54 protein-coding genes and 1 pseudogene (2 of these 55 cut by a window edge) are annotated in these 55,910 nt (G+C 71.8%); 35 read left to right on the forward strand and 20 right to left on the reverse strand.

All coding sequences use genetic code 11. The annotated features are described in order from the left end of the window. Both ACZ60T_RS27375 and ACZ60T_RS27380 read right to left on the reverse strand, forming a co-directional pair. On the reverse strand, positions 1-23 hold the 5' end (the start) of the coding sequence (locus tag ACZ60T_RS27375; protein ID WP_469668256.1) for an HAD-IC family P-type ATPase. 2,371 nt of this gene lie to the left of the window's left edge; 23 of the gene's 2,394 nt are visible here — the first part of the coding sequence; it begins with the start codon at positions 21-23; its stop codon lies off the left edge, out of view. 99 nt (positions 24-122) lie between these two features. Further along, positions 123-374 (reverse strand): DUF2530 domain-containing protein, encoded by a 252-nt coding sequence (locus ACZ60T_RS27380; protein ID WP_365624642.1) that lies wholly within the window; start codon positions 372-374, stop codon positions 123-125. A 251-nt stretch (positions 375-625) separates the two neighbouring features. Here ACZ60T_RS27380 and ACZ60T_RS27385 point away from each other — a divergent pair, with 251 nt between their 5' ends. Further along, complete coding sequence (locus tag ACZ60T_RS27385; protein ID WP_469668257.1) at positions 626-2,080, forward strand: NCS2 family permease; 1,455 nt, start codon at positions 626-628, stop codon at positions 2,078-2,080. On the opposite strand, the gene ACZ60T_RS27390 is transcribed toward ACZ60T_RS27385, so the two are convergent. Then, positions 2,050-2,307: a ribbon-helix-helix protein, CopG family gene (locus tag ACZ60T_RS27390; protein ID WP_365624636.1), complete on the reverse strand. Its 258-nt coding sequence runs from the start codon at positions 2,305-2,307 to the stop codon at positions 2,050-2,052. The two genes, ACZ60T_RS27385 and ACZ60T_RS27390, sit on opposite strands and share 31 nt — an antisense overlap. Positions 2,308-2,529: 222 nt before the next feature. Between ACZ60T_RS27390 and ACZ60T_RS27395 the strand changes: the two genes are divergently transcribed. After that, positions 2,530-2,967: a MarR family winged helix-turn-helix transcriptional regulator gene (locus ACZ60T_RS27395; protein WP_365624633.1), complete on the forward strand. Its 438-nt coding sequence runs from the start codon at positions 2,530-2,532 to the stop codon at positions 2,965-2,967. Between the two features lie 136 nt (positions 2,968-3,103). Then, entirely contained in the window at positions 3,104-4,453 is a 1,350-nt protein-coding gene (locus ACZ60T_RS27400) for an MFS transporter (RefSeq protein WP_469668258.1), read from the forward strand. Between the two features lie 86 nt (positions 4,454-4,539). Here the strand turns inward: ACZ60T_RS27400 and ACZ60T_RS27405 are convergent, their stop codons facing one another. Beyond that, positions 4,540-5,055: a GNAT family N-acetyltransferase gene (locus tag ACZ60T_RS27405; protein ID WP_469668259.1), complete on the reverse strand. Its 516-nt coding sequence runs from the start codon at positions 5,053-5,055 to the stop codon at positions 4,540-4,542. An 18-nt stretch (positions 5,056-5,073) separates the two neighbouring features. Here ACZ60T_RS27405 and thpR point away from each other — a divergent pair, with 18 nt between their 5' ends. Beyond that, positions 5,074-5,664 (forward strand): RNA 2',3'-cyclic phosphodiesterase, encoded by a 591-nt coding sequence (thpR, locus tag ACZ60T_RS27410; protein WP_469668261.1) that lies wholly within the window; start codon positions 5,074-5,076, stop codon positions 5,662-5,664. A gap of 509 nt (positions 5,665-6,173) precedes the next feature. Here the strand turns inward: thpR and ACZ60T_RS27415 are convergent. Beyond that, positions 6,174-7,163: an aldo/keto reductase gene (locus ACZ60T_RS27415; protein WP_469668262.1), complete on the reverse strand. Its 990-nt coding sequence runs from the start codon at positions 7,161-7,163 to the stop codon at positions 6,174-6,176. A 159-nt stretch (positions 7,164-7,322) separates the two neighbouring features. On the opposite strand from ACZ60T_RS27415, the gene ACZ60T_RS27420 reads away from it, so the two are divergent. Next, positions 7,323-8,870, forward strand: a complete 1,548-nt coding sequence (locus ACZ60T_RS27420; protein WP_469668264.1) for an alpha/beta hydrolase — start codon at positions 7,323-7,325, stop codon at positions 8,868-8,870. Positions 8,871-8,902: 32 nt separating this feature from the next. On the opposite strand, the gene ACZ60T_RS27425 is transcribed toward ACZ60T_RS27420, so the two are convergent. Then, positions 8,903-9,232 carry a hypothetical protein gene (locus ACZ60T_RS27425; protein ID WP_469668265.1) on the reverse strand — a complete coding sequence of 110 codons (330 nt, stop codon included), beginning with the start codon at positions 9,230-9,232 and terminating at the stop codon, positions 8,903-8,905. An 87-nt stretch (positions 9,233-9,319) separates the two neighbouring features. After that, a complete protein-coding gene (locus ACZ60T_RS27430; RefSeq protein WP_469668266.1) occupies positions 9,320-10,006 on the reverse strand; it encodes an SGNH/GDSL hydrolase family protein in 687 nt (228 codons plus the stop codon). A 204-nt stretch (positions 10,007-10,210) separates the two neighbouring features. On the opposite strand from ACZ60T_RS27430, the gene ACZ60T_RS27435 reads away from it, so the two are divergent. The 6 genes from ACZ60T_RS27435 (at position 10,211) to ACZ60T_RS27460 (ending at position 14,364) form a co-directional block, all read left to right on the forward strand. Continuing rightward, positions 10,211-10,663, forward strand: coding sequence for a glycine-rich domain-containing protein (locus tag ACZ60T_RS27435; protein WP_469668268.1), 453 nt, complete (start codon positions 10,211-10,213; stop codon positions 10,661-10,663). Next, complete coding sequence (locus ACZ60T_RS27440) at positions 10,660-11,289, forward strand: hypothetical protein (protein WP_469668269.1); 630 nt, start codon at positions 10,660-10,662, stop codon at positions 11,287-11,289. The genes ACZ60T_RS27435 and ACZ60T_RS27440 overlap by 4 nt, the downstream gene beginning before the upstream one ends. Before the next feature lie 95 nt (positions 11,290-11,384). Next, positions 11,385-12,134, forward strand: coding sequence for a protein kinase domain-containing protein (locus ACZ60T_RS27445; protein WP_469668270.1), 750 nt, complete (start codon positions 11,385-11,387; stop codon positions 12,132-12,134). A gap of 11 nt (positions 12,135-12,145) precedes the next feature. After that, positions 12,146-12,622 carry a GNAT family N-acetyltransferase gene (locus tag ACZ60T_RS27450; RefSeq protein ID WP_469668272.1) on the forward strand — a complete coding sequence of 159 codons (477 nt, stop codon included), beginning with the start codon at positions 12,146-12,148 and terminating at the stop codon, positions 12,620-12,622. Positions 12,623-12,729: 107 nt separating this feature from the next. After that, on the forward strand, positions 12,730-13,497 hold the full coding sequence (locus tag ACZ60T_RS27455) for a DUF6879 family protein (protein ID WP_469668273.1): 768 nt from the start codon (positions 12,730-12,732) through the stop codon (positions 13,495-13,497). An 18-nt stretch (positions 13,498-13,515) separates the two neighbouring features. Next, positions 13,516-14,364: a helix-turn-helix domain-containing protein gene (locus ACZ60T_RS27460; protein WP_469668275.1), complete on the forward strand. Its 849-nt coding sequence runs from the start codon at positions 13,516-13,518 to the stop codon at positions 14,362-14,364. 33 nt (positions 14,365-14,397) lie between these two features. On the opposite strand, the gene ACZ60T_RS27465 is transcribed toward ACZ60T_RS27460, so the two are convergent. Beyond that, positions 14,398-15,210: a class I SAM-dependent methyltransferase gene (locus ACZ60T_RS27465; RefSeq protein ID WP_469668358.1), complete on the reverse strand. Its 813-nt coding sequence runs from the start codon at positions 15,208-15,210 to the stop codon at positions 14,398-14,400. A gap of 285 nt (positions 15,211-15,495) precedes the next feature. Beyond that, positions 15,496-15,810: pseudogene (locus tag ACZ60T_RS27470) on the reverse strand (ATP-binding protein); the annotation flags it as partial. 192 nt (positions 15,811-16,002) lie between these two features. Here ACZ60T_RS27470 and ACZ60T_RS27475 point away from each other — a divergent pair. The 3 genes from ACZ60T_RS27475 (at position 16,003) to ACZ60T_RS27485 (ending at position 17,676) form a co-directional block, all read left to right on the forward strand. After that, positions 16,003-16,872 (forward strand): helix-turn-helix domain-containing protein, encoded by an 870-nt coding sequence (locus ACZ60T_RS27475; protein ID WP_469668277.1) that lies wholly within the window; start codon positions 16,003-16,005, stop codon positions 16,870-16,872. Continuing rightward, complete coding sequence (locus ACZ60T_RS27480; protein WP_469668278.1) at positions 16,869-17,048, forward strand: DUF397 domain-containing protein; 180 nt, start codon at positions 16,869-16,871, stop codon at positions 17,046-17,048. The genes ACZ60T_RS27475 and ACZ60T_RS27480 overlap by 4 nt, the downstream gene beginning before the upstream one ends. A 133-nt stretch (positions 17,049-17,181) precedes the next feature. Further along, complete coding sequence (locus ACZ60T_RS27485; protein WP_469668279.1) at positions 17,182-17,676, forward strand: anthrone oxygenase family protein; 495 nt, start codon at positions 17,182-17,184, stop codon at positions 17,674-17,676. A gap of 183 nt (positions 17,677-17,859) precedes the next feature. Here the strand turns inward: ACZ60T_RS27485 and ACZ60T_RS27490 are convergent, their stop codons facing one another. Continuing rightward, on the reverse strand, positions 17,860-18,465 hold the full coding sequence (locus ACZ60T_RS27490) for a DedA family protein (RefSeq protein WP_469668280.1): 606 nt from the start codon (positions 18,463-18,465) through the stop codon (positions 17,860-17,862). Next, entirely contained in the window at positions 18,462-19,205 is a 744-nt protein-coding gene (locus ACZ60T_RS27495) for a class I SAM-dependent methyltransferase (RefSeq protein WP_469668281.1), read from the reverse strand. The genes ACZ60T_RS27490 and ACZ60T_RS27495 overlap by 4 nt, the downstream gene beginning before the upstream one ends. A gap of 133 nt (positions 19,206-19,338) precedes the next feature. On the opposite strand from ACZ60T_RS27495, the gene ACZ60T_RS27500 reads away from it, so the two are divergent. Both ACZ60T_RS27500 and ACZ60T_RS27505 read left to right on the forward strand, forming a co-directional pair. Beyond that, the gene (locus tag ACZ60T_RS27500) at positions 19,339-20,484 is read left to right on the forward strand and encodes a sensor histidine kinase (protein ID WP_469668282.1); all 1,146 of its coding nucleotides are present in this window, start codon (positions 19,339-19,341) and stop codon (positions 20,482-20,484) included. Beyond that, positions 20,481-21,128, forward strand: coding sequence for a response regulator transcription factor (locus ACZ60T_RS27505; RefSeq protein WP_365624595.1), 648 nt, complete (start codon positions 20,481-20,483; stop codon positions 21,126-21,128). Before ACZ60T_RS27500 ends, ACZ60T_RS27505 begins: the two co-directional genes overlap by 4 nt. A 147-nt stretch (positions 21,129-21,275) precedes the next feature. Here the strand turns inward: ACZ60T_RS27505 and serC are convergent, their stop codons facing one another. Then, entirely contained in the window at positions 21,276-22,394 is a 1,119-nt protein-coding gene (serC, locus tag ACZ60T_RS27510) for a phosphoserine transaminase (RefSeq protein WP_469668283.1), read from the reverse strand. Positions 22,395-22,534: 140 nt separating this feature from the next. On the opposite strand from serC, the gene ACZ60T_RS27515 reads away from it, so the two are divergent. After that, entirely contained in the window at positions 22,535-25,417 is a 2,883-nt protein-coding gene (locus tag ACZ60T_RS27515; protein WP_469668285.1) for an FAD-binding and (Fe-S)-binding domain-containing protein, read from the forward strand. Positions 25,418-25,866: 449 nt separating this feature from the next. Here ACZ60T_RS27515 and ACZ60T_RS27520 read toward each other — a convergent pair whose 3' ends face one another. Continuing rightward, the gene (locus ACZ60T_RS27520; protein ID WP_469668286.1) at positions 25,867-26,814 is read right to left on the reverse strand and encodes an EamA family transporter; all 948 of its coding nucleotides are present in this window, start codon (positions 26,812-26,814) and stop codon (positions 25,867-25,869) included. 252 nt (positions 26,815-27,066) lie between these two features. Between ACZ60T_RS27520 and ACZ60T_RS27525 the strand changes: the two genes are divergently transcribed. From ACZ60T_RS27525 to ACZ60T_RS27560, 8 genes are all read left to right on the forward strand, one after another. After that, positions 27,067-27,864, forward strand: coding sequence for a TIGR03084 family metal-binding protein (locus ACZ60T_RS27525; protein WP_469668287.1), 798 nt, complete (start codon positions 27,067-27,069; stop codon positions 27,862-27,864). Beyond that, positions 27,861-29,588, forward strand: coding sequence for an acyclic terpene utilization AtuA family protein (locus ACZ60T_RS27530; protein ID WP_469668288.1), 1,728 nt, complete (start codon positions 27,861-27,863; stop codon positions 29,586-29,588). Before ACZ60T_RS27525 ends, ACZ60T_RS27530 begins: the two co-directional genes overlap by 4 nt. Further along, positions 29,585-31,183 (forward strand): acyl-CoA carboxylase subunit beta, encoded by a 1,599-nt coding sequence (locus ACZ60T_RS27535; protein ID WP_469668289.1) that lies wholly within the window; start codon positions 29,585-29,587, stop codon positions 31,181-31,183. The genes ACZ60T_RS27530 and ACZ60T_RS27535 overlap by 4 nt, the downstream gene beginning before the upstream one ends. Positions 31,184-31,188: 5 nt before the next feature. Then, the gene (locus ACZ60T_RS27540; protein ID WP_469668291.1) at positions 31,189-33,030 is read left to right on the forward strand and encodes an acetyl/propionyl/methylcrotonyl-CoA carboxylase subunit alpha; all 1,842 of its coding nucleotides are present in this window, start codon (positions 31,189-31,191) and stop codon (positions 33,028-33,030) included. Between the two features lie 85 nt (positions 33,031-33,115). Further along, positions 33,116-34,276: an acyl-CoA dehydrogenase family protein gene (locus tag ACZ60T_RS27545; protein ID WP_469668292.1), complete on the forward strand. Its 1,161-nt coding sequence runs from the start codon at positions 33,116-33,118 to the stop codon at positions 34,274-34,276. A 54-nt stretch (positions 34,277-34,330) separates the two neighbouring features. After that, positions 34,331-35,896: a 4-coumarate--CoA ligase family protein gene (locus ACZ60T_RS27550; RefSeq protein ID WP_365624571.1), complete on the forward strand. Its 1,566-nt coding sequence runs from the start codon at positions 34,331-34,333 to the stop codon at positions 35,894-35,896. Beyond that, positions 35,893-36,633: an enoyl-CoA hydratase family protein gene (locus tag ACZ60T_RS27555; RefSeq protein ID WP_469668293.1), complete on the forward strand. Its 741-nt coding sequence runs from the start codon at positions 35,893-35,895 to the stop codon at positions 36,631-36,633. The genes ACZ60T_RS27550 and ACZ60T_RS27555 overlap by 4 nt, the downstream gene beginning before the upstream one ends. 14 nt (positions 36,634-36,647) lie before the next feature. Then, on the forward strand, positions 36,648-37,232 hold the full coding sequence (locus tag ACZ60T_RS27560; RefSeq protein ID WP_469668359.1) for a TetR/AcrR family transcriptional regulator: 585 nt from the start codon (positions 36,648-36,650) through the stop codon (positions 37,230-37,232). Here ACZ60T_RS27560 and ACZ60T_RS27565 read toward each other — a convergent pair. Continuing rightward, positions 37,229-38,332 carry a citrate synthase 2 gene (locus tag ACZ60T_RS27565; protein ID WP_365624565.1) on the reverse strand — a complete coding sequence of 368 codons (1,104 nt, stop codon included), beginning with the start codon at positions 38,330-38,332 and terminating at the stop codon, positions 37,229-37,231. The two genes, ACZ60T_RS27560 and ACZ60T_RS27565, sit on opposite strands and share 4 nt — an antisense overlap. A 311-nt stretch (positions 38,333-38,643) precedes the next feature. Between ACZ60T_RS27565 and pdxH the strand changes: the two genes are divergently transcribed. Both pdxH and ACZ60T_RS27575 read left to right on the forward strand, forming a co-directional pair. Beyond that, complete coding sequence (pdxH, locus tag ACZ60T_RS27570; protein ID WP_365625147.1) at positions 38,644-39,285, forward strand: pyridoxamine 5'-phosphate oxidase; 642 nt, start codon at positions 38,644-38,646, stop codon at positions 39,283-39,285. Positions 39,286-39,686: 401 nt separating this feature from the next. Next, entirely contained in the window at positions 39,687-41,075 is a 1,389-nt protein-coding gene (locus ACZ60T_RS27575) for a PAS domain-containing protein (protein WP_469668360.1), read from the forward strand. Positions 41,076-41,093: 18 nt separating this feature from the next. Here the strand turns inward: ACZ60T_RS27575 and ACZ60T_RS27580 are convergent, their stop codons facing one another. Beyond that, positions 41,094-41,867, reverse strand: coding sequence for an SIS domain-containing protein (locus tag ACZ60T_RS27580; RefSeq protein WP_469668295.1), 774 nt, complete (start codon positions 41,865-41,867; stop codon positions 41,094-41,096). Positions 41,868-42,189: 322 nt separating this feature from the next. On the opposite strand from ACZ60T_RS27580, the gene ACZ60T_RS27585 reads away from it, so the two are divergent. Both ACZ60T_RS27585 and ACZ60T_RS27590 read left to right on the forward strand, forming a co-directional pair. Continuing rightward, on the forward strand, positions 42,190-42,882 hold the full coding sequence (locus ACZ60T_RS27585) for a metal-dependent transcriptional regulator (protein WP_365624559.1): 693 nt from the start codon (positions 42,190-42,192) through the stop codon (positions 42,880-42,882). A gap of 585 nt (positions 42,883-43,467) precedes the next feature. After that, positions 43,468-44,328, forward strand: coding sequence for an alpha/beta fold hydrolase (locus tag ACZ60T_RS27590; RefSeq protein ID WP_469668297.1), 861 nt, complete (start codon positions 43,468-43,470; stop codon positions 44,326-44,328). 41 nt (positions 44,329-44,369) lie between these two features. Here the strand turns inward: ACZ60T_RS27590 and ACZ60T_RS27595 are convergent, their stop codons facing one another. The 3 genes from ACZ60T_RS27595 to ACZ60T_RS27605 all read right to left on the reverse strand — a co-directional run bounded on the left by ACZ60T_RS27595 (position 44,370) and on the right by ACZ60T_RS27605 (position 47,563). After that, positions 44,370-45,971 carry a transporter gene (locus ACZ60T_RS27595; RefSeq protein WP_365624554.1) on the reverse strand — a complete coding sequence of 534 codons (1,602 nt, stop codon included), beginning with the start codon at positions 45,969-45,971 and terminating at the stop codon, positions 44,370-44,372. Continuing rightward, entirely contained in the window at positions 45,968-46,756 is a 789-nt protein-coding gene (locus tag ACZ60T_RS27600; RefSeq protein WP_365624551.1) for an ABC transporter ATP-binding protein, read from the reverse strand. The genes ACZ60T_RS27595 and ACZ60T_RS27600 overlap by 4 nt, the downstream gene beginning before the upstream one ends. A 153-nt stretch (positions 46,757-46,909) precedes the next feature. Beyond that, positions 46,910-47,563 carry a bifunctional DNA primase/polymerase gene (locus tag ACZ60T_RS27605; protein WP_469668298.1) on the reverse strand — a complete coding sequence of 218 codons (654 nt, stop codon included), beginning with the start codon at positions 47,561-47,563 and terminating at the stop codon, positions 46,910-46,912. A 433-nt stretch (positions 47,564-47,996) separates the two neighbouring features. On the opposite strand from ACZ60T_RS27605, the gene ACZ60T_RS27610 reads away from it, so the two are divergent. The 4 genes from ACZ60T_RS27610 to purU all read left to right on the forward strand — a co-directional run bounded on the left by ACZ60T_RS27610 (position 47,997) and on the right by purU (position 52,524). After that, the gene (locus ACZ60T_RS27610; RefSeq protein ID WP_469668300.1) at positions 47,997-49,382 is read left to right on the forward strand and encodes a transcriptional regulator; all 1,386 of its coding nucleotides are present in this window, start codon (positions 47,997-47,999) and stop codon (positions 49,380-49,382) included. Positions 49,383-49,606: 224 nt separating this feature from the next. After that, a complete protein-coding gene (locus tag ACZ60T_RS27615; protein WP_469668301.1) occupies positions 49,607-51,007 on the forward strand; it encodes a hypothetical protein in 1,401 nt (466 codons plus the stop codon). A 67-nt stretch (positions 51,008-51,074) separates the two neighbouring features. Continuing rightward, complete coding sequence (locus ACZ60T_RS27620; protein WP_365624539.1) at positions 51,075-51,575, forward strand: SCO4402 family protein; 501 nt, start codon at positions 51,075-51,077, stop codon at positions 51,573-51,575. Positions 51,576-51,645: 70 nt separating this feature from the next. Continuing rightward, entirely contained in the window at positions 51,646-52,524 is an 879-nt protein-coding gene (gene purU, locus ACZ60T_RS27625) for a formyltetrahydrofolate deformylase (RefSeq protein ID WP_365624536.1), read from the forward strand. Between the two features lie 24 nt (positions 52,525-52,548). On the opposite strand, the gene ACZ60T_RS27630 is transcribed toward purU, so the two are convergent. Both ACZ60T_RS27630 and ACZ60T_RS27635 read right to left on the reverse strand, forming a co-directional pair. Then, on the reverse strand, positions 52,549-53,700 hold the full coding sequence (locus tag ACZ60T_RS27630; protein WP_469668361.1) for a zf-HC2 domain-containing protein: 1,152 nt from the start codon (positions 53,698-53,700) through the stop codon (positions 52,549-52,551). A 146-nt stretch (positions 53,701-53,846) separates the two neighbouring features. After that, a complete protein-coding gene (locus ACZ60T_RS27635; RefSeq protein ID WP_469668303.1) occupies positions 53,847-54,428 on the reverse strand; it encodes a sigma-70 family RNA polymerase sigma factor in 582 nt (193 codons plus the stop codon). A 240-nt stretch (positions 54,429-54,668) separates the two neighbouring features. On the opposite strand from ACZ60T_RS27635, the gene ACZ60T_RS27640 reads away from it, so the two are divergent. Together ACZ60T_RS27640 and ACZ60T_RS27645 are read left to right on the forward strand one after the other, a co-directional pair. Next, the gene (locus tag ACZ60T_RS27640; RefSeq protein WP_469668304.1) at positions 54,669-55,166 is read left to right on the forward strand and encodes an STAS domain-containing protein; all 498 of its coding nucleotides are present in this window, start codon (positions 54,669-54,671) and stop codon (positions 55,164-55,166) included. A 422-nt stretch (positions 55,167-55,588) separates the two neighbouring features. Continuing rightward, positions 55,589-55,910: the 5' portion of an ATP-binding protein gene (locus tag ACZ60T_RS27645; protein WP_469668305.1), read on the forward strand. Its footprint extends 176 nt past the window's final position; only the first 322 of its 498 coding nucleotides appear in the window; its start codon is at positions 55,589-55,591; its stop codon lies off the right edge, out of view.

Consider the following 55,910-nt stretch of genomic DNA (forward strand, 5'->3'; position numbering starts at 1 on the left):
GCGCCCGCGTCGATGTGCGTCATGCATTCGACGGTACGTGGCGATATGAGCGTTCACCCGTCGAGGGTCCCGAAGTTCGGGCCCGACACGAGTGCTCCCGCGCGGTGGGGGTACCCGCTCGGCTACCGCTCGGAGGCGGCGCGCTTGAGCGCGGCGTCGCGGGCGCGGACGTACCAGATGCCGAGGCAGCCGAGGCCGGCGCCCGTGAGGCAGGTCCACAGCCACCAGGTGTGCCCATGGGAGTCGAACCAGCCATAGAACGGGAGCTGCACCAGGAAGAGGACGAACCAGAGGATCGTGCCGCCGGTGATGGTGGCGACCACGGGGCCCTCGAGGGGCTCCGGCGCCGGGTGCCTGGGGGTCCACTTCGCCATGCGCTCAGCTTACGAGGAGGGCGTACGGGTGTGGGGCCGACCCCGGGTTCGGCCGCTGATCCCAACGGTCTACGCGCGGAGATGGCGATCACGGCCTTATATGTTCATACTGAAACGGTTTGAGTCTGGCCAGGTATGTTCGTAGGAAACACCAAAAGAGGCAAGGGGGAGTCCTCCGGTGGTGTACGGACTGGCGAGATTCGAGCACGTTGTCAGGTCCCCTGAAGATCCCCGCAGTATTGAGGTCACGCATGCCCACCCCGGCCCCCGCCAAGGTCACGCCCCAGGACCAGCCGCCGGGCACCCCGTCCCCCTCGGGTGCCCTCGACCGCTTCTTCAGGATCTCCGAGCGGGGCAGCTCCCTGCCGCGTGAGATCCGGGGTGGTTTCGCCACCTTCTTCGCGATGGCCTACATCGTCGTGCTGAACCCGATCATCCTCGGCAGCGCGAAGGACATGTACGGGCACCAGCTCGACCACGGTCAGCTCGTCACCGCGACCGCCCTGACCGCCGCCTTCACCACGCTGCTCATGGGTGTGATCGGCAACGTCCCGGTCGCGCTCGCGGCCGGTCTCGGTGTCAACACGGTCGTCGCCCTGCAACTCGCGCCGCGCATGTCCTGGCCGGACGCGATGGGCATGGTCGTCCTCGCCGGCTTCGTGGTGATGCTGCTGGTGGCCACGGGTCTGCGGGAGCGCGTGATGAACGCCGTGCCGCTCGGTCTGCGCAAGGCCATCTCGATCGGTATCGGCCTGTTCATCATGCTGATCGGTCTCGTGGACTCCGGCTTCGTCAGCCGTATCCCGGACGTCGCGCACACCACGGTCCCGCTCCAGCTCGGCGGCGACGGCCACCTCAACGGCTGGCCGATCCTGGTCTTCGTCCTCGGTGTGCTGCTGACCCTCGCGCTCATGGTCCGCAAGGTGCCGGGCGCGATCCTGATCTCCATCGTCGGCATGACCGTCCTCGCGGTGGTCATCAACGCGATCGCCAAGGTGCCGTCCTGGGGCCTGACCGTCCCGAAGTGGCCGGGCAACCCGGTCGCCACCCCGGACTTCGGTCTGCTCGGCAAGGTCAGCCTGTTCGGCGGCTTCGAGAAGGTCGGCGCGCTCACCGGCATCCTCTTCGTCTTCACGGTCCTGCTGTCGTGCTTCTTCGACGCGATGGGCACGATCATGGCCGTCAGCGACGAGGCCAAGCTGACCGACGCCGACGGCGAGATGCCGGGCATGAACAAGGTCCTGCTCGTGGACGGCCTCGCGGTCTCGCTCGGCGGCGCCAGCTCCTCCTCGGCCACCACCTGCTTCGTGGAGTCCACGGCGGGCGTCGGCGAGGGTGCGCGCACCGGCTTCGCGAACATCGTCACGGGCGGCCTCTTCACGGTGGCGCTCTTCCTCACCCCGATCGCCACGATGGTCCCGTCGCAGGCGGCCACCCCGGCGCTGCTGGCGGTCGGCTTCCTGATCCTGTCGAGCTCCATCAAGGAGATCGACTGGGCGGACTACACGATCGCGATCCCGGCGTTCGTGACGATGCTGATGATGCCGTTCACCTACTCGATCACGAACGGCATCGGCATGGGCTTCATCACCTTCGTGGTGCTGCGCCTCGCCGCGGGCCGCGCGCGGGAGATCCCGGCCGCGATGTACGTGGTGTCGGCGGTCTTCGCCTTCTACTACCTGATGCCGGCGCTCGGTCTGACCTGATCCGCCGGTGGGCGCCCGCCCGAGCTGTCCCCCGGGTCGGGCGCCCCGTAGAACCTCTCCGTCTCCTCGACGGCGGCCTGGAACCGCTCGTCGAAGTCATGGCGAACGAGCGTCCGGACGACATAGTCCTGGACGCTCATTCCTGTTTTGGCGGCATGGAACCGGAGCCGGTCGAGCAGTTCCCGGTCCACCCGCACGCTGAGCACTTCGGTCTCCTCGGTCTCCATGGGTACGAGGGTTGCCCGATCCGGGCGGGCGGTGCGGCGCGTTCCGGTCCGGGATCACTCGTACGGGTGATCTGGTGCCGCGCGGAGATTCGCCGTGGACGTGCGTGGGCGTGCGTGGGCGCGTGTGGGCGCGCGTCTGTGCGCGGGCGCACACGCGTAAGTGGCGGGAGTCACCCGTTGAGCGGTGGTCTTTAGCAAAAGTAATGAGTTACGCTAAAGAGCATGGCTGACCTTACCCATGGCGATGACGCCGCCGCTGTGAATGCCCTGCATTCCGCGGTGATGCGCCTGTCGCGCCGCATCAAGCACCAGCGGGTCGACGAGTCGCTGAGCCCGACCGAGATGTCGGTGCTCGCCACCCTCGCCCGCTGCGGCTCCGCCACGCCGGGCGAGCTCGCCCGCAGGGAGCATGTCCAGCCGCCGTCGATGACCCGCATCGTGGCGTTGCTGGAGAGCAAGGAGCTGGTCAGTCTGGAGTCCCACCCCGAGGACCGGCGCCAGAAGGTGGTCACCCAGACCGAGCGGGCCGAGGTGATGCTCGAGGAGAGCCGCCGCAAGCGGAACGCCTGGCTGGCCGGACTGGTCGAGCGTCTGGACGAGGACGAGTGGGAGACGCTTCGCGCCGCCGCCCCCGTCCTCGAGAAGCTCGCGCATCTGTGACCGCACGCACGGCCGCGGCAGCGGCGCATCAGCGCCGCACGCCGCGGCCGTGCTCCACCCCCGCCCTGGCGGACGCGGTCCCCGCCCGCGTACGTACCGCACCGACCGTTCGAGCTGAAAGAGGAGGCGAACCGTTTTGAGTACGGGAATCGGACCACATTCCGTGCCCGCACCTGCCGCCCACAACTCCCCGTCCGCCCCCGAGCCCCCCAAGTCCTCGATGTTCAGCTCGCTGCGCATCCGGAACTACCGGCTCTTCTTCATAGGCCAGGCCGTCTCCAACACCGGCACCTGGATGCAGCGCATCGCCCAGGACTGGCTGGTGCTGAGCCTGACCGGCTCCTCCACCGCCGTCGGTGTCACCACGGCGCTCCAGTTCCTGCCGATGCTGCTCTTCGGGCTGTACGGCGGCGTGCTCGTCGACCGGCTGCCCAAGCGTCCGGCCCTGCTGGTCACCCAGTCCGCGATGGGCGCCACGGGTCTGTTCCTCGCCGTCCTGACCCTCACCGGCCATGTCCAGGTCTGGCATGTCTACGTCGCCGCCTTCGCCGTCGGACTCGCCACGGTGGTCGACAACCCCGCCCGCCAGTCCTTCGTCTCCGAGATGGTCGGCCCCGGCCAGTTGCAGAACGCGGTCAGCCTGAACTCGGCGAACTTCCAGTCCGCCCGCCTGGTCGGCCCCGCCGTCGCGGGCCTGCTGATCACCGGCGTCGGCACGGGCTGGGCCTTCCTGCTGAACGGCCTGTCCTTCCTCGCGCCCATCGTCGGCCTGCTGCTGATGCGCGCCCGTGAGCTGCATGTCGTGGAGCGCGCCCCGCGCGGCAAGGGCCAGCTCCGTGAGGGCCTGCGCTATGTCGCCGGGCGTCCGGAGCTGATCTGGCCGATCGTCCTCGTGGGCTTCATCGGCACGTTCGGCTTCAACTTCCCGGTGTGGCTCTCGGCCTACGCGGACGACGTCTTCCACTCCGGCGCCGGTGCCTACAGCCTCTTCAACACCCTGATGGCGATCGGCTCGGTGGCCGGTGCGCTGCTCGCCGCCCGCCGTGGCACGGCCCGGCTGCGCGTCCTGATCGTGGCCGCGATCGCCTTCGGTGTGCTGGAGGTCGTGGCGGCCGTGGCCCCCGGGCTGTGGCTGTTCTCGCTGCTGATGATCCCGATCGGTGTCTTCGGCCTGACGGTGAACGTCACCGCGAACACCGCGGTCCAGATGGGTACGGATCCGGCGATGCGCGGCCGGGTCATGGCCCTGTTCATGATGGTCTTCGTGGGCGGTACGCCGCTCGGGGCGCCCGTGGTCGGCTGGGTCACGGACGTGTACGGCGCCCGGGTCGGCTTCGCCCTCGGCGGTCTGATCTCGGCCGTCGCGGCCGTGACCATCGGCCTGATCCTGGCCCGCTCGGGCGGTCTGCGCCTGGCGGTGGGCTGGCATCAGGGGCATCCGCGGGTGCGGTTCGTGCCGCGGGAGCGGGTGGCCGTACCGGCGTGACCGGACGTCTCGCTCGAGACTGATACCGACCGAGGGGCGCCGTGGGTGGTCGCCCCTCGGTGTGGTGTCTCGGTCGGTCCGCGGTGTCACACGCGCCGCGCCAGCACCTGCCCCGGCCACTGGTCGTCCCCGAAGGTGAAGGCCTCGGTCCGGGTGAAGCCGTGGCGCTCGTAGTAGGCGACGAGCTTGCCGTCGTCGCCCGCGTAGCAGTCCACCCGCAACAGTGAGACGCCCGCGCGCCGGGTCTCCTCGGCGGCATGGGCGAGCAGCGCGGCGCCGACGCCACGGCCCGTGAAGCGGTGGTCGGCGGCGAACAGATGGATATAGCGCTCGGGTTCGTCCACGGCGGCGATGTAGTCGCCGGGCGCCGGGGAGAGGGTGAGCGTGCCCGCGGGGACGCCGTCGACCTCCGCGATCCAGGGCGTGCCCGCCGCCACATAGCGGTGCACCGCCTCCACGGCCCGTGGCCGCGCCGACCAGGGCTCGGTGCCCCACTGCCGGGTGCGCCCCTGCGAGACGAGCCATTCGACGGCGCCGTCGAGCAGACCGAGGACGACCGGAACGTCGTCGCAGGACCCTTTGCGTATCCGCGTGATCGCCATGCCGTCCATCATGGGGTCATGAGACTCTTCGCCGCGGTGGTTCCCCCGAGTTCCGTGATCGGTGAACTGGAGCCGGTCGTGCGCGGGCTCGAGGAGATGCCCGAGGCCGAGCGGCTGCGCTGGACGGGGCGGCCGGGCTGGCACTTCACGCTCGCCTTCTACGGTGAGGTGGCCGAGGAGGTCGTCCCCGACCTGTCGGAGCGGCTGGCGCGGGCGGCCCGGCGTACGGAGCCGTTCCGGCTGGCGCTCGGCGGGGGCGGGCACTTCGGGGGCCGGACGCTGTGGGTGGGCGCGAGCGGGGACACGGGCGTGATGGGGCTGCTGGCCGACCGCGCGGAGGCCGCCGCGCGCAAGGCGGGCGTGGAGACGGGGGAGTACCGCCCCTACCGCCCGCATCTGACCCTGGCTCGCAGCCGACGGCACTCCGAGGACCTGCGGCCGTACGTCGCCGCGTTGGACAGCTTCGCCGGACGCGAGTGGACGGTCGGGGAGCTGTGCCTGATCCGCAGCCATCTGCCGGGGGCGGGGGTCCCGGGGGAGCAGCCCCGCTACGAGACGGTGGAGCGGTGGGCGCTCGGGGCCGGGGGATCGCTCGGGGCGGGCGGATGAGGCGGAGCGGCAGGAGGCTCGCGGCGGCGGTAGGCGGCTCGCGGCGGGACGGTCGGGGAGCTACGTCTGTCCGGCTGCCGGTCGGGGGCGGGTCCCAGGAGAGCAGCCCCGCTATGAGACGGGGAGCGGTGGGCGCTCGGGGCCGGGGGGCTCGGGGCCGGTGGATGAGGCTGAGCGGCGGGCGGCGGGCGGCGGGCGGTAGAGGGCGGGCGGCGGGCCGGTAGGCGGCTCGCGGCAGGCGGCTCGCGGCGGCGGATGAGGTGGAGCGGCGGGGGGCTCCGGGCGGGCGAGTGGGAAGAGCCGGTTAGTCTCGATGTGTGGACCCGAAGACCCGTAACCGGATCATGGCCGGTGTGCTTGTGCTGATGTTCGTGGTGGTGGCGATGTCGGCGGCCGTCGGCAGGTAGCGAACCCGCCGGTCGGCGGACGACCGCTCGGCACCCCAGGATCCTTTCGCACCCCGGCAGATGACCGAGCGGCCCGCCGCTCCTGGGCAGCCCCGGACCGGGTTACCAGGCGAAGGCCTCAGGCGAGGGCCCCGGCCCCGGGAAGATCTCCTCGAGACCGGCCAGGACCTCCTCCGACAGCTCCAGCCGGACCGCGCGCAGCGCCGACTCCAGTTGCTCCGCGGTACGCGGGCCGACGATCGGCCCGGTGACGCCGGGGCGGGTCAGCAGCCAGGCGAGAGCGGTCTCGCCGGGTTCCAGGCCGTGCTTGGCGAGCAGGTCCTCGTAGGCCTGGATCTGTGCGCGCACGGCGGGGTCCTTGAGGACGTCGGCGGCCCGCCCGCCGGTCCGGCGCCCGCCCGTGGCCTCCTTCCTGATGACGCCGCCGAGCAGCCCGCCGTGCAGCGGCGACCACGGGATCACCCCGAGCCCGTAGTCCCGCGCGGCCGGGATGACCTCCATCTCGGCGCGGCGCTCGAAGAGGTTGTAGAGGCACTGCTCGCTGACGAGCCCGTAGGAGCCGCGCCGGGCGGCGGTCTCGTTGGCCTGGGCGATCTTGTAGCCGGGGAAGTTGCTGGAGCCCGCGTAGAGGATCTTCCCCTGCTGGACCAGGACGTCGATGGCCTGCCAGATCTCCTCGAAGGGGGTGCTGCGGTCGATGTGGTGGAACTGGTACAGGTCGATGTGGTCGGTGCGCAGCCGCCGGAGGCTGGCGTCGACCGCGCGGCGGATGTTGACCGCGGAGAGCTTGTCGTGGTTGGGCCAGGCCTCGCCGTCCGGGCCCATGTTGGCGTACCCCTTCGTGGCGAGTACGACCTTCTCGCGGCGCTCGCCGCCCTGGGCGAACCAGTTGCCGATGATGCTCTCGGTACGGCCCTTGTTCTCGCCCCAGCCGTACACGTTGGCGGTGTCGAAGAAGTTGATGCCCGCGTCCAGCGCCGCGTCCATGATCGCGTGACTGCCGGCCTCGTCGGTCTGCGGGCCGAAGTTCATGGTCCCGAGAACGAGTCGGCTGACCTTGAGTCCTGTGCGTCCGAGCTGCGTGTACTCCATGGTCGTCATGGTGGTCCAGCAAACGACGTGGAGTGCGCTCCAGGCAAGGGCCGTCGGCAGTCGGACCACTACGGGGACCGGTGTCGCCTGGGTACGGGACTCACCCGCACGGGCCCATGTCCCGAGCGTCCCTCCCTCCTGTGGCCACAGGCTGGGTACATGCCGAACCCTTCCCGGATCCGCGCCACAGCCCTGACCGTCGCCGCCCTGCTGCCCGTACTTCTCACCGGCTGCGCCCGCGACCCGGGCCTCGCGCACGGGGGTCCGCTGGGGCAGAGGCTGGACTGGAAGGACTGTCCGGTGCCGTCGGTGGCGCAGGGCGACGGCGGCGCCCCGTCACCGCTGCCGGACGGCACCCGGTGGCAGTGCGCGACCATGAAGGCGCCCCTGGACTGGGACGACCCCAGAAGCGGCACGATCGACATCGCGCTGATCCGGGCGAAGGCCAGCGGTGACCCGAGCCGCCGCATCGGCTCCCTCGTCTTCAACTACGGTGGCCCCGGCGAGTCCGGCGTCACCGCGCTGCCCTCCTTCGGACAGGACTACGCGGCCCTGCGTACCCGGTACGACCTGGTGAGCTTCGACCCGCGCGGGGTCGGCCGCAGCGCGGGCGTGACGTGCCTGAACGATCAGCAACTGGACGCGTTCTTCCAACTGGACGCGATGCCGAGGACAGCCGACGCTCAGCGCGCGTTCCTGGACAGCACCAAGAGGTTCAACAAGGCCTGCCGACTGCACTCCGGCAGGGTGCTGCCGTATCTGCGGACGACCGACACGGCGCGCGACATGGACCTGATGCGCCACCTCCTGGGCGACCGGAAGCTGCACTACTTCGGCGTCTCGTACGGCACCGAACTCGGCGGCGTCTACGCGCACTTGTTCCCTCGGCGCGTCGGACGGGCCGTGTTCGACGCGGTGGTCGACCCGATGCTGACACCGGAACAGGCCGCGCTCGCGCAGGCCGGAGGCTTCCAGCTGGCGTTCGGTAACTACGCCCGGGACTGCGTCGCGAAGAGCGCGGGATGCCCGATCGGCAGCACCTCGAAGGACGTCGAGAACCGCCTCGTAGGACTGCTGAACCACCTCGACCGCGAACCCCTCCCCGCCCTCCCGCCCCGCCGACTGACCCGGACCGCCGCGCTCGACGGCGTCCTTGAGGCCCTGTACTCCAAGAAGTCCTGGCCCTCTCTCACCGAGGCGCTGCGCCGGGCGTACGCGGGCGACGGCAGGCCGCTGATGCTGCTGGCGGACTCGATGAACGAGCGTGACGAGAAGGGCCGTTACAGCAACGACACCGCCGCGGAGGTCGCCATCAACTGCGCGGACGACAAGCCGCGTTACACCCCCGCCGACGTGAAGGCGAAGCTGCCGCGGTTCCGGGCCGTCTCCCCGCTGTTCGGTGACTCCCTGGCCTGGAACCTGATCAGTTGTGCCGACTGGCCGACGAGGGGAGCCGTCTACCGCCCGGACGTGCACGCGCCCGGCGCCGGGCCGATCCTCCTGATCGGCAACACCGGTGACCCCGCGACCCCTTACGACGGCACCCGGAGGATGGTGAACGCGCTGGGCAAGGGCGTCGGCGTCGAGCTGACGTACAAGGGACAGGGGCACGGCGCGTACTACACCAAGGACACGTGCGTGCGGGACACGGTGCACAGCTACCTGCTGGACGGCAAGATCCCGGCGCCCGGCACCGTCTGCTCCTAAGGGCTGACCCACCAGGGATTACGGGACAGCCCTCAGTCGAGGGGGAAGCCGTCGGTCTTGAGGACGAGGCCCAGCGGGGTGGTGGTCATGTCGACATCCGCACCGAAGGCGACCAGCAGTTCGGTGAGATAGTCGCCGTTCTTGGGCTGGGTGAAGAGGTGACAGCGGCCCTGGCAGGGGTCGGCGAACCGGCGGATGATCTGCCAACGCGTGTTTCGCTGCGGCGTCATGAAGACATTGCCCCCGACGATCTCGACCCTGAATCCTTCGGGGACGGGCATGTGCTCAAGACGCTCGAACCACTCGTCCAGACGCTCGGTGTTGGCGTCGGCCATCTCGATCCTGTCGTCAAGGACGGTCACGGTCGCGCTCCTCCCCGGCTACCCGTGAACAGGTGCAGCCGCGCAGTACAACGATACGCACGGTGACCGGGTCACGCCGGGAATCGGTCAGCTCGTTCCGGTCGCCGCGTACGGCTGACCGAAGTCCCACGCCTGATGCATGGCCTCCGCGAACGCCGCCGCGATCTTGTGCTCGCCGCTCGCGTTCGGGTGCGTGCCGTCGTAGGTGTCGAGCTGGAAGTCGTAGTCCGCCGGGGGAGTGGCCAGGAGCAGCGGGGAGCGGGGCTCGTCCAGGTCGGCGACGGCCTTCGCGAGAAGCTCGTTGAAGAGCGCCACCTGCGCGGCGAACGACGCGTCCGCGGCGACCCGGATGTTCGTGATCACCGGCAGCACGACCATCCGCACACGCGGGTTGGCCGTCCGCGCCTCGGTCACGAAGGCCCGTACGTTCTCGGCCGTCTGCTCCGCGTTCGTGTAGAAGCCCAGGTCGATCAGGCCGAGAGAGACGAGCAGCACGTCCGCCCGCGAGGCCCGTACGGCCTCGGCTATCAACGGCGCCATGTGCAGCCAGCCCTCGCCCCACCCCGCGAGATGCGTACGCGGGAAGTCCGGCTCGGCATAGGCATACGACGTCGGCGCGTCCGCACCCTTGTCGTACAACGTCTCCCGCGGCCCGACGAGCTTGCAGGGCCCGCTGTACGTTGCGCACAGATGCCGCCACAGCCGGTAGCGCCAGGTGTGTTCGCCCGCGCTGCCGATCGTCATGGAGTCGCCTACGGGCATGAACCTGAGCACCTGTTCATGATGGTCGATCCCACGTACGCGTGGGGCGTGAGGTCTGCCACGCGGGCGTGGGGCCAGGCTGTGAGGCAGGAGAAGAGGCAACCAGTCGAATATTCTCCACTATTCACGCATGGCGACTCTGGAGATATGGACATTCACTCTCAGTTGCCTAAATGCTGTTGCCTGCCGAGACAGCCAAGCCTCAAGGAGGCACAGATGGCATGCAGGTTGCGACTCAACGGCGTTGAGAGCGGCGGCACTTGGACTCCGGAGCGGGCCGAACTGGTCCGATTCTTCAAGGTCAGTGCCCGGCGCTTCGACTCCGGGCACGCCGCTCCGGAGATGTTCTCCACCGTCATCGACTCCGAATGGCACCGGTTGATGAAGGCCTCCGGGTACACCGAATTCTGCACCGAGCATGTCGGCCGGACCATCGGCCACCGCCCGGTGAAGGGCGCCGGGGAGATCTCCTGGATCCCCCTGTACGAAGAGTTGTTCGGCCCCCTGCCCGCGCTCTGGTTCACGGACAAGGACGGCCAGGTCGATGAGGAAGCGCTGGCCCGCTACCGGGAGACCGGTGTCGTGGTCGCCGAATGGGACTGCTCGCCGGCCCCGGGCGACGGTGGCGATATCGCGCCGCCCAAGCCGGTGGAGACCACGGCCCGGTGACCTTCCCGCACACCGAGGCAGCGCTCCGGACCGGTGCCGGGGCGCTCCGCCTCGTCGAGAACAGGACCACCAACCCCACAGCGGTCGACGTGGCCGAGTACACGGCAGCCGTTGCCGCGCACTGTCCTTGGCTCGCACCGTCCGTTGCGCGCGGGCTGACCGGCTGGACCGTGTACGAGGCGGTGGGGGAAGCCGAGTGCGTCGAGGCCGAGGTGTTCCATGCCGGGGTGCAAGCAGCCGAACGGATCCGTCCGTTGGCACCCCGGTCCCATGGGGCGCTCGTGTGCGAGAACGTCGTTGTCCTTGGCGCCGGAAGCGAAATGCTGGAATGGCCCCACTGGGTGCTGAAGCATCTCTACGGCCCGGTGGGCCTGATGTTCGGCAAGTTCTCGGCGGGCGAGAAGAGGGCGGACCGGCACGGCCGTTGTATCCCGGTACCGCCTGTGTCGTTCCTTCCTGTGCGGGTGGCCGTGCGGTCGCGCGACGTGCGCTTCCTGCGGCGGACGCCGGATCTCTCCGCCGCCGTGGCGGTCGCGGTGGACGACGGCCGGGACGTGTTCGAGGGTGTCCCGCGAGTGTGGAAGGAGACCAAACAGTGGGCGTACCACCTCCTGCCGAGGCGGTGAGGACCCTGGAAGACCGTTTCGGCCCCCTGGCCTATGACCTGCTCAGTGACCGTCGAGGCTCCCGGGCATGGAAGATCGCGACCAGGTCGGGGGCCATGGCACTGAAGGCAAACGACCCGGGATCCAGGGAAACCCGGGACAAGGCGCGGGAGTTGGAGCAGGAGCACCGCTTCCTCCTTCGGCTCGGCAAGGACGGCGCCATCGACCAGGGTTATCGGATCGACGCCGGTCGCTGGGACAACGGCCGTTGGCTCGCCGTGCGATGGATCGACGGCGCTCCCCTGTGGCGGGCCTTCTCTCCTGCCCGCGGCCCTGGGAGTGACCACCCTTCCGTACGACCGTGGCTGCTGGGCATCGCCCGAACCTGGGCCCAGCGCCTCGCTCGGCTCCACACCGCAGGCTGGGCCCATGCCGATGTGCAGCCCACCAATGCCCTGGTCACCAGCACCGGAACCACCGAGATCATCGACTACGCGCTTGCCTGCGGCCCCGACCCGACAAGGCGCCTCCCGTACCGGGGTGCCCTCACCCACACCACGGCCCCCGAGATCGCCGACGCCGTTCTCTCCACCGGCGAGCACGCCCACATCCAGGCCGGGCCGGCAGCGGATGTCTGGGGCCTGGGCGCATCCCTGTTCTGGTGCTGGACGGGACATCGGCCGGTGCTCTACGAGGACGACACGGATCGACAGGACAAGCTCCGTGCCATCGCCGACGGATGCGTACTGCACCTCTCCGCCGTGCGCCCTTGGCCCTTCCCGGAGTTCGAGCGGTTGATCACGTCCTGCATGAACGTCGATCCCGATGCACGCCCCACGGCCGCCGAGCTGACCGAAGCATGCTGACCCTGCGAGAGATGACCCTGGACGATGCCCCGGCCGTCCAGCGCATCTACAGCGGCGCGTCCGTCCGCTTCACACACAGCGACGGCTACCGCATGACCGTGGAGGATGCCCGTTGCCGCGTCATCAAGGCTCTGGTCATGGCCCGCGAAGTCCCGCGTCCTCGCTGGGACTTCGCGCTTCTCGTCGATGATGACGTGATCGGCGTGATCGCCCTCCGGGTACGGGAACCAGGCGTAGGAACCGTCAGCTACATCCTCCGTCAGGACGCCTGGGGCCAGGGCTACGCCACCGAGGCCGTACGGCACGTCGCCACCTTCGCGTTCACCCACACTGATCTGGGGTGTCTGGAGGCCAAGCACCATCCGGACAACCGTGCCTCTGGGCGAGTCCTGATCAAGGCGGGGTTCACCTGTGTCGGCATGTCCGACTTACACACAGAGGACGGGGTGGTGATCCCTTACCCGGTGTACGAGATGCGCCGCCGCTGAATATTCTTCAATATTCTCCTACGTGACTCTGAATGCATGGACATTCACTCAGCGGAGCCGAGATGCTGTGGTCACCAACATCGTCCATACGTGGGAGGTGGCCGTAGATGGCGCGCAGGTTGCGGTTCAACGGGACGGGGAGTGACGTGAGCGGATGCCCGTCCGTGCACGAGGACTTGGACAGCGGCGAAGTGATCGTGCACGGTCCTCCCCTCACCGACTCCGAGGACATTGCGCAGCTTCAGCACCTTTCCGAAGGCGAGGTCGCGGCAGTGGTCCCGCGTGACTTGCTGGTGGACTGGACCCCGAAGGAACGAACACGGCAGGTGCGGACGATCGGGCTGGAGGAGTTCAATCGGCTGTTCGCGCAGTTCGAGCACACCGCCTGGCGGTTGGAGACGCGTCGGCGGTACGCCAGTGACGAGGCCGGCGACCGCTGGGACGAGTTCATCGAGACCGGAAGCGTTGCCGAAGACTGGCCGGAAGGCTCACCCGCAAGGGGCTTCCGGGACACGATCCGTGCGCAGACCGCGCAGGGGAAGCGGGTCGAGCGGGTGCGGATCGTGGACCAGCCTGCCACCGCTGGGCAGCGCTATCTCCTCGATGGCGCACGCTGGAACATCGCGACCGGCGAAGACATCCGCAACCTGTGGCGTACGGATGCCGACCGTCTCCACCTCCCCGCCGAGGACTTCTGGCTCTTCGACAGTCGCCTCATCGCCCTCCTGCGGTTCGATGACGACGATCAACTCACGCAAGTGGACCTGATCACCGAACCTGCTGAGGTGGTCCGTTGCTGCATGGTGCGCGACGCGGCGTGGCATCTCGCCGTACCGTGGCGGAAGTTCACGGCGGAGATGCGCGAAGACGCGTAAGGGCACGAGTGGGTACTGGTGAGCACGGACTATCAGCGGGCGCGCGAGGAACTGGGGCATCAGCTCCGGGAATTGCGGCTCGGAGGCACTGGTGGCCGACTCACCGGTACACAGCTGGCCGAGCTACTGGGGTGGCCGCAGTCGAAGGTGAGCAAGCTGGAGAACGGCAGGCAGACGCCTACAGATGACGATCTGCGGGCATGGGCCGAGGCCGTGGGACAGCCTGCTGTGTTCCCTGAGCTACGCGCGCGGCTGAAGGGCTTCGAGAGTCACATTCGTTCCTGGCGGCGTCAGCTCGCGGCAGGGCACGCCCCCGTCCAGGAGACCTGGAACACGCTGGTCTCCAACGCCACGACGGTGCACGCATTCAACAACGCTGCTGTTCACGGCTTGCTCCAGACCGCCGAATACGCTCGGCACATCTTCGAGCGGCATGCCGGACTTCAGAAGTCGCCCAAGGACGCGGATGCCGCAGTGCGGGCCCGTATGAAGCGGCAGGAGTGGCTGTATCGGCCAGGTAAACGGTTGAACCTGCTCATGTCCGAGAGCGTGTTGTGGGCTCGGATGTGCCCGCCGGAGACGTTGGTCGCTCAACTCGACCGCTTGCACGGAGTGGTGGGTATGGACACCGTGCGCTTGGGAATTCTGCCACTGGACGGCGCGCTACCGCTGGCCTTGGGTAACTCGTTCAACATGCTGGACGATCGCCTGGTCGTGGTCGAGGACTGGCACGCCGAACTCTGGCTGGACAACGCCGAGACGATTGCCCTGTACCGCCGAGTCTGGGACACCTTCGCGGAGTCGGCGGTCTTCGGTGCGGACGCCCAGCAGGTGATCGCCCGTGTGCGGCGGAGCATCAAGGCCTGAAGTCGCGCGGCCGGTTCGTTCGGCGGCATGTCGTCATGTCGGGCGGTGCGCGATCGCCAGCAGGTGGGAACTCGCCGCCAGGAGTTCCGGGTACGGCTCGGCCAGGCGTGCGGCGGCCAGTGCTGATTCGAACATCGGCGAGTCGATCAGTGACTGGCCCGTGTGGCGTTCGGTGGCGGCGAGCAGTGACCAGGCCGGGCCCTCGATCCCGAAGACCTCTGCCCCGTCGAACCCCACCGCGGCGACCTCGGTACGCAGTTGTTCACCGCTGTGGAAGTAGGCGGCGGTGAACGCCTCCTTGCCGTCGTGGATCTGGGTGCCCAGGATGGAGCCGACGCTCTTTCGCATCGGCTCCTTGTGCAGGTGCGCGTAGGCGGTGTGCTCGAACAGCGACGCATACCGGTTGATGCCAGCCGCCGCGAACAGGCCGCCCGGCTTGAGAACGCGGTAGGCCTCGGCGAGGGCGCGGTCACGGTCGGACCGTTCGATCAGGTGGTAGAGCGGCCCCAGCATGAGGACGACGTCGTACGAGGCGTCTTCGGCGGTCAGTTGCCGGGCGTCGCCCAGTTCGACTGTGGTGCAGGCGCCCTTGGCCTGTTCGAGGTGACGGAGGACGGGGTCGACGAGGTGGACGCGGTAGCCGTCCGCGGTGAGCCACCGGGCGTGGGCACCCGGGCCACCGCCGACGTCGAGGATCCGCGCGGGCGGCGTCGGGAGGTGACGCCGCAGCAACTCCTGTGTGCGCAGCATCTCCAGGCGCCCGTCGGCCGTGGTGGCCAACCTGCCCGCCTCGTCAAAGACTTCGTAGTACCTCACGATCTCCGGTGCTACCTCGTCGCTCGTCATGTGTGCATTCTGGCGGCCTACCGGTGGACCGTGCCAGTGATTCAGGGGGCCGGTAGGGACGTACGGCGTTCGGTCGGCAACTCTTCGCCGTACGGATCCGGTGTTCTGGCCTCTCGCGCGGTCTCCAGGTCCGCCACCCTGGTATTGCGGTGGCGGGCGCCTGGGGAACAGGCGCGCGAGCGCCTCATAAGGCCGTCGGAACACGGGAGTTCTCCGCGAGCGTGAACGGGCCCGTACGCACTTCGTGTACGGCTCCTGCCGGTGGCCCCAGGCGTCGGCCAGTAGCTCCACGAGTGCGAGTCCGCGTCCGTTCTCCTCGTCGGGGCCGGAGTCGTGGAGTCGGGGAAGTCTGTCGCGGTCCGGGTCCGAGACCTCCAGGAGCAACTCCGCGTCCTGGAACGTGAGTCTGACCTCGACCTGGGCGTAGGAGACCCGGCAGTGGGTCACCGCGTTGGTGACGAGCTCGTTCGCCAACAGGGTGACGCTGTCGGCGAGTTCATCTGTGATCCCCCAGTCGGCAAGGGCCTTGCGAACGTACTGGCGGGCTGTCGGTACGTGTTCTCTGCGCTTGGGGATGCGGAAGGTTGCGGTTTCGGGCATGGGGGTGCCGTACCTCCTGACGGAGAGCGTCAAAGCGTGTGCTGATTCCGCTTGTTGGTGAAGCTACGGACGTATTTAACGGCGCTGCAACCGGCTTCAGTGAATGCATGCACTCGTCCACTCGATCGAGTGATGTGAGCCCAAGCCTTACGGGCTGTGTGGCATCGTTGCCGGAAGTTGAGGGGAGGCTTCATGCCCGCTGGTGGACGGCCGACGGTGCGCAGTAGGCGTCTTGGTGCGGTGCTCAGGCAGTACCGGCATGCAGCCAAGCTGGATCAGCTGCAAGCTGCTGAAGTGATCGCCGCAAGTCAGGCCAGAATCAGTCGGCTTGAGAGCGGTCATGTCACCGCGCGCGTCATCGAAGTGCGGCTGCTGTTGGCCGCGTATGGCGTTACGGACCCAGAAGTGTGCGCCAAACTCGAAGAGTTGGCCAAGCATTCCAAGAAGCGCGGGTGGTGGCTTGAGTATGCGGCGCATTTGCGGCCCGGCTACCTCGACCACATCACACTTGAAGACGATGCGAGCCATATCCGCCAGTGGCATCCGGTTCTGATCCCAGGACTCCTGCAAACGCAGGACTACGCGGAGGCGGTCATTGCGCGTGGACCCACAACTCTCAGCCCCGAGTACGTAGCGCAGTTGGTGAAGGTGAGGGAGCGCCGGAAGGAGAGGATCGCGGAAGGTGGGGCCAAGTACTCCGCCGTTATCTGGGAAGCGGTCATTGAGCATCCGCTGGCAAGCGTCGAGACTCACCGTGATCAACTGTCGGCGCTTCTTGAGGTTGGAGAGCGAAAGAACGTCACCGTGCAGGTTCTGCCGTTTAGCGCGGGTTCGCTCGTGGCCGCCGCCAACCCCTTCGCTTCCTTCAGCTTCGACTCTGAGACCGAAGTCGAGGCTGTGACCATGGAAGATCTGATGAGTACGTCGATCGTTGAATCCCCGGACGACCTTCGGGTGTACGCCAGTTCATTCGATCTGCTGAGCTCGTCGGCGCTGACGCCAGAGGTGAGCGCGAAACTCATCCAGAGCAAGTTGGAAGCCATTGAGGAAGGCGCGTCATGACCGAGGTTGTAGGCAGCTTCTGGAAGTCTTCACACTCGTCGCAACTGGGCGAATGCGTAGAAGTTGCCGACACCACTGACAGCGGTCGAGCCGTCCGTGACAGCAAGCAGCGCAACGGCCCCCTCCTCACCGTCTCCCGCGAGACCTGGCAGGCATTTCTGCGCCAGTTCTCGTAGGCGATACCTGCGTCGCAAGGTCGGACAAGGCATTTGCCGTATGGTGACGCAAAAGTTAGCGTTGTCCCACGTACCCGCTCGGGGCGAGGTATTCCGGGTATGCGACGGCCGGAGTCCGACAGGAGCGTGCGTGGTGACGAACGCCCAGGTTGTCAAGATCACGCGGTATGTGAGCCTGCTGGGCGGCGGGGTGCTCACTGGGGGTGCCCTCACCACGTTCGTTCTCGAACTGGCCCTGCGTCGGCTGGGTGCGCTGACCTACATCCAGGTACGGCAGGCGGAACACGACTACTTCCCCTGGTTCATCGGCGCCGTCTTCGGGCCCACGTTCATCGCCGTGGTGATGCTGGTCGTCCTCGCGCGCAGGGCCGGGAGCCCGGCGCTGCGGCCCGCGGGCACCGCACTCGTCCTGCTCGTGCTGGCCCTGGTGGTCTCGTTCGTGGTCAACGTCCCTATCAACCTTGACCAGTTCGACTGGAACGCGCAGGCACCCCCGGAGGACTGGGCAGGCATCCGCGACCGCTGGCAGATCGCCCACGCCGTCCGGACCGCCTTGTGCGTGATCGCACTCGGCTGTCTCGGCGCCGCGGTCATCGACCGGCCCTTCCAACGCGCGGCCACGCCTTGAACGAGCGGTCCGGCGGCACTGCCGGGAAGGCGGTGATCCGCTGTCGGCGTCGATGGCGGCGGCGGAGAACCCGGCAGGCGGTGACCGTGTTGCAGCAGGGCGAGCAGGCGCAGTGCCCGCGAGCAGTACGCCTGAGCCGACGTCGGCGGGTAGGTCCGGCATCCGGCTGAACCTGTTTGACGGTCACCCGGCAGGCCGGTGACGGCGCTTGGTCCACATCAGTGCGGCTGCCGCGATGGCCGCTGCGGTCACGGCGAGGGCCGGGCCGCCGAGGGTGAGGGCGTGCTGGAGGGATGCGGTGGCCGCGTATCCGGTGCCGGTTTCGAGGGTGGCCCACAGCGGGGCGGCGGCGAGGCTGTAGGGGGCGATGCGGGGGTAGGGCAGGCGGGTGGCGCCGGCCAGGTGGGGGGTGAGGGTGCGGATCACCGGCAGGAAGCGTGCCCAGAAGACGGCCTGTCCGCCGCGGCGGGCCATCAGCGCCTCGCCCCGCCGCCATGCGGCGACGGGCAGGCGGCGGCCGAGCCGACCGGTACGCAGGCGGGCGCCGAGCGCGCGCCCGGTGCGGTGGGCGAGGAAGTCGCCCGCGACCACCGCGAGCGCGGCGGTCGCGATCAGCAGCGGAAGGCTGAGCTGCCCGGCGCGGGCCAGCGCGCCGGCGGTGAGCAGCAGGGTGAGGGTGGGAATGAACGCCCCGACGAGGAGGACCGACTCGGCCAGGACGGCCAGCGCCACGATCGCGTACGCGCCGGTCGGCGGCACGTGACCGAGGGCGGTGGTCAACGCGTTCACCGGCGTGCCTCGGCTTCGGCGGGGGCCGGGCCGCACACGACGCGTGCGGGGCGCGAGAGCTGCCAGACCCTGGCGGGGGGAAGGTTGGCCCAGACTGTCCGGCAGCCGGTGGCGTAACCGCGCCGGTAGTCGGCCAGCACCTCTTCCACGGCCTGGTGGCGGCGGGCCTGGGCCCGGGAGGCGAGCAGGGCGCGGGCCCGGCGGGTGCCGAGATAGGCGAAGTAGGTCAGGGTCCCGCCGGGGTGCAGCAGTTCCAGGTACCGGTCCATGATCGTGGCGACCTGGCCGGGGCTGAAGTTGGCGAAGGGCAGGCCGGAGACGATCACGTCGTAGCGCCGGTCGGTGTCCAGGTCCTCCACGCGCCGGGTGTGGATGCGGACTTGCCTGCCGTGGTCGGTCAGGTGCGGGTGGGTATGGGCGAGACGGTGCAGCCGGTCGGCGAAGCGGGGGTTGGCCTCGGCGATGTCCAGGCGGCTGCCGGGCGACAACTGAGGGATCAGCGTGCGGGTGACCGCTCCTGTGCCCGCGCCGGCCTCCAGGATGTTCAGTGGCCGCCCCGGCTGGGTGCGCACCGGGTCGGTCAGGGCACGGGCCAGGGCCCGGCTGCTGGGGGCGATGGCGCCGGTGGTGCGGATGTCGCGGGCGGCCTCGATGAGGAACATCCAGCCCTCGGCATGGCGCTGCGCGAGGACACGGTTGTGCGAGGTGACACGGTCGTGCGAGGTGGTCCGGTTGTCCATGGAATGGACGCTAGGAACTGTCCCTCACCGGCGGATCCGCCGTTGTGCGACGGCGTACCCCCTACGAAAGTAGGGGCCAGGGAGGGAGGATCGTCGGGGGGAGGGGCTCCGACCGCGCTCTAGGCTCTTTTGGGTGAGTGGGAAAGCAAGTCCCTGGTGGGCCGTGTACGGGCGGTACGGGCTGGTGCTGCTGCTTACGGCCACTGCCGTCCAGAACGGTGCCGCGACCTTCGGCGGGCGGTACCTGACGGTCCGTACCGTGGCGGCGGTGCTGTGCGGGGCGGCTTTGGCGGTGCGTCGGCTTCCCTGGTACGTCGCCCCCCTGTCGGCCACCGCGGCGACGGCGCTGTGGGGGTGGCTGATGCTGCCCCTGCTGCTCATCGCCCTGTTCGACCTGGCCGCTCGCCGCCGCACCGCGGTGGCCGTCGGCTGCTGCGGCATCGTGCTGGCCGCCAACACCGCGCTGCCCGCCGCGGTATCGCTGTGGCGGCCCCAGCAGTACGGTGCCAGCCTCTTCCTCCTCCTGGCCGTGATCGGCGGGCTGTGGATGGGCAACCGTCGTCGCTTGGTCGAAGCACTGAACACCCAGGTCGAGCACCTGCGCATCGAACGGGAACTGCGTGAACAGGCGGCGCGTGCCGCGGAGCGCTCCCGCATCGCCGCCGAGATGCACGACGTCCTCGCCCACCGCCTCAGCCTCATCGCCCTGCACACCGGCGTCCTGACCATCCGCGCCGATGGCCTGCCCGACCCGGTCGCCCAGCGGCTCACGCTGCTGCGCACCGCCTCCACCGAAGCCCTGGCCGACCTGCGGGATGTCCTGAAAGCCCTGCACGATGCAGGCCCCACGCGCGGCGACGCGGCGCCCGCCCCGGCCCTGCGGGACGTGCGCGAGCTCATCGAGCAGGCGCGCCAGGCCGGTCAGCAGATCGACCTGACCATCGAGGGCCGACCCGAGCGGGCGCCGGCCGCGCACCGCCTGGCCCTCTACCGCCTCGTCCAGGAGGGCCTGACCAACGCCCGCAAGCACGCCGACGGCGCACCGGTGCGCGTCCGCCTGGACTACGGGCCACCCGCCACCGTCGTAGAGATCGTCAACGTTTCCGGCAGGCCGGGCGAGCACACCGCCCCGTCCGGTTTCGGGCTGGTGGGCCTCGCCGAGCGCGTCCACGCCCTGGGCGGGCACCTCAGCGCCGGACCGCACGGCGCCGGGTCCTGGCGCCTGGCCGCCCGCCTCCCCCATCCCGCACACCCCGAGCAGAACGGCTCCCGCACATGATCCGCGCCATGATCGTCGATGACGACGCCCTGGTCCGCCTCGGCCTGGCCGACCTCCTCGACGCAGACGAGGACATCGAGGTCGTCGCCCAGGCGTCCGACGGTCTGCACGCCATCGAACTGGCCACCGCCCACCGCATCGACGTCGCCCTGATCGACGTCCGCATGCCCCGCATGGACGGCATCACCGCCACCGCCCGCCTGCGCGCCCTGCCCCAGCCGCCGAAGGTCATCACCCTGACCACCTTCGACCTCGACGAATACGTCTACAACGCCCTCGCCGCCGGTGCCGACGGCTTCCTCCTCAAGGACACCGACCCCGCCGAGATCCTGCGCGCCGTCCACCTCGTCACGGCCGGCTCCGCCATGCTCCACCCCACCGCCGCCCGCCGCCTCATCGACCGCTACCACCACTCCGGCCGTCCCCAGGCCGCCGCCGCCCGCGCCCGCCTCGACCAGCTCACCCCCCGCGAACACGACGTCCTGACCCTGCTCGCCCAAGGGGACACCAACGCCGACATCGCCACCGCCCTGGGCATGCGCGAAAGCACCGTCAAGGCTCACGTGAGCCGCATCCTCACCGCCCTGGAGGTCACCAACCGCGTCCAAGCCGCACTCCTCGCCCGCGACGCCGGCCTCACCTGACACCGCGACATCGCCGGGGCATCACGGCTCAGCCCCGTCCTCGTCGGGCCTCACAAGGACTGAGATGCTCAAGACCCACGGGCCGTACGACGGCGAGGGGCGCCCGGTGTGTTCGCCGGGCGCCCCTGCTCGTCGTAGCCGATGCCGCTACAGCTTCTCGATCACGTAGTCGACGCACTTCGTCAGCGCCTCGACGTCCGCCGGGTCGATCGCCGGGAACATCGCGATGCGGAGCTGGTTGCGGCCGAGCTTGCGGTACGGCTCCGTGTCCACGATGCCGTTGGCGCGCAGGGCCTTGGCGATCGCGGCGGCGTCGATCTCGTCCGTGAAGTCGATCGTGCCGATGACCTGGGAGCGCTTGGCCGGGTCCGTCACGAACGGGGTGGCGTACTTGGACTCCTCCGCCCACGTGTACAGGCGCGTCGAGGAGTCCTTCGTGCGGGCGGCGGACCAGGCGAGGCCGCCCTGGCCGTTCAGCCACTTCAACTGCTCGTCGAGCAGGAACAGCGTGGCGAGCGCCGGGGTGTTGTACGTCTGGTTCTTGCGGGAGTTGTCGATCGCCGTGGGCAGGCTGAAGAACTCCGGGATGTGACGGCCGGACGCGTGGACACGCTCCGCGCGCTCGATCGCGGCGGGGGAGAACACGCCGATCCACAGGCCGCCGTCGGAGGCGAACGACTTCTGCGGGGCGAAGTAGTAGACGTCCGTCTCGGCGATGTCGACCGGCAGGCCGCCCGCGCCCGACGTGGCGTCCACCAGGACGAGCGAGCCCTCGTCGGCGCCCGGCACCCGCTTGATGGGCATGGCCACGCCGGTCGACGTCTCGTTGTGCGTGAAGGCGTAGACGTCGGCGCCCGCCTCGGCCCTGGCCTCGGGGTGCGTGCCGGGGTCGGCGGCGATGACCGTGGGCTCGGCCAGCCACGGGGCGAGCTTCGCGGCCTTGGCGAACTTGGAGGAGAACTCGCCGAAGGTGAGGTGCTGCGACTTGTTCTCGATCAGACCGTGGGTCGCGATGTCCCAGAACGCGGTGGAGCCGCCGTTGCCGAGGACGACCTCGTAGCCGTCGGGGAGCTGGAACAGCTCGCGGATACCCTCGCGGACCGAGCCGACCAGGTTCTTGACCGGGGCCTGGCGGTGGGACGTGCCGAGCAGGGAACTACCCGTGGCGGCGAGGGCGTTCAGCGCCTCTGTCCGCACCTTGGAGGGACCCGCGCCGAAACGACCATCCGCGGGCTTGATGTCAGCAGGAATCTGGATATCAGCCACGAGTCGGAGCGTATCCCCTCGGCGAAACCGTACGGGAACGTGTCCGTCCGATGAGACGACGCGCGTCGCCCCGTGGAACTGTCGGGACGTACGAGAGTTGCGCGGCCGTTGCTGTCGTCGGCAGCCGCCATGCTGGAGCCATGACCGATCAGGCTGGGCTCGCGGCGCGGCTGCGCCGTGCCGTGCGCGGCGACGTGGACTTCGGCGTCACGGCCCGCGCGTTGCACACCATGGACGCGTCCAACTACCGGCGGGTGCCGCTCGGCGTGGTGGCTCCCCGCGACGCGGAGGACGTGGCGGCCACGCTGGAGGTGTGTCGCGCGTACGGCGTTCCGGTCGTCGCGCGCGGCGGCGGTACCTCGATCGCCGGGCAGGCCACGGGCACGGGCGTGGTGCTCGACTTCACCCGGTACATGAACCGGGTCCTGGCCCTGGATCCCGAGACGCGCACGGCGGTGGTGCAGCCGGGTCTGGTCCTCGACCGGCTCCAGGAGGCCGCCGCCCCGCACGGCCTGCGGTTCGGCCCCGATCCCTCCACGCACGCCCGCTGCACGCTGGGCGGGATGATCGGCAACAACGCGTGCGGCTCCCACTCGGTGGCCTGGGGGACCACGGCGGACAGCGTGCGCGAGGTGTCCGTACTCACCGCGCGGGGCGAGGCAAGGACGCTGGGCCGTCGCTGGCAGGGGGCTCCCGAGGGGCTACGGGCCCTGGTGGAAGGGGAGTTGGCGCTGCTGCGTACGGGGTATCCCGTCCTCCCGCGCCGTATCTCCGGGTACGCGCTGGACGCGCTGCTGCCCGAGAACGGCGCGGACGTGGCCCGCTCCTTCTGCGGCTCGGAGGGCACGCTGGGCGTCATGACGGAGGCGGTCGTCGGCCTCGTCGAGGCGCCCCGCGTGCGTGCGCTCGCCGTGCTGGCGTACGCCGACGAGAGCGCCGCGGCCGAGGCGGCGGCCGGGCTGCTGCCGTACCGGCCGCTGACCGTGGAGGGCATGGCCGCCGACCTCGTACCGCCGTCGGCCGGGCTGCCGCGCGGCGGGGCGTGGCTGTTCGTGGAGGCGGGCGGCGCGAGCGTGGCGGAGGCGTGCGCGCACGCGGAGGCGATCGTCCGGGCGGCGGACGTGACGGACGCCGCGGTGGTCACCGACCCGGCGGGGCAGCGCGCGCTGTGGCGGGTGCGCGAGGACGCGAGCGGTACGGCGACCCGGATGCCTGGGGGCACCTCCCGGACGGAGTCTGGGGGAGGTTCGGAGGCGTGGCCCGGCTGGGAGGACTGCGCGGTGCCCCCGGCCCGACTGGGCGCGTATCTGCGGGACTTCCGGGGGCTGCTCGCCGAGCACGGGCTGCGCGGCACGCCGTACGGCCACTTCGGGGACGGCTGTATCCACGTCCGTATCGACTTCGACCTGCTGACCGGGCCGGGCATCGCCCGCTTCCGCCGCTTCTCGCGGGACCTCGCGGACCTGGTCGTGTCCCACGGCGGCTCGCTCTCCGGGGAGCACGGCGACGGGCAGGCGCGGGCCGAGCTGCTGCCGCGGATGTACGGGCCGGACCTGGTCGGCCTCTTCGGGCGCGCCAAGGACGTCTGGGACCCGGACGGCCTGCTCAACCCGGGGATGCTGGTACGCCCGGCCCGGCTGGACGAGAACCTGCGGTTCGCGGTGCTGCCGCGCGAACCCGTGGACGTCGCCTTCGGCTACCCGGCGGACGGCGGTGACTTCTCGGCGGCGGTACGGCGCTGCGTGGGCGTCGCCAAGTGCCGTACGACGACGGTGTCCGGCGCGGGCGTGATGTGCCCCTCGTACCGGGCGACCGGCGAGGAGGAGCACTCCACGCGCGGGCGCGCCCGGCTGCTGCACGAGATGCTGGCGGGCGAGGTGATCACCGACGGGTGGCGGTCGACGGAGGTCAGGGACGCGCTCGACCTGTGTCTGTCCTGCAAGGGCTGCCGTACGGACTGCCCGGTCGGCGTCGACATGGCCACCTACAAGGCGGAGTTCCTGCACCACCACTACGCGGGGCGGCCACGACCGGCCGCGCACTACGCGATGGGGTGGCTGCCGGTGTGGCTGGCGGCGGTCGCGCGGACGCGTACGGCGCCGGTGATCAACGCGCTCGCGTCCGTGGGGCCGGTGGCGGCGCTCGGCAAGCGGCTGGGCGGGATCACACCCGAACGAGACCTTCCGCGACTGGCGGAGGAGACGTTCACCCGATGGTGGCGGCGGACGTCCGGCGGACGCGAGCGGGGGAACACCGCCTCGCGGGTCGTGCTGTGGCCGGACACCTTCACGGAGCATCTGTCGCCGTCCGTGGGCCGTTCGGCCGTACGGGTGCTGGAGGCGGCGGGGCTCGGGGTGGTCCTGCCGCCGAGGGCGGCGCGGCCGGCCGGTGGCGGGCCCGCTCGTCGCGGCCGGGTGTGCTGCGGTCTGACGTACGTCTCCACGGGCCAGCTCGACCGCGCCCGCGCCGTCCAGCGGCGCACGCTCGACCTGATGGAACCGGTACTGGCGGCCGGTCTCCCGGTGGTCGTCCTCGAACCGAGCTGTGCCGCCGCGCTCCGTACGGACCTGCCGGAGCTGCTGCACGACGACCCGCGCGCGGCCCGGCTGGCGTCGGCGGTGATGACGTTCGCCGAGGCGCTCGAACGGCACGCCCCGCACTGGACGCCCCCGCGGGTGGACCGTCCGGTGGTCGGCCAGACCCACTGCCATCAGCACGCGGTCCTCGGCGACGCCGCCGACCGCCGACTGCGCGCGGCGGCGGGCCTGACCGGCGAACTGTCCGGCGGCTGCTGCGGCCTCGCGGGCAACTTCGGCTTCGAGAAGGGCCACTACGAGGTCTCGACGGCCTGCGCGGAGGAACACCTGCTCCCGTCCGTACGCGCGGCATCGCGAGACGCGGTGGTCCTGGCGGACGGCTTCTCCTGCCGCACCCAGGTGCAGGCCCTGTCGGACCGCCACGCACGGCATGTGGCGGAGGTACTGGCGGAGGGGCTGGAGGGGAAGGGGGAGGGGCCCTCCTGACGGCTGGCGCCGCGTTCCGGCCTCTGGGCCCGCCCCTTGGCGGCTAGGCCGCGTCGGGGGTCCCCTGCGGCTGCGCCGCATTCCGGCTCCTGACAGCTCTTCGTGTCCGGGTCTCTGATGCCTACGCCGCGTCCGCGCTTGTGGCGTTCACGTCGCCTCTCGGCCCCTGACGGCTGCGCCGCGCCCCGCCGTCCCGGCGCGTCCGGGCACCTGACGCCTGTGCCGCGTCCGGGCTGTCCGGGCTCGCCAGGACTCGGCGCGCGGGACTGCTTGGGCGCAAGGCCTCCGCTGTGCTGGGCGCCTTGTGCCCCGGACCCGGCCGGACCTCTTGCGAGGCAGCGGGCCCTTATAGGCCGCGGGCCCCTTGTGAGCCGGGCCCTTTGGGCGCCGGTCTGACGCCTCGCCGCGTCCGGCCGCTGACGGCTGTGCCGCGGCCCAGTCGCTGGCGGTTACGCCGTCTTCCCCGCTCGTCCCCGGCCCACCTGGGTCCGTACCGCTCCCATGCTCGCCGCGATGACCAGGGCGATCGCCAGTGTCTGGAGTGCGGTCAGGGACTGGCCGAGGATCAGGAAGCCCGCGGTCGAGGCGATCGCTGGTTCCAGGCTCATCAGGACCGCGAAGGTGGAGGCGGGGAGGCGGCGCAGGGCCAGGAGTTCCAGGGTGTAGGGCAGGACCGAGGAGAGCATGGCCACCCCCGCGCCCAGGCCGATCGTCGCCGGTACGAGCAGCTTCGTGCCCGATTCGGCGATGCCGAGCGGTACGGACAGCACGGCCGCGACCGCCATCGCGAGCGCGAGCCCGTCGGCCTGCGGGAAGCGCCGTCCCGTACGGGCGCTGAAGACGATGTACGTCGCCCACATCGCGCCCGCGCCGAGCGCGCAGGCGACGCCCACCGGGTCCAGGTCGCCGAAGCCCCCGCCGCCCAGCAGGAAGACCCCGGCCAGGGCGAGGCCCGCCCACAGGAGGTTCATCGCGCGACGGGAGGCGAGGACGGAGAGGGCCAGGGGGCCGAGGACCTCCAGGGTGACGGCGGGGCCGAGCGGGATGCGGGCCACGGCCTCGTAGAAGAGTCCGTTCATCGCGCCCATGGCGATACCGAAGGCGACGACCGTGCCCCAGTCGGCGCGCGAGTGCCCGCGCAGCCGGGGGCGGCAGACCACGAGCAGGACGACGGCCGCCGCGACGAGCCGCAGTGTCACCACGCCGAGCGCGCCGGCCCGCGGCATCAGGGTCACCGCGAGCGCCCCGCCGAACTGCACGGAGACGCCCCCCGCGAGCACCAGCCCCACGGGCCCGAGGGAACCCAGGCGGCCCGGCCCCCCGCCTGCGCTGGGCGAGGAGGCCGAGGAAGGTGCGACCAGGTCCGGGGTCGACGGGGTGGTGCTGGGGGTGTTCACGGGGCCTTCCAGTGGACTCGGAGTGCGTTCGGAGTGCGTCCGGAACGCAAGGGGGCGTGCTCACCCATGATGCGCCCGTGCGGGCCGAGCGCGTACGCCGCCGGGGGGCAGGGCCTTCCGGACACCTGGCCCGCGACCGCCTCCCGTACCGCCCGTCCGACGACGGCCGAAAGTCCATGCAAGCACGCTTGCTTGTTTCCGCGTCCGCTGCCATGCTCCCCGCACACCGCCGTGCCCCGAGGGGAGCGCATCGTGTCCGACGTGTCGTCCGTGATCGACGATCTGGCCCGGGAGAGCGAGGAACTCGACGGCCTGGTGGCCGAGTTGGACGCGAGCGGGTGGGCGCGCGCCACGCCCGCGCCGGGCTGGACCATCGCCCACCAGATCGCGCACCTGGCCTGGACCGACCAGGGCGCCCTGATCGCCGTCACCGACCCGGAGTCCTTCGCGGCGGAGGTGGAGAAGGCGCTCGCCGCGCCCGGTAGCTGGGTCGACGAGGCCGCGCGTGAGGGGGCCGCGCTGCCGCCTGAGGGGCTGCTCGCGCGGTGGCGCGAGGGGCGTGCCGCCCTCGACCGCGCCCTGCGCGCCGCGCCCGCCGGGACCCGCTTCCCCTGGTACGGGCCGCCCATGTCCGTCGCGTCCATGGCCACCGGGCGGCTGATGGAGACCTGGGCGCACGGGCAGGACGTCGCCGACACGCTCGGGGTGGTGCGGCCCCCCACCGACCGGCTGCGGCATGTGGCCCGCATCGGCGTACGGGCACGTGACTTCGCCTTCGGGATACGGGGGTGGGAGGCGCCCGGGGAGGAGTTCCGGGTCGAGCTGGTCGCGCCCTCGGGGCACGGGATCTGGACGTACGGGCCGCCGGAGGCCGCCCAGCGGGTGACCGGCCCCGCCCTCGACTTCTGCCTCCTGGTCACCCAGCGCGCCCACCGGGCCGACCTCGCGCTGCGGGCCGAGGGCCCGGACGCGGACCGCTGGCTGGACATCGCCCAGGCCTTCGCGGGCCCACCGGGAGCGGGGAGGGATCCGCAAGGAGCCACGCGGTGACCCCGCGCCCACCCCTCCGCATCGGCAACGCCTCCGGCTTCTACGGCGACCGTTTCGACGCCCTGCGCGAGATGCTCACCGGTGGCCCCCTCGACGTCCTCACCGGGGACTACCTCGCCGAGCTGACGATGCTCATCCTCGGGCGCGACCGGCTCAAGCATCCCGGCGGCGGGTATGCCCGTACCTTCCTGGCCCAGTTGGAGGAGGGTCTCGGCCTCGCCCACGAGCGGGGCGTGCGGATCGTGACCAACGCGGGTGGGCTCGATCCGGCCGGACTCGCCGACGCCGTACGGGAGTTGGCCGATCGTCTGGGCATCTCCGTCCGCGTGGCCCATGTGGAGGGCGACGACCTCGCCGCCCAGGCCCCCACGGGCACCCTCACCGCCCACGCCTACCTCGGCGGCCACGGCATCGCCACCTGTCTGCGCGAGGGCGCCGACATCGTGGTCACCGGGCGGGTGACGGACGCCGCGCTCGTCACCGGGCCCGCCGCCGCGCACTTCGGCTGGGGACCGCGGGAGTACGACCGGCTGGCGGGCGCGGTGGTCGCCGGGCATGTCCTGGAGTGCGGGGCGCAGGCGACCGGCGGCAACTACGCGTTCTTCGCCGAGCACCCGCCCGGCCTGCTCACCCACCCCGGCTTCCCGCTCGCCGAACTCCACGAGGACGGCAGCAGTGTGATCACCAAGCACGACGGCACGGGCGGGGTCGTGGACCTCGGCACGGTCACCGCGCAGCTCCTGTACGAGACGGCCGGTGCCCGGTACGCGGGCCCCGATGTCACCGCCCGCCTGGACACGGTCCGCCTCGCCCAGGAGGGGCCGGACCGGGTGCGGATCGAGGGCGTACGGGGCGAGGCGCCGCCCGCCACCCTCAAGGCGGGCCTCACCCGCCTCGGCGGCTTCCGCAACGAGGTCGCCTTCGTGCTGACCGGGCTGGACATCGAGGCCAAGGCCGCGCTCGTCCGGGCCCAGATGGAGGCGGCGTTGGACGCGGCCCCGTCCCGCCCCGCCGAGGTGCGCTGGGAGCTGGCCCGCACCGACCACCCCGACGCGCCCACCGAGGAGACCGCGAGCGCCCTGCTGCGGCTCGTCGCCCGCGACAAGGACCAAGCCGTCGTGGGCCGTTCACTCAGCGGCGCCGCCGTCGAGTCGGCGCTCGCGAGCTACCCCGGCTTCCAGCTCCTCGCCCCACCGGGCAAGGGCGAGCCGTACGGGGTCTTCGAGGCGCTTCACGTCGACCGCGATGCCGTGAAGCACCTGGCCGTCCTCCATGACGGACGCCGGGTCCTCGTGCCACCGGGCCACGACACCCGCGTACTCGCCGACGTACCGGAACCACCCCTGCCCGACCCGCCGCCCCCGGGACCCACGCGCCGCGTACCCCTCGGTCTCGTCGCGGGTGCCCGCAGCGGTGACAAGGGCGGCGACGCGAACGTCGGCGTCTGGGTGCGTACCGACGCGGCCTGGCGCTGGCTCGCCCACACCCTCACCGTCGGCCGCTTCCGCGCGCTCCTCCCGGAGACGGCCGAACTGACCGTCGTACGCCACGTGTTGCCGAATCTGCGCGCCCTGAACTTCGTCGTCGAGGGCCTCCTCGGCGAGGGCGTCGCCGCCCGCCACCGCTTCGATCCGCAGGCCAAGGGCCTCGGCGAATGGCTGCGCGCCCGGCACCTGGAGATACCGGAGGCCCTGTTGCCCACTCCTGAGGAGGCCCGCCCGTGACAGTCCTCCCCACGGCCGTGGACGCCGACCACCCCGACCACCGAGCGAACCGCGCGACCCTGCTCGCCAAGCTCGCCGCGCTGGACACCGAACACGCCAAGGCGCTGGCGGGCGGCGGTGAGAAGTACGTCGCCCGGCACCGCGCGCGCGGCAAGCTGCTCGCCCGCGAGCGCGTCGAACTCCTCCTCGACCCCGACACGCCCTTCCTGGAACTGTCCCCGCTCGCCGCCTGGGGCAGTGAGTACACGGTCGGCGCCTCCCTCGTCACCGGTATCGGCGTGGTCGAGGGCACCGAGTGCCTGATCACCGCCAACGACCCGACCGTGCGGGGCGGCGCCAGCAACCCGTGGAGCCTGAAGAAGGCCCTGCGCGCCAACGACATCGCGCTCGCCAACCGGCTGCCGTGCATCAGCCTCGTCGAGTCGGGCGGCGCCGATCTGCCGTCCCAGAAGGAGATCTTCATCCCGGGCGGCGCCGTCTTCCGCGACCTCACCCGGCTGTCCGCCGCCGGAATCCCCACCGTCGCCGTCGTCTTCGGCAACTCGACGGCCGGGGGCGCCTACATCCCTGGCCTCTCCGACCACGTGATCATGGTCAAGGAGCGCGCCAAGGTCTTCCTCGGCGGACCGCCCCTGGTGAAGATGGCCACCGGCGAGGAGAGCGACGACGAGTCCCTCGGCGGCGCCGATATGCACGCGCGCGTGTCGGGCCTCGCCGACTGCTTCGCCGCCGACGAGCACGACGCCCTGCGCCAGGCGCGACGCGTGGTCGCCCGGCTCAACCACCGCAAGGCGTACGCCGATCCGGGCCCGGCGGCCCCACCCCTGTACGACGCGGGGGAACTCCTCGGCATCGTCCCCGGCGATCCGAAGGTGCCCTTCGACCCGCGCGAGGTCATCGCCCGCATCGTGGACGGCTCCGACTTCGACGAGTTCAAGCCGCTGTACGGGACGAGCCTGTGCACCGGATGGGCCACCCTGCACGGCTATCCGCTCGGGGTGCTCGCGAACGCGCGGGGCGTGCTCTTCAGCGAGGAGTCCCAGAAGGCCGCCCAGTTCATCCAGTTGGCCAACCAGCGCGACATCCCACTGCTGTTCCTGCACAACACCACCGGCTATATGGTCGGCCGGGAGTACGAACAGGGCGGCATCATCAAGCACGGCGCGATGATGATCAACGCGGTCAGCAACAGCCGGGTCCCGCATCTGTCCGTCCTCATGGGGGCCTCGTACGGCGCCGGGCACTACGGCATGTGCGGGCGGGCGTACGACCCGCGCTTCCTGTTCGCCTGGCCCAGCGCCAAGTCCGCCGTCATGGGGCCGCAGCAGCTCGCCGGTGTCCTCTCGATCGTCGCCCGCCAGTCGGCGACGGCCAAGGGGCAGCCGTACGACGAGAACGCGGACGCGGCCCTGCGCGCCATGGTGGAGCAGCAGATCGAGTCCGAGTCCCTGCCGATGTTCCTGTCCGGGCGGCTGTACGACGACGGGGTCATCGACCCGCGCGACACCCGTACCGTCCTCGGCCTGTGCCTGTCCGCGATCCACACCGCGCCCTACGAGGGCGTGCGGGGTGGGTTCGGCGTCTTCCGGATGTGAGGCCCATGATCACTACCGTTCTGGTGGCCAACCGCGGCGAGATCGCCTGCCGTGTCGTCCGCACCTGCCGTGAGCTGGGCATCCGTACCGTCGCCGTGCACTCCGACGCCGACGCGGGCGCGCTGCACGTGCGCGAGGCCGACGCGTCGGTACGACTGCCGGGGTCGGCCCCCGTCGCCACGTATCTGTGCGGCGACCTGATCCTGAAGGCGGCCCTCGCGGCGGGCGCCGAGGCCGTGCACCCCGGGTACGGCTTCCTGTCCGAGAACGCGGGCTTCGCGCGAGCGGTGGAGGAGGCGGGCCTGACCTGGATCGGGCCGCCGCCGGAGGCGATCGAGGCGATGGCCTCCAAGACCCGCGCGAAGAAGCTGATGGGTCTGGAGCCGCTGACCGCCGTCACGGCCGACGACCTGCCCGTGCTGGTCAAGGCGGCGGCGGGCGGCGGCGGACGCGGGATGCGGATCGTCCGCGAACTGACCGACCTGGACGCCGCGTTGACGGCCGCGCGCGCCGAGGCACGGAGCGCCTTCGGCGACGACGAGGTCTTCGTCGAGCCGTATCTGGAGGGCGGGCGCCATGTCGAGGTGCAGATCCTCGCCGACACCCACGGCACGGTGTGGGCGCTGGGCACCCGCGACTGCTCCCTCCAGCGCCGCCACCAGAAGGTGATCGAGGAGGCCCCGGCCCCGGACCTGACGCCCGAACTCGCCGACTCCCTCGCCGAGATGGCCGTACGGGCCGCCCGCGCCGTCGACTACGTGGGCGCGGGCACGGTGGAGTTCCTGGTCGCGGACGGCCGCGCGCACTTCCTGGAGATGAACACCCGGCTCCAGGTCGAACACCCGGTCACCGAGGCGGTGTTCGGGATCGATCTGGTGGCGCTCCAGCTCCGGGTGGCGGAGGGCGCGGCCCTGGACGCCGAGCCTCCTCGCGCGCGGGGCCACGCGATCGAGGCCCGCCTGTACGCCGAGGACCCGGCGCGCGACTGGGCCCCGCAGACCGGCACCCTGCACCGCCTGGCCGTACCGGACGTCCGGCTGGACACCGGGTACGCGGACGGCGACACGATCGGCGTCGACTACGACCCCCTGCTCGCCAAGGCCGTCGCCCACGCCCCCACCCGCGCCGAGGCGATCCGCAGGCTGGCCGCCGCGCTGGAGCGGGCCGAGATCCACGGTCCGGTGACCAACCGGGAGCTGCTCGTACGGTCCCTGCGCCACGAGGAGTTCGCGGCGGCCCGGCTGGACACGGGCTTCTACGACCGCCATCTGCCCGCGCTGACCGAGCCCGCCCCCGTCCCGTACGCACCGCTGGCCGCCGCTCTCGCGGACGCCTGCGGCCGGTCGCGGTTCGGCGGCTGGCGCAACCTGCCGTCCCAGCCGCAGATCAAGCGGTACCGCATGGCGGGCGAGGAGCACGAGGTCCGCTACCGGTACACCCGTGGGGGCCTCACCGCGGACGGGGTGCGTGTCGTGCGTGCCGACGCCCGTCTCGTCGTCCTCGAAGTGGACGGTGTGCAACGGAAGTTCGCGGTGGCGCGGTACGGCGACCAGGTCCATGTCGGACCGACCGCGCTCACCGCCCTGCCCCGCTTCCCCGAACCCGCCGCCGACCACGCGCCGGGTTCCTTGCTCGCGCCGATGCCGGGAACGGTCGTCCGCGTGGCCGAGGGGCTGGCCGTCGGAGCCGCCGTCGAGGCCGGACAGCCGCTGCTGTGGCTGGAGGCGATGAAGATGGAGCACACGATCACGGCGCCCGCCGCCGGGACCCTCACGGCCCTGCACGCCGCCCCCGGCCGCCAGGTCGAGGTCGGGGCGCTGCTGGCCGTGGTGCGCGGCCCCGAGTAGCGCCAGCACCCGAGTAGAGCAGCGCACGTACCCCTGTCGTCGAGCGAACGCGAGCAGACCGGTCCACGCGAACTTGGGAGACGTCATGAGCCCCGTCATCGAGACCGACGAACACCAGGCCCTCCGCTCGGCCGTGGCCGCCCTCGGCGCGCACTACGGCCGCGACTACCTCGCCAAGGTCGTCGCCGAGCAGCGCCACCCCACCGAACTCTGGTACGAGGCGGCCAAGTTGGGCTATCTCGGGGTCAACCTCCCCGAGGAGTACGGCGGTGGCGGCGGAGGTATCGCCGAACTGGCCATCGTCCTTGAGGAGTTGGGGGCGGCGGGCTGCCCCTTGCTGATGCTCGTCGTGTCACCGGCGATCTGCGGCACGGTCATCGCCCGGTTCGGCACCCCCGCGCAGAAGCGGAGCTGGCTGCCGGGCCTCGCGGACGGCACCCGCACCATGGCGTTCGGCATCACGGAACCCGACGCCGGGTCCAACTCCCACCGCATCACCACCACCGCCCGCCGCGACGGCGAGGAGTGGGTCCTCAGCGGCCGCAAGGTGTTCGTCTCCGGTGTCGACATCGCCGACGCGACCCTGATCGTCGGCCGCACCGAGGACGCGCGCACCGGCAAGCTCAAGCCCTGCCTGTTCATCGTCCCCCGCGACACCCCCGGCTTCGGGCGGCGCCCCATCGACATGGAACTGTCCGCCGCCGAGAAGCAGTTCGAGCTGACCCTGGACGAAGTACGGCTGCCCGCCGACGCGTTGGTGGGCGATGAGGACGCCGGGCTGCTCCAACTGTTCGCGGGCCTCAACCCCGAGCGCGTGATGACCGCCGCCTTCTCGATCGGCATGGGCCGCTTCGCGCTGTCCCGGGCCGTCGCGTACGCCCGCGACCGTACCGTCTTCAAGCAGCCCATCGGCGCCCACCAGGCGATCGCGCACCCGCTCGCCCAGGCCCATATCGACCTAGAACTGGCCCGCTTGATGACGCAGAAGGCCGCCTTCCTGTACGACTCCGGGGACGACGTCGCCGCCGGAGAGGCCGCCAACATGGCCAAGTACGCCGCCGCGGAGGCCTGTGTGAAGGCCGTGGACCAGGCCGTGCACACCCTCGGCGGCAACGGCCTCACCCAGGAGTTCGGGCTCGCCTCCCTCGTCACGGCCTCGCGCGTGGCCCGTATCGCCCCGGTGAGCCGGGAGATGATCCTCAACTACGTCTCCCACCAGACCCTGGGCCTGCCGAAGTCCTACTAGCCCCGGCCCGTCCGGAGTCTTCCGGCGCCGTACACCCTCGTACGAGGAGGAACCGTGTTCCGCAGCCAGTACGCAGACGTCCCGGCCCTCGAACTCCCCATCCACGAGGCGGTCCTGGGCCGGGCCGCCGAGTACGGTGAACTGCCCGCCCTGGTCGACGGCGTGGACGGCACCACCCTCACCTACGCCCAGCTCGACCGGTTCCACCGGCGCTGGGCCGCCGGGTTCGCCGAGGCGGGGGTGCGCAAGGGCGACGTACTCGCCCTGCACAGCCCCAACACGATCACGTTCCCGATCGCCTTCTACGGGGCCGTGCGCGCGGGCGCGACGGTCACGACCGTGCACCCGCTCGCCACGGTGGAGGAGTTCGCGCGGCAACTGCGCGACGCCGACGCCCGCTGGATCGTCACCCTGTCCTCGCTGCTGGAGACGGCGCGCGCGGCGGCCGAACGCGCGGGCGGCATACGGGAGATCATCGTGTGCGACAGCGCGCCCGGCCACCGCTCCCAGATCGACATGCTGTCCACGACCGCGCCCGAACCGGAGGTCGCCATCGACCCCGTGCGGGACATCGCCGTCCTGCCGTACTCGTCCGGGACCACGGGCACCCCCAAGGGCGTGATGCTCACCCACCGCTCGATCGCCACCAACCTCGCCCAGCTCGAACCCCTGGTCCCGGCCAACCCCGGTGACCGGCTCCTCGCCGTCCTGCCGTTCTTCCACATCTACGGCCTGACCACCCTGATGAACGGACCGCTCAGGAAGGGCGCCACGGTGGTCGTGCTGCCGCGCTTCGACCTGGAGACGTTCCTCGCGGCCATCGAGAAGCACCGCATCACCAGGCTGTACGTCGCCCCGCCGATCGTGCTCGCGCTCGCCAAGCACCCCGTCGTCGACGGCTACGACCTCTCGTCCCTGGAGTACATCCTCTGCGCCGCCGCGCCCCTGGACGCCGATCTCGCGGACGCCTGCTCACGGCGGCTCGGGCTGCCGCCGATCGGCCAGGGCTACGGCATGACCGAACTGTCGCCCGCCTCGCACGCCGTGCCCCTGGGCGCCCTGAACCCGCCGCCCGGGACGGTCGGCAAGCTCGCCGCGGGCACCGAGATGCGCATCCTCTCCCTGGACGACCCCGGCAAGGACCTGGGCGTCGGCGAGGTCGGCGAGATCGCCGTCCGCGGCCCCCAGGTGATGAAGGGCTACCTGGGACGGCCCGAGGCGACCGACGCGCTGATCGACCCGGAGGGCTGGCTGCGCACCGGGGACGTCGGCCATGTCGACGCCGACGGCTGGCTGTTCGTCGTGGACCGCGTCAAGGAACTCATCAAGTACAAGGGCTACCAGGTGGCCCCCGCCGAACTGGAAGCCCTCCTGCTGACCCACCCGCGGATCGCGGACGCCGCCGTCATCGGCGTGCTCGACGACGACCACAACGAGATCCCGCACGCCTTCGTGGTCCGGGGACCGCACGCGGACGACCTCTCGGCGGAAGAGGTCATGAGCCACGTCGCCGAACGCGTCGCCCCCTACAAGCGCGTGCGCGGCGTCACGTTCATCGACGCCGTGCCACGGGCCGCCTCCGGGAAGATCCTCCGCCGCGAACTGCGGGCACGGGCATGACCGGCCTCGTCCCCGCCGCGCACGACCGGGGCATCACCACCCTCACCCTCGACTCGCCCGGCAACCGCAACGCCCTGTCCGCCGCGCTCGTCGGCGACCTCACCGCCGCGCTGACCCGCTGCGGCACGGACCCCGGCACCCGCGCCGTCGTCCTCACCCACACCGGGACGACCTTCTGCGCGGGCGCCGACCTGCGCGACCCTCCGCCGCCGGAGGCGCTGGTCGGGCTGTTGCGGCAGATCGTCGCGCTGCCCCGGCCCGTCGTGGCCCGGGTGACGGGGCATGTACGGGCGGGCGGCCTGGGCCTGCTCGGCGCCTGCGACATCGCCGCCGCGAGCACCGCGGCCACCTTCGCGTTCACGGAAGTACGCATCGGTGTCGCCCCCGCCGTCATCTCCCTGCCCCTGCTGCCGCGCACCGACCCGCGCGCCCTCGCCCGCTACTGCCTCACCGGCGAACGCCTCGACGCCGCCGAGGCCGTACGCGCCGGGCTGCTCACGGCCGCGGGCGAGGACGTGGACACGGTGCTCGCGCCCGTCCTCGACGGGCTGCGCCGGGCCGCACCGCAGGCGCTGGCCGAGACCAAACGCCTGCTCACCGCGCCCGTGCTGGAGGCCTTCGACCGGGACGCGGCCGGGCTGACCGCGCTCTCGGCCAGGCTGTTCGCCTCACCGCAGGCCCGCGAGGGGATGACCGCCTTCCTCGAACGGCGCGACCCCGCCTGGGTGGTGGGGTGACCACGGCCGACCGGATGCCCAAGCAGGACCGCGGCCGGGCCACCCGGCAACGGCTCCTGGAGGCGGCCGTGGCCTGCCTCGCCGCGCACGGCTGGGCGGGCTCCACGGTCACGGTCGTCGCCGAGCACGCCGGGGTCTCCCGAGGCGCCGCCCAGCACCACTTCCCCACCCGCGAGGACCTGTTCACCGCCGCCGTCGAGTACGTCGCCGAGGAGCGCTCCACGGCCCTGCGGGCGCTGTTCCCGCAGGGCGCCGCCGACCGGCGGGCGGTGGTCGCGGCCCTCGTCGACCTGTACACCGGGCCGCTGTTCCGCGCGGCCCTGCACCTGTGGGTCGCCGCCTGCGACGAGGAGCAACTGCGCCCGCGCGTGACGGAGTTGGAGGCCCGCGTCGGCCGCGAGACCCATCGCATCGCCGTCGACCTCCTCGGCGCCGACGAGTCCCGGCCGGGCGTACGCGAGACGGTCCAGGGCCTGCTGGACATGGCCCGCGGCCTGGGCCTGGCCACCCTCCTCACCGACGACGCGGCCCGCCGTCGGCACGTGGTGGCGCAGTGGGCCGGGCTGCTGGACCAGGCCCTGGACCGGGGACTTCGCTAGCGGTGCGCGAGATCCGCGTAGCCCTCGATCACCTGCGGGCTGCGCGGGCCGGGGCCCACGTACCGCGCGGACGGGCGCACCAGCCGGCCCGTGCGCTTCTGCTCCAGGATGTGCGCGGACCAGCCGGCCGTACGGGCGCAGGTGAACATCGACGTGAACATGTGCGCCGGGACCTCGGCGAAGTCGAGCATGATCGCCGCCCAGAACTCCACGTTCGTGGCGAGGACCCGGTCCGGGCGGCGGTTGTGCAGTTCCTCCAGGGCCGCCTTCTCCAGCGCCTCGGCGACCTCGAAGCGGGGCGCGCCCAACTCGCGGGCGGTGCGGCGCAGCACGCGCGCCCGCGGGTCCTCCGCCCGGTACACCCGGTGGCCGAAGCCCATCAGCCGCTCGCCCTGGTCCAGGGCCCGCTTCACATAGCCCTCGGCGTCCCCGGTGCGCTCGATCTCCTCGATCATGCCGAGGACGCGCGAGGGCGCGCCGCCGTGCAGCGGCCCGGACATCGCGCCGACGGCACCGGACAGCGCGGCGGCCACGTCGGCGCCCGTGGACGCGATGACCCGGGCCGTGAACGTGGAGGCGTTCATGCCGTGTTCGGCGGCCGAGGTCCAGTAGGCGTCCACCGCCGCGACATGCCGGGGGTCCGGCTCGCCGCGCCAGCGGATCATGAACCGCTCCACGATGGAGTGCGCCTTGTCGATCTCGCGCTGCGGCACCATCGGCCGCCCCTGGCCGCGCGCCGACTGGGCGACGTACGACAGCGCCATCACAGCGGCGCGGGCCAGGTCGTCGCGGGCCTGCTCGGTGTCGATGTCGAGGAGGGGCTTCAGCCCCCACACCGGGGCGAGCATGGCGAGCGCCGACTGCACGTCCACACGGATGTCACCGGAGTGCACCGGGATCGGGAAGGGTTCGGCGGGCGGCAGCCCGGGGTTGAAGGAGCCGTCGACCAGCAGCCCCCAGACGTTGCCGAACGAGACCTGGCCGACCAGTTCCTCGATGTCGACGCCCCGATAGCGCAGGGCGCCGCCTTCCTTGTCCGGTTCGGCGATCTCCGTCTCGAATGCGACGACTCCCTCGAGCCCGGGTACGAAGTCGGACATCAGGCGGCTCCTCGTGACGGCGGCGGAGTACTGCGGAGGCGGAGTACTGCGGGAGTTGCCCCGCTCGGTGGCCGGTCATCGCGCCCGCCGACCTGACCCGAACGGCATGAGCACGATATCCCTGAGTGCCACCTTTGGGGAGGGTCTGCGGCACTCAGTGCCGCGCAGTGATGAACCACACCCACCGAGTGGTCCCGCGCATACGGCAAGATGACGGTGTGACCGACCGCTTCCCGGACAAGCCACTGGAACCCATCGTCGAGCGCGCGGCCGAGGGACCCATCGAGGACCCGGTCTCCGATCCCGCCGAGATGCGGTTGCACTACCGCACCGAGGGGCTCGACGCGTCCTCGCTCGCCGCCCACCCCATGGACCAGTTCGCCCGCTGGTTCCACCAGGCCGCCCAGGCCGCCGTGCAGGGGATGATCTACGAGCCGAACGCGATGATCGTCTCCACGGTGGACACGGCGGGCCGCCCCAGCTCGCGCACGGTGCTGATGAAGCAGTACGACACCCAGGGCTTCGTCTTCTACACCAACTACGAGTCCCGCAAGGCGCGCGAGCTGGCGGCCAACCCCCAGGTCGCGCTGCTCTTCCCCTGGCATCCGATCGCCCGCCAGGTGCTCGTCACCGGCACGGCCCGCCGCACCGGCCGCGACGAGACGGCCGCCTACTTCCGCACGCGTCCGCACGGCTCCCAGTTGGGCGCCTGGGCCAGCGCCCAGTCCTCGGTCATCGACTCCCGTATCGAACTCGACACCGCCTACGAGGAGTTGAGCACCCGCTATCCCGAGGGCGGCGGCCAGGTCCCGGTCCCGCCGCACTGGGGCGGGTTCCGTATCGCCCCGAGGACGGTCGAGTTCTGGCAGGGCCGCGAGAACCGCCTCCACGACCGCCTGCGCTATGTCGCGGCGGCGGACGGGGCGTGGCGGGTGGAGCGACTCAGCCCCTGAAGTGCCGGGGACGCGAACGACCCGCGAGCTCGGGTCCTCCGCCTGACGGGGGAGAAGCCGGCCGGACGTGCCGGCGAGCTCGCGGGTCGGGTGACTGCGTGGAATTGGCCGGCTGCGCGTGTGCTCACGCGCGGGTCCGGCGCCGAAACCGAGTACGACGACGGGCCGTCAGCCCGCAGTCACCTCAGCCGTCCGGTTGTCATACATTCGCCGAACCACCTCCTTTCGCTGTGCTCCACACCCTAGGAACCTCTCGGCGGTCGCTCAACCGGATTTCCGAGAGCACGACCACGACACATCTTTCGCGAAGCGGATGTGTGCTGCGTCACGTTCGAGTTGAATGAGGGCCGGTGAGCGCACGCGCCGTACGCGCGGACGCGGCAGGCTGCATGGGGGTTCGGGTGAATGCTTCCCGGCGTAGCGGGACCACGGACGAGCGGGGGCCGGGCGAGCCCGCGAGGGGCGGTCCGGATCTACTGGCCACGCTTCTCGACGGGATGGACGCGGCGCTGTGCGCCTTCGACGCCGACGGCGTGGTGACCCACTGGAACCGGGAGGCCGAGCGGATCCTCGGCTGGACGGCCACCGAGGCCGTGGGACGGCGCGGGCTGGCCGGATGGGCCGTGCGCACCGCCGACGCCGCCGAGGTCGAGGCGCGGCTGATGTCCGTGATGGCGGCCACCGGGCGCCAGGTGCACGAGTCCGCGCTGCTCACCAAGGACGGCGGGCGGGTGCTCGTACGCATCCAGTCGGCGGCCGTGCGGGACGCCGCGGGGCGGCCCGCCGGGGTCTACTGCGCCTTCAGCGAGGTCCACACACAGATCGACCTGGAGCGGTCCATCGCGCTGAGCGAGGCCCTGTTCGACAACGCGAGCTGGGGCGTGGTGCTCGTGGACGCCGATCTGCGCCCCGCCCTCGTCAACGTCCACGCGGCCCGCGCGCTCGGCACCGGGCGTACGGCCGTGCTCGGACGGCCCCTCGGGGAGCTGCTCTCCCAGGGCGTCGAGGAGCTGGAGAGCGCGCTGACCCATGTGCTCGCCGAGGGCGCCCCGCCCGCCCCCGCCGACGTATGGGTCAGCGTGCGCGGCACGGAGGGGGACCAGCGGCGGTGCTGGCACAGCGGCTTCCTGCGGCTGGCCTCACCGCTCGCGGAGGAACCGGCGCCGCTCGGCGTGGGGTGGCTGTTCCAGGACGTCACCGAGGCCAGGCGGCAGGAGCGGGAGGCGGCGCTGCTGCGCTTCCGCTCCCAGCAGTCGCACCGCGCGGCGCGGGCCGCCGCCGAGTGCGAGGACCCGCGCGAGGCGGCCACCGTCCATCTCGACTTCGCGCTCGCCGGGTTCGCCGATCACGCGCTGATCGACCGGACGGTGGGCGGTGCGGCGGCGGACGGACCAGGGCCGGTGCGCCTGGTCCGGACGGCGGAGACCCCGGCGGGCGGGCCGGGGCCGAGCGTGCTCACCGGCAAGGCGGGACTGCCCGTGCCGTACGGCGCCGGGCATCCGGCCGTGCAGTGCGTGGAGCGCGCGGCCTCCGTCCGGGCCGCGGCGGGCGCCCTCGACCTCGAGCGGGCCCGCGCGTGGGCGTCGGCCCGGCAGTGGCCCGCGGACGCGGTGCACGCGCTGTGTGCGGTACTGCGCAGCCGCGGCCGGACGCTCGGCGTCGTGACGTTCCTGCGCGGCGCCGGACGCGGCGGCTTCGAACGGGCCGACGCGGTCTACGCGGAGGACGTGGCGGTACGGATCGCCGCCGCGCTGGACCTGGCCGAGCGGTGGGAGGAGACGGGGGCGTAGGCAGCCCCCGTACGCGGGCTACACGCGCCGGTAGAAGATCCGGTCGCCGTACTCCCGCATGATCCGGTCGTTCCACTCCAGGCCGCCGTCGACGTTCCCGGACCGCAGCAGCGGCGGGTCGATGCCGCGCTCGGCGAGGGTGCCCGCGGCCGTGGCCATGACCGCCTGGAGCAGGGCCGTGGTGACGACGGTGGAGGCGGGGGCGAAGGGGGCGGGGACGCTGTCGAGACCGAGTTCCGCGTCGCCCACCGCGATCTTCGAGTCGAGGACGAGGTCGCAGTGGTCCTTGAGATACGTGCCGGAGGCGTGCCGCGAGGTCGTCTCCGAGGCGTAGGCCACCGAGGTCACCCCGATGACCCTGACGCCGCGCGCGCGTGCGGTCATCGCCATCTCCACGGGGAGCGCGTTGCGGCCGGACAGGGAGATGATCACGAGGAGGTCGCCCGAGCGCAGCGGGCTGGTGTCGAGGACCGCGCCCGCCAGGCCCTCGACCCGCTCCAGCGCCGAGCCCAGGGTCGCCGGTACGACGTCGACGCCGACGGCGCCGGGCACCGCGAGCAGGTTCATCAGGGCGAGGCCGCCCGCGCGGTAGACGAGGTCCTGCGCGGCCAGCGACGAGTGCCCGGCACCGAACGCGAACAACCGGCCACCGGCGGCGACGGTGTCCGCGACCAGGGCACCGGCCGCCGCGATCGACTTCGCCTCCTCGTCGCGGACGCGGGCCAGCAGCCCGATCGCCGCGTCGAAGAACCTCCCGGCCAGCTCGCTCGCGTCCGTCGGCTCCTCGCGCATCGGCGACTCCCCCTCGAAGTCTCGGTCCTACCGGCGCCGTGGGCGGCCCGGGTCGCGGATCACGGTGCGGTCTGGACCAGTGCGCTGTCAATACCGCCGCAGGGCCCGTGCGATACGGCCGCTGGGCCCGTGCGATACCGCCGCGGGTCTCGTGCGATGCCCCCGCCGCTCCCGCGCGGGCGCCGCGGGGGAACCCTTGTCCGCACCGCCCGACTCCGTTGCTCACGCCCCGGTTGTCAGTCCCATGCGTCAGAATTGGGGCAGGGCCAGCGCACGCGCCGGTGAGCCGTCGAGCCTCCGGCCATCTCATCGAGGGGCACGTATGTCCGGACTGATCGACACCACGGAGATGTATCTCCGCACCATCCTCGAACTCGAGGAGGAAGGCGTGGTCCCCATGCGCGCCCGGATCGCCGAGCGGCTCGACCAGAGCGGCCCGACGGTCAGCCAGACCGTGGCGCGGATGGAACGCGACGGCCTGGTCTCGGTCGCCGCCGACCGCCATCTGGAGCTGACGGACGAGGGCCGCCGCCTCGCCACGCGCGTGATGCGCAAGCACCGCCTGGCCGAGTGCCTGCTGGTCGATGTGATCGGCCTGGAGTGGGAGCAGGTGCACGCCGAGGCGTGCCGCTGGGAGCATGTGATGAGCGAGGCCGTCGAGCGCCGCGTCCTGGAGCTGCTGCGCCACCCCACGGAGTCGCCGTACGGCAACCCGATCCCGGGCCTGGAGGAGCTGGGCGAGCGGGACGACGCGGCCCCGTTCCTGGGCGAGGGCATGGTCTCGCTGGCGGAGCTGGACCCGGGCGCGGACGGCAAGACGGTCGTCGTACGGCGCATCGGCGAGCCCATCCAGACGGACGCGCAGCTCATGCACATGCTGCGCCGGGCGGGCGTGCAGCCCGGCTCGGTGGTCAGCGTGACGCAGGGCGCGGGCGGCGTTCTGGTGGGCAGCGGCGGCGAGGCGGCCGAGCTGGAGGCGGACATCGCCTCCCATGTCTTCGTGGCCAAGCGCTGAGCGTCCGCGCGGCCGGGCGCTGAGCGATCACCCCGAGGTCCCGCACCTGCGACGTCCTCAACGCCCATGGTTTCAGGGCGAGTTGTGATGATTCCGCGATCTTACCGCAATCAAGATTCAGCCGGTCCGACCGCAGCGGACGGGCCGGTCCCGTGCGAGGCTGGTGCGCGAGGCATATGACCGGAGGGCTCTTGGCCGGACGGTGACCGTGACGTCATCTGGCCGGGAAGGGGGCGGGCGGATGGAGCTGCCGCCGATACGCGGAGGGCCCCGGCGCCCTGGGGCGCCGGGGCCTGTCCTCCCCTGTGCTGACCCGGAGCCCCGAGCTCCCAGGGTCATCCCCCTCGGACCGGATTTCCCCGAGCGGTCCGCCTCCCGCTGAAGATCTCCCCACGGGGGCGGCGGTCAATCCTCGGGAAAGGTCACTCGAAGGTGGGGTGTTACCGCCGGAAGCGGTGATTTCGAAAGACCTTTCGATAACGTGACGTAGTAACGCAGAACGCGCGGAACACGCAGAAGTACAGAAGCGCAGAAGTACAGAGCGAGTGCAGAAGTACTGAGCGGAGCCAGGGGGGTTCCAGGACGATGGTGCGGCGCATCGACGTGACGGGAGCGGGAGGCGTCCGCCTCGCCGCGTGGGAGTTCGCCGATCCCCCCAAGGCGGGGGAGGACGACCGCGCGCCGGGGGTGCTGTTACTGCACGGGCTGATGGGCCGTGCCTCGCACTGGGCGTCCACCGCCCGCTGGCTCTCCGGGCGCCACCGCGCGGTCGCGCTCGACCTGCGTGGCCACGGCCAGAGCGACAAGCCGCCCCTCGGCCGCTACACCCGCGAGGCCTACACCGACGACGTCGCGGCGGCCCTCGACCAGCTCGGCCTCGCCCCGGCCGTCCTCATCGGCCATGCCATGGGCGCCCTGACCGCCTGGCAGCTCGCCGCCCAGCGCCCCGATCTGGTGCGCGGCCTGATCATCTGCGACATGCGGGCCTCCGCGCTCGGCGCCGCCTCGCAGCGCGAGTGGGAGAACTGGTTCACCACCTGGCCGCTCCCCTTCGCCACGCTCGCCGACGTACGCAAGTGGTTCGGCGAGGACGACCCCTGGGTGGAGCGCCCGAACCCGGCCCGCGGCGCGTTCTACGCCGAGGTGATGGCCGAGTCCGCGGACGGCTGGCGGCCGGTCTTCGAACCGGAGCAGATGCTGCGCTCCCGTGAGACCTGGGTGTACGACGCGCACTGGGAGGAGCTGGCGCAGGTGCGGTGCCCGGCCCTCGTCCTGCGTGGTCTGGACGGCCAGCTCGGCCGGGCGGAGGCGCAGGAGATGGTGCGCGTCCTGCCGCACGGCCGGTACGCGGAGGTGGCCGACGCCGGCCACCTCGTCCACTACGACCAGCCGGAGGCCTGGCGCGCGGCGATCGAGCCGTTCCTGGACTCGCTGCTCACACCCTGACCCCGGCCACAGCCCCGGCCGGGACCGGGGCCCTCGCCGGACTAGCCCTTGCTGACCGCCGCCAGGATCTCCGGCAGGCGGCGCGCCGCGCGCGGGGCCGCGAGGCGGAGGCTGAGGTGCAGGATCAGCACCCCGTAGACGCAGCCCACGGGCAGCAGGAGCCAGGCCCGGTCGGCGCCGTCCGCGCTGGCGTTCAGCCAGATCGTCGCCGCGATCACGGGCGACGCGAGCAGGGCCGCCGAGACCATGCCGCCGACGATGGAGGCCCAGGCGATCCCGGCCTGCCCGGGGGCCACGTTCTTGTAGCCCTCCTGCGGTATCGAGTACGGGAAGCCGACCGAGCTCCACGTGCCCGTGGCCAGCATCGCGCCGAGCAGCGCGAAGGAGAGCCCGAGCGTCTCGGGCAGCTTCGCCCAGGCGTCGAGGAGCGCGGTCGTCACGACGCCGACGAGGGCGGTGTACGGCAGCGTGACCAGCAGCAGCGCCAGCGCCCGGCCGCGCAGCTCCGCGTACGCCTCGCGGGACGAGGAGATCGTCATCGCGACCATCCAGAACGCGGAGGTGTCCTGCCCGAACTGGTTGTACATCTGGATGCCGAGCATCCCGGCCGCGAAGCAGGCGAAGTAGACCGAGCCGGTGCCCTGGAGGGCGTTGAAGACCGGCACGATCATCCCGATCGCGAGCGCGGTCACCCAGGCCGTCTTGGTCTTGGGGTCACGCCACATGTAGCGCAGGGTGCGCTCCATGACCGTGCCGGTGCGGCCCGCGGGCAGCAGCCGGGACAGGTTCGCCGAGGAACGCTCCTTGGGCCCCGGTTCGGCGGCCTGGAGCGTGGACTCGTCCGGCGAGGTCATCAGCTTCGTCAGGCTGCGTGACCACAGCGCCAGCAGGCCCGCCAACGCCGCCGCGCTCAGGAGCAGTTGGGCGACGCCGACACCGTACGACCCCTGGCTCACCGACTCCACCGCGCCGACCGCGGAGGCGGGCGGCACCCAGCGCACGACCTTCCACACCGGCTCCAGTTGGGCCAGCCCGCCCGAACCGAGCCGCTGTGCGGCGAAGTTGACCACCTGCGCGCCGATCGCGATGACCAGACCGCTCAGGACGGCCAGATCGCGGCCCTTGCGGCTGGACAGCAGCCGGATGTTGGCGGCGGCGACGGCCCGCGCGAGCGCCACGCAGATCAGCAGCGCGAGGACGGTGGCGACGACGGCGGTGGAGAAGGCCGCCGCGCCGTGCGCCACGGAGATCACCGAACCCACCAGCAGACACAGCGTGAACAGCGGGCCGATGCCGACCAGGGACGCCGTCAGCAGCGCCCGGACCAGGGGCAGCGGGCGCAGCGGCAGCATCACCAGGCGCGTGGGGTCGAGCGTCTCGTCGCCGCTCGGGAAGAACAGCGGCATCACCGCCCAGCCGAGCGCCACGGTCGCCGTGCCGAGCACCGCGACCGTGCCCGCGTGGTCGTTGCCGCGCAGCAGGACGAGACCGAGCATCTGCAGCGCGGCGAACAGCAGCGAGAAGACGATGGACGTGACGTAGGCGGCCCGCCGTCCGGTGGACTGCCGCAGCCCGTTGCGCAGCAGCGACAGCTTCAGCCGGACGAACGTGGCGGTGAGGCCGGTGGTCGGTGCGGTGTTCATCGGGCGCCGCCGCCGAGCCAGTCGAGGTCGGCACCGGCCGTACGGCTGCCCGCGCCCACCAGTTCCAGGAACGCCTGCTGGAGGGTCGGCGCGTCACCGCGGACCTCGGCGAGCGGGCCGTGCGCGCGGATCCGCCCCGCGACCATCACCGCCACCCAGTCGCACAGCGACTCGACCAGCTCCATGACGTGCGAGGAGAAGACGACCGTGGCGCCGGAGGAGGTGTACCGCTCCAGGACGCCGCGGATGGTCTGCGCGGAGACCGGGTCGACGCCCTCGAACGGCTCGTCGAGGAAGAGGACTTCGGGGTTGTGGAGCAGGGCGGCGGCCAGCCCGATCTTCTTGCGCATACCGGTCGAGTAGTCGACGACCAGCTTGTGCTGGGCCCCGGCCAGGTCGAGGACGTCGAGCAACTGCGTGGCCCGCTTGTCGACCTCGGCGCCGGGCAGCCCGCGCAACCGGCCGGTGTACGCGAGGAGTTCGCGCCCGGAGAGGCGCTCGAAGAGCCGCAGCCCCTCGGGCAGGACACCGATACGGGCCTTCACCGCGACCGGGTCGCGCCAGACGTCGTGACCGGCGATCTCGACGGTTCCCTGGTCGGGGCGGAGCAGCCCCGTGACCATGGACAGGGTGGTCGTCTTCCCCGCGCCGTTCGGCCCGACGAGCCCGATGAACCGCCCCGCGGGAAGCTCCAGATCGATCCCGGAGACGGCGATCTGCTCACCGAACCGCTTCCAGAGCCCTTGCACCCGTACGGCGGCCGTACCTGCCCCAACCTCGTTCATACGACCACCTTACGGGGCAGGGGTACCCGTACCGGACACGGAGTCGTAACGCTCCAAAGGGCCCGCCCCGGGCGGGAACGACCCACCGTGACGGACAACTCACGGTCCCGGCGCGGAAGTTCCCGCGTCCGGCCGGACGGGGCGGACCGGCGCCTACCGGTCCCGCCCGCAGGCGTAGGCCAGGGTCGAGATCAACTCCTCCGCGTCCGGCAGCCATCGGTTCTCGGACGTGGGGCGGCACGCCCACTGCACGGGCCCCCGCAACCCGTACCGCGTGGGCGGCGCGGCCACGTAGGTGCCCTCGCCCAGGGCGACCAGGTCGAGGGTGGCCGGGGACCAGCCCAACTCCCGTAGCAGATCGGGCACCTTGGCCGCCGCGCCGGGCAGCACGAAGAACTGCATGCGCCCGTCCGGCGCGTGGGTCACCGGCCCGAGCCGCAGCTCCATGCGCTCCATCCGCGCGAGGGCGAGCAGACCCGCGGTCTCCGGTACGTCGATCGCGTCGAACGTGCGCCCGACGGGCAGCAGGATCGACGCGGTGGGCTGCTCGGACCACAGGCCGCGCGCGACGGTCGCGCTGCCGGTCGCCTGCGTCGCCCAGTCCTCGCGCGCCGGATGCGCGCCGGGCGCGGGGCAGGCCGACTCGCCGCAGGAGCAGCGCAGCGTCCCGTCACGGGCCTCCAGCCAGGTCCCGGGGAACACGTCCCAGTGACGTTCTTCGACGTACCGTACGGCGGCTTCCGCGATCGAATCGCCGCGCCGCTTCGGGATGTGGGCAGCCTGAGGCCCCGCGATGGTCTCTTCCACGATGAACTCAACTCCTGCTGTCACCGGGGGTTACGCCCGCCCTCTCAGCCGCCGTCGCCCGCCCCGGAAACGGATGGTGGGCATGTCCCTTTTATCTCACATGCGCGGGGGAGGGGCACCGCGCCCTCGGCCGGGGCGCATGGATGCACGCGCGGGGGCGCGCAAGAGGATCGGGGACGGCGGCTGGGTAACCACGAGTGGGGTACTGCATCAGCCTTTACCTCGCAATCCCCGTATGTCTCGCATTACCCGTATGTCCCCGGGGCATTGATCTGCACGGCCGGACCTTTCGGTGCATACGAGGACGAATCCGAGATTCCGGCCGAGGACGACACAGCAACTCGGTGCACGGGCAGGCACCGCAGCCACCCGGCGAGTGAGCCGAAGGGGCGCGCCCCGGAGGCGAACCGAGCCATGAACATGGGGGTACGCCATGGCCGCAAGGCCTCTCGTCGCGCGGCAGCCGAACGAACGGTTGCAAGCGCTCATCCAGGAAGCGGGCTGCTCCAACGCGGGGCTCGCCCGCCGGGTCAACATGTGCGGCGCGGAACACGGTCTCGATCTGCGCTACGACAAGACGTCCGTGGCCCGTTGGCTGCGGGGACAGCAACCACGGGGCCGGGCCCCGGCGATCATCGCGGAGGCGCTCGGCCGCAAGCTGGGACGCACGGTCACGATCGACGAGATCGGCATGGCCAACGGCAAGAACCTCGCCTCGGGCGTGGGCCTGCAGTTCTCGCCGACGGTGCTCGGCGCCATCGAGCAGGTCTGCGAGCTGTGGCGCAGCGACGTCGGGCGCCGCGACTTCCTGTCCGGCTCGTCGGTGGCCGCCTCGGCGCTCGTCGAGCCGAGCCGCGACTGGCTGATCTCCCTGCCGGACGCCCAGGTCGCGCGCTCCGGCGGGCCACGCGTGGGGCCGTCGGACGTCGCGGCGGTACGGGCGATGACGCAGGCCCTGGTCGAGCTGGACCACCAGTTCGGCAGCGGCCATGTGCGCCCGGTCGTCGTGCACTACCTCAACAGCGTCGTCTCGGGGCTGCTGGCGGGCTCGTACCGGGAGGCGGTGGGGCGCGAACTCTTCGCCGTCGTCGCGCGGTTGACGGAACTCGCCGGGTACATGGCCGTCGACACCGGGCAACCCGGGCTCGCCCAGCGGTACTACATCCAGTCGCTGCGGCTCGCGCAGGCGGCGGGGGACCGGGGCTACGGCGGCTATGTGCTCGCGGCCTCCATGAGCCATCTCGCGGCGCAGCTCGGAAACCCGCGTGAGATCGCGCAGTTGGCGCGTGCGGCCCAGGAGGGCGCGCGGGGGCGGGTGACTCCGCGTGCCGAGGCGATGTTCCACGCCGCCGAGGCGCGCGGGCACGCGCTGCTGGGCGATGTGCGGTCGGCGCAGCTCGCGTCCGGGCGCGCGGTCACGGCGCTGGAGGCGGCCGATACGGCCTCCGGGGACGACCCGGCGTGGATCGCCCACTTCGATCACGCCTATCTGGCCGACGAGTTGGCGCACTGCCACCGGGATCTGGGGCAGGCGGAGGCGGCAGCGCGATGCGCGGAGGAGGCCCTCGCCGGGCACCCCGCGTCGCGGGCCCGGCGCCGGGCGATCGGCTTCGTCCTGCTGGCCACCGCGCAGGTGCAGCAGCGCGAGGTGGAACAGGCCTGCGCCACCGGCCTGAAGGCGGTGGACCTGCTCGGCTCCCTGCGCTCCAACCGCGGCGCCGAGTATCTGGAGGACTTCCAGCAGCGGCTGGAGCCGTACCGGGACGAGGCGGTGGTACGGGAGTTCGGGGCGCGGCTGGAGCTGACGACGGCGGCATGAGGGCACCCCCGGGGCCGGGTCACCGGCATGGACTTCGCCCCGGCTCCGGGGGCGCGCCATGGCTGTTCAGGGACGAGAGGGGGCATAAACAGCGTTCCGCGCGGCGGAATTGTTACGCCCTGGGAACGAGGGCGGAGTACGTCCCGTCCGGCGTGGCATGGGGCTCCGGGGACCCGGTAGCGTGAGCCGACGATTCCGCCAGTCCCCCATTCGTAGGAGTCCCGGTGACGCAGAGTGGACAGGGCGAGGAGCCCTCGGCGCAGCCCGCGCGCGAAGGCATCGCGCTGCCCTCCGACGGTCATGCCGCCCAGTCGGGCAGCCAGACCTGGGGCGGAGCGTGGGGGCCGCAGCAACCGGCCCAGTCGCCGCCCACCCAGACCTGGGGCCTCGACACGGGGCAGACCTGGGACGCGCCGGAAGCGCAGCAGTCCTGGGGAACCTCCGACCCGCACGCGAGCTGGGGCGGGGCCCAGGCCGGGCAGACGCAGGGCGGGCACGCCCAGCCGCTGCCGCCGCAGACGCCCCCGGGCGCGGGCCCCGGACCGATGCCGCCCGAGGCCGCACCGCCGGCCCCGTACGGACAGCACGCGTCCCAGGGCGGACACGCGATGCCGCACACCGCCGACGACGAGGGCGCCACGCAGTACATACCGCCCGTCGCCGCCGACGAGGGGGCGACCCAGTACATACCGCCGGTGGCCCCGGGGGCGATGCCCGCCGAGAGTCCCGCGGCGCACCCCGACGAACAGGCCACGCAGTACATCGCGCCCGTCACCGGCGGCCCCGGCCCGGACCCGTACGGGATGCCGTCGGGCGCTCCCGGCGGCGACCGGCACCCGCCGTCCGAGTTCGACAACCTCTTCCGCAACGACGCGGGCGGCGCCGATTCCACCCAGCAGATGCCGCAGCTCGACACCGCTGCCCCGCCGAGCGCCCCGCCGAGCCCCCCGGTGGGCCGGGCGGCCGGACGGCGCGCCAGTGGCGGCCGTCCCCCGTCGCGCGTGCCGCTGATCGCGGCCGTCGGCGTGGGCATCGCCGTCGTCGGCATCGGCGCGGGCGCCCTGCTCGGCGCGGGCGGCGGCAGCGACAGCAACACCGACGACAACAAGACCGTCGCGGCGACCGGCCCCGTCGAGGAGCCCTCGGAGTCGGCGTCCCCGTCCCCGGCCGCCGACCCGGCCAGGGAGCAGGCCGTCGCGCTCGACAAGCTCCTCGCCGACAGCGGCAACAGCCGCGGCAGCGTGGTCAAGGCGGTCGGCGACGTCAGGAACTGCCAGAACCTCGACCAGGCGGCCACCGATCTGCGCAACGCCGCCGGGCAGCGCAACGAACTGGTCACCCGGCTGTCCGGGATCGCGGTCGACAAGCTGCCCGGGAACGGCGAGCTGACCGCGGCGCTCACCAGCGCGTGGAAGGCGTCCGCGGCTGCCGACAACCACTACGCCGCCTGGGCGAACCAGGCCAAGAAGGGCTGCAAGAAGGGCCACGCGCGCCACACCAACCAGGCCGCGGCGGGCGACCGGTCGAGCGGTACGGCGACGGCCCAGAAGGCGAAGGCCGCGCCCCTGTGGAACGCCATCGCGCAGAAGTACGGCCTGACCCAGCGCCAGCCGACCCAGCTCTGAGCGCGGGCGGCCGGGAGCGCCGGGAGGCGGGGGCTGATGATCCGGATTCACGAGGAACGTACGATCGGTGACCGTGCAAGGTTCGGAGAACTCTTCCCGCAGTGGCCGTCGCTCCTCCACCATGGGCGTCATGCCACTCAATGACATGCCGTGGTGGCGCTGGCGCAGCAACGTGCGTTCCGCGCTGCACATGCTCTCCGACCCGGCGTTCCAGCGGGACGTCTGGCTGGCCCGTGTGGACGGGTACGGAGACGTCACCGACGCCGTGTACCGCCTGGTCGAGGACACCTGGCTGGACAACTGGTCGGCGGAGAAATACGTCGGGACGATCTTCCGTGACTCGCAGGAGGCGGCCCTGGTCGACACCGCGGTGCTGCGCGTGCTGCGGATCATGCACCAGGTCGGGCCGGACGCGCCGGTCGAGGCCTATCTCGACCACCACGGCTGGCCGGAGGCGGTCCGGGCGGCCCGCGACGCGCACGTCCGGCTCGCGAGCAGCGACGGCGAGGACCCGGACACCCCGCCGCGCACGCTCGACGTCCTGCGCGTCCTCACCCGGATCGCATAGCCGGGCACGGGGCGTCCGCGTGGCGGAACGCCTCGTCGCGAAGGTCCCCGGACGTGAGACCCTGGCGTGCATGAACGAGCTGTCCGCCCCGTCCTCGGCCCCTGACCAGTACGTCCTCACCCTCTCCTGCCCGGACAAGCAGGGGATCGTGCACGCCGTGTCGAGCTATCTGTTCATGACCGGCTGCAACATCGAGGACAGCCAGCAGTTCGGGGACCGCGACACGGGACTGTTCTTCATGCGGGTCCACTTCACGGCGGAGGCCCCCGTGACCGTGGACAAGCTGCGGGCGAGCTTCGCGGCGATCGGTGACTCCTGCCAGATGGACTGGCAGATCCACCGGGCCGACGAGAAGATGCGCATCGTCCTGATGGTCAGCAAGTTCGGCCACTGCCTGAACGACCTGCTCTTCCGTGCCCGGATCGGCGCCCTGCCCGTCGAGATCGCGGCCGTGGTGTCCAACCACACCGACTTCCAGGAGCTGGTGGGCTCGTACAACATCCCCTTCCACCACATCCCGGTGACGAGGGACACCAAGCCGGAGGCCGAGGCCCGGCTGGTGGAGCTGGTGCGTGAGCTGGACGTCGAGCTGGTGGTCCTCGCCCGCTATATGCAGGTGCTCTCGGACGACCTGTGCAAGCGGCTCAGCGGCCGGATCATCAACATCCACCACTCCTTCCTGCCGAGCTTCAAGGGCGCCAAGCCGTACCACCAGGCGCACGCGCGCGGTGTGAAGCTCATCGGCGCCACCGCGCACTACGTCACGGCCGACCTGGACGAGGGCCCGATCATCGAGCAGGAGGTCGAGCGGGTGGGCCACGGCGTGACCCCGGACCAGCTCGTGGCGATCGGCCGCGATGTGGAGTGCCAGGCGCTGGCCCGCGCGGTGAAGTGGCACGCGGAGCGCCGCATCCTGCTGAACGGCCGGCGCACGGTCGTCTTCGCCTGACGGAGACCCCTTACCGGGGACTCCTCACATCCGGCTCAGCGACGCCGCCGCGAACAGCACCTCCCTGATCGCCTCCCGGTCCCCTCGCTGACCCACGGCGGCCTCCTCCGGCGGCACATGCCCGGCGGCCAGGCGGCAGAACTCCACGCTCTCGAGCACCACATGCGCCACCTCGCGCTCGACGGAGTCCTCCGCACCCTGTGCGTGGGCGTCCAGCGGGATCATCCATTCGCCGCCGCCCCGGCCCTCGATCTCCAGCCGCAGACAGCGCCCCGGAGCGCCGACGGCGACCAGCCGCCGGGTGCGGCCGGGCGGCCCTGTGCGGGCCCGCCGCCGGGCCAGCGCCCGCGGGAGCTTCTTCGCGGCCAGGCCGATCATCCCGCTCAGATGACGCGCCGCGGGCGGCTCGTAGGGATAGTCGACCGCGGTCGCGATGTCCTCCGCGTGCACCCAGCAGGCGAACGCGCGGTCCAGCATCGCGTCGCGCAGCGGCAGTTCGCACGCGCCGTACGGCACCGTGAGCCGCCCGGTGCCGCTGCCGGTGAAGGACACGGTCCGCACCAGGTCGTGGCTCTGCTCCCGCCAGGGGTTGCGGACGGCACGGGTCGGCGGGAAGCGCGACGCGCGCCAGTACGCTTCCGTGCGCCCCTCCGGGGTGCCGTGCTCCGGGGTCGTGTCCCCGAGCGGATCGTCCAGCCCGAGGGCCACCGCGACCAGTCCGTCGACGGAGAGCAGATGGGCGATGACCCCGGCGACGGTCGTACGACGGCTCGCCGGAGCGGCCCCGTCGAACCACCGCAGCCGTACCGGCGTGTGCCACTCGGCGTCGCGCATGTCCTGGAGCAGGGCGTCCAGCCGCGCCGCCTCCGCCTCGTACGCGGCGGCCCACTGCGGGACCGGGATACGGGGCGGGCGCCGCCCGAGGCAGCTCTCCAGCACGCGCGTGCGCAGCGCGGGATCGAGGTCGAGGGTCTCGGCGGGGTGCAGCAGCCCCACGGCCGCGCGTAGTTGCCGTGCCTCGTCCGCGCAGGGGCCGCAGCCGCCGAGGTGCTCCTCCACGGCCGCCGCCTCCCGCGGCGAGCAGGCGGCGAGCGCCCACGCGCCGAGCAGCGACTTCAGCACCGGATGCGAGAGCGTGGGCTCGGCGGGCCTCTCGGCGCCGGGCGTGCCGGACATCCGCAGGCGGCCGGGGCCGCCCTGACGCGGCACCTTCGCCTCCCATGTCCAGCTCGCGTCACCGGCTCCGGGCACGTGCGGCCTCGGCCGCCCGGGGACGCCGTACCGCGCGGGATCGCCGTACGTCTCGAAGCGCTCCGCTCCGGTCACCACGCCGCCTCCGGTCCGGGAGGGGCGCCCGCGGGTTCCGACTCGTGGGCCGAGGCGACCAGTTGGAGTCCGAGCCGGAGCCGACGGCGGGCCTCGTCCTCGGTGATGCCGAGGTCGGCGGCGGTCTGGCGGTAGTCCCGGCGCTGGAAGTACGCGCGCTCCAGCGCCGCGCGCAGCGGCACCGGCATCGAGGTGACGATGTAGTCCGCGCGGGCCGCGACCGAGGCGTCGCGCACCTTGCGCTCCAGGTCCTCCCGGGTGCCCCGGCCGCCCCGCGTGAGCGCCGCGGTCTCGGTGGCGCGCAGCCGTTGCACGGCGAGCCGGTGGGTCAGTGTGGCCACCCAGGAGCGCAGCGGGCCCTGCGCCGGGTCGTACGACTCCGGGGTCTCCCAGATGTGGGCGAACACCTCGCGCGTGACGCGATCGGCGGCACCCTCGTCCCCGAGGACGCGCAGGGCGAGGCCGTGCACGAGGGAGGCGAAGCGGTCGTACAGCTCACCCAGCGCGGCGGCCTCGCCGCGGGTGAGGCGCTGCTGCATCGTGCGGTCCCACCGGGACGGTGCGTCCTTCTTCGCCATGCGGCCCCCACCCTGCTCGTGCCGTGCTCGCCACGGATGTCATGTTCCGGTCCCGCCCCTGCCCCCGCTCCCCGAATGTAGTCGGCGCACCGCACGATGCACGCCCCTTTGCGGCAATGTGCGCCCCTGGACGCGCCGCAGATGGTAAGAGGACGCCGGATCGCACGCGGTGTTTCACCGGGAGGTCTCGGGGCAGCCGCCCAAAGGGAACGTTCCGGTTCCGACCGGGCACGGGCGAGCATGGAGGCACAGGCGGTGACGTTCGGGACGAGCTACGAGGTCCGCGGCGAGTGGGCCGTGCTCCGGGTGGCGGGCGAACTGGACGTGCTCACCTCGCAGATGCTGCGCCGACGGGTGCACGACGCGGTGGCGGACGGGCGTCACCGGCTCGTCCTCGATCTGACCGAGGTCGTCTTCTGCGACTCCAGCGGCGTCGGTGTCCTGATCGCCACGCGGCGGCTGATCCGCTCCTGCCAGGGCCGGCTCCGGCTGATCCTGCCCGGACCCGGCGCCGCCGTCACGTCCCGGCCGGGCGGGACGGGCGGCGGGGGAGTGGCGCATGTCGAACGGGTCCTGGCTGCCCTCGGTGTGCGCCGCCTCTTCGACGTCCACCCGGACGTCGCCTCGGCCACCGCCGCGGCCACCGCTTCGGCCGCTGTCGAGGGGCCGGATCCGCAGCCGGCCGGGGCGCGGACCGTGGGCTTGGGCGCGGATCACTCCGAATGTCACGGACTGTGACAATTCAGGGGTGTTGAGTGGTGATGCAGGGTTGTGTCCTATGCGTGACTTGTCACGGGCTGGAGTCGGCCGGGGGCTCCGGTACCTTGTGTGGGATGCGAGCGGTTTCGAGTCGGATCCACCCCGGTGCGGCCTCTGTGGCGATGCCGGGTGGCGCGGTGCGCGCCGCTCGCGGGGCAGGGCGGCCCTCCGCGCCTGTCTGTTCGACTAGCCGTGGCAAGCGTCGCACAGTATGCCGCACGCGTACTCCTTCGCGCTGGAATATGCCCGAAGCGCTTGTTGGGGTGACTGTACGTCAACCATGCTGTCGTGCAAGGGAATCACGGTGCGTGACCTTGGTTCCCGCCATGCAGACGATGACCACGATCGTGGCGCTTGTGAGGCGCGAGGCGATGTGTCCGCCGGTTCGGATGGTGTGAGCGGTGCAGGTGCTTCAAGTGCAACTGGAGGTCCGGCCCGACCCCGCGGAGGTGGGGCGGGCCCGGAGATGGGCCAGGTCGCGGCTCGCCGGTTCCGGGATAGGGGCGGACGAGCCGCTCGCCGAGACGCTGGTGCTGCTCGTCTCCGAACTCGTCACCAACGCCGTCGTGCACACGGGCTGTCCCGCTGTGCTGCGCCTGCTGCTCACGGGTGTACGGGACGATCCCTCGGGCGCCCCGGCCGGTACGGTCCGGCTCGAGGTGTCGGACGCCAGCGCCCGTCCGCCGGTTCCCCGCTGCGCCGAGGGCGACGAGACGGGCGGCC

The sequence above is a fragment of the Streptomyces sp. NPDC104371 genome (assembly GCF_055583785.1).

Excerpts from the sequence above, each read along its gene's own strand:
- ACZ60T_RS27380 (WP_365624642.1), bottom strand. The coding sequence starts at position 374 with ATGGCGAAGTGGACCCCCAGGCACCCGGCGCCGGAGCCCCTCGAGGGC.
- ACZ60T_RS27385 (WP_469668257.1), top strand. The coding sequence starts at position 626 with ATGCCCACCCCGGCCCCCGCCAAGGTCACGCCCCAGGACCAGCCGCCG.
- ACZ60T_RS27390 (WP_365624636.1), bottom strand. The coding sequence starts at position 2,307 with ATGGAGACCGAGGAGACCGAAGTGCTCAGCGTGCGGGTGGACCGGGAA.
- ACZ60T_RS27395 (WP_365624633.1), top strand. The coding sequence starts at position 2,530 with ATGGCTGACCTTACCCATGGCGATGACGCCGCCGCTGTGAATGCCCTG.
- ACZ60T_RS27405 (WP_469668259.1), bottom strand. The coding sequence starts at position 5,055 with ATGGCGATCACGCGGATACGCAAAGGGTCCTGCGACGACGTTCCGGTC.
- thpR (WP_469668261.1), top strand. The coding sequence starts at position 5,074 with ATGAGACTCTTCGCCGCGGTGGTTCCCCCGAGTTCCGTGATCGGTGAA.
- ACZ60T_RS27415 (WP_469668262.1), bottom strand. The coding sequence starts at position 7,163 with ATGGAGTACACGCAGCTCGGACGCACAGGACTCAAGGTCAGCCGACTC.
- ACZ60T_RS27420 (WP_469668264.1), top strand. The coding sequence starts at position 7,323 with ATGCCGAACCCTTCCCGGATCCGCGCCACAGCCCTGACCGTCGCCGCC.
- ACZ60T_RS27435 (WP_469668268.1), top strand. The coding sequence starts at position 10,211 with ATGGCATGCAGGTTGCGACTCAACGGCGTTGAGAGCGGCGGCACTTGG.
- ACZ60T_RS27445 (WP_469668270.1), top strand. The coding sequence starts at position 11,385 with ATGGCACTGAAGGCAAACGACCCGGGATCCAGGGAAACCCGGGACAAG.
- ACZ60T_RS27450 (WP_469668272.1), top strand. The coding sequence starts at position 12,146 with ATGACCCTGGACGATGCCCCGGCCGTCCAGCGCATCTACAGCGGCGCG.
- ACZ60T_RS27455 (WP_469668273.1), top strand. The coding sequence starts at position 12,730 with ATGGCGCGCAGGTTGCGGTTCAACGGGACGGGGAGTGACGTGAGCGGA.
- ACZ60T_RS27465 (WP_469668358.1), bottom strand. The coding sequence starts at position 15,210 with ATGACGAGCGACGAGGTAGCACCGGAGATCGTGAGGTACTACGAAGTC.
- ACZ60T_RS27475 (WP_469668277.1), top strand. The coding sequence starts at position 16,003 with ATGCCCGCTGGTGGACGGCCGACGGTGCGCAGTAGGCGTCTTGGTGCG.
- ACZ60T_RS27480 (WP_469668278.1), top strand. The coding sequence starts at position 16,869 with ATGACCGAGGTTGTAGGCAGCTTCTGGAAGTCTTCACACTCGTCGCAA.
- ACZ60T_RS27495 (WP_469668281.1), bottom strand. The coding sequence starts at position 19,205 with ATGGACAACCGGACCACCTCGCACGACCGTGTCACCTCGCACAACCGT.
- ACZ60T_RS27505 (WP_365624595.1), top strand. The coding sequence starts at position 20,481 with ATGATCCGCGCCATGATCGTCGATGACGACGCCCTGGTCCGCCTCGGC.
- ACZ60T_RS27515 (WP_469668285.1), top strand. The coding sequence starts at position 22,535 with ATGACCGATCAGGCTGGGCTCGCGGCGCGGCTGCGCCGTGCCGTGCGC.
- ACZ60T_RS27540 (WP_469668291.1), top strand. The coding sequence starts at position 31,189 with ATGATCACTACCGTTCTGGTGGCCAACCGCGGCGAGATCGCCTGCCGT.
- ACZ60T_RS27545 (WP_469668292.1), top strand. The coding sequence starts at position 33,116 with ATGAGCCCCGTCATCGAGACCGACGAACACCAGGCCCTCCGCTCGGCC.
- ACZ60T_RS27555 (WP_469668293.1), top strand. The coding sequence starts at position 35,893 with ATGACCGGCCTCGTCCCCGCCGCGCACGACCGGGGCATCACCACCCTC.
- ACZ60T_RS27560 (WP_469668359.1), top strand. The coding sequence starts at position 36,648 with ATGCCCAAGCAGGACCGCGGCCGGGCCACCCGGCAACGGCTCCTGGAG.
- ACZ60T_RS27565 (WP_365624565.1), bottom strand. The coding sequence starts at position 38,332 with ATGTCCGACTTCGTACCCGGGCTCGAGGGAGTCGTCGCATTCGAGACG.
- pdxH (WP_365625147.1), top strand. The coding sequence starts at position 38,644 with ATGCGGTTGCACTACCGCACCGAGGGGCTCGACGCGTCCTCGCTCGCC.
- ACZ60T_RS27580 (WP_469668295.1), bottom strand. The coding sequence starts at position 41,867 with ATGCGCGAGGAGCCGACGGACGCGAGCGAGCTGGCCGGGAGGTTCTTC.
- ACZ60T_RS27585 (WP_365624559.1), top strand. The coding sequence starts at position 42,190 with ATGTCCGGACTGATCGACACCACGGAGATGTATCTCCGCACCATCCTC.
- ACZ60T_RS27590 (WP_469668297.1), top strand. The coding sequence starts at position 43,468 with ATGGTGCGGCGCATCGACGTGACGGGAGCGGGAGGCGTCCGCCTCGCC.
- ACZ60T_RS27595 (WP_365624554.1), bottom strand. The coding sequence starts at position 45,971 with ATGAACACCGCACCGACCACCGGCCTCACCGCCACGTTCGTCCGGCTG.
- ACZ60T_RS27600 (WP_365624551.1), bottom strand. The coding sequence starts at position 46,756 with ATGAACGAGGTTGGGGCAGGTACGGCCGCCGTACGGGTGCAAGGGCTC.
- ACZ60T_RS27610 (WP_469668300.1), top strand. The coding sequence starts at position 47,997 with ATGGCCGCAAGGCCTCTCGTCGCGCGGCAGCCGAACGAACGGTTGCAA.
- purU (WP_365624536.1), top strand. The coding sequence starts at position 51,646 with ATGAACGAGCTGTCCGCCCCGTCCTCGGCCCCTGACCAGTACGTCCTC.
- ACZ60T_RS27630 (WP_469668361.1), bottom strand. The coding sequence starts at position 53,700 with ATGTCCGGCACGCCCGGCGCCGAGAGGCCCGCCGAGCCCACGCTCTCG.
- ACZ60T_RS27635 (WP_469668303.1), bottom strand. The coding sequence starts at position 54,428 with ATGGCGAAGAAGGACGCACCGTCCCGGTGGGACCGCACGATGCAGCAG.
- ACZ60T_RS27640 (WP_469668304.1), top strand. The coding sequence starts at position 54,669 with ATGGAGGCACAGGCGGTGACGTTCGGGACGAGCTACGAGGTCCGCGGC.